This window comes from Ensifer sp. LC11, assembly GCF_001695835.1.
GTDB lineage: Bacteria > Pseudomonadota > Alphaproteobacteria > Rhizobiales > Rhizobiaceae > Ensifer.
In genome coordinates this window covers 1-41706 of record NZ_MBSO01000037.1, presented here as the reverse complement: position 1 = coordinate 41706, position 41706 = coordinate 1, and the positions used below count along the sequence as shown (strand labels likewise).

Annotated in this window: 42 protein-coding genes and 1 tRNA gene; 28 read left to right on the top strand and 15 right to left on the bottom strand. The window is 62.7% G+C overall.

Annotated features, from left to right (window positions below):
* From BBX50_RS23165 to BBX50_RS23145, 5 genes are all read right to left on the bottom strand, one after another.
* The coding region (locus BBX50_RS23165; RefSeq protein WP_139108846.1) for an electron transfer flavoprotein subunit beta/FixA family protein at nt 1-347 on the bottom strand (347 nt) is incomplete at its 3' end.
* Nucleotides 348-638: 291 nt separating this feature from the next.
* Nucleotides 639-1430 (bottom strand): rhomboid family intramembrane serine protease, encoded by a 792-nt coding sequence (locus tag BBX50_RS23160; RefSeq protein WP_065777673.1) that lies wholly within the window; start codon nt 1428-1430, stop codon nt 639-641.
* 75 nt (nt 1431-1505) lie between these two features.
* Nucleotides 1506-2084: a cob(I)yrinic acid a,c-diamide adenosyltransferase gene (locus tag BBX50_RS23155; protein WP_065777672.1), complete on the bottom strand. Its 579-nt coding sequence runs from the start codon at nt 2082-2084 to the stop codon at nt 1506-1508.
* Between the two features lie 54 nt (nt 2085-2138).
* Entirely contained in the window at nt 2139-2342 is a 204-nt protein-coding gene (locus tag BBX50_RS23150) for a twin transmembrane helix small protein (protein ID WP_065777671.1), read from the bottom strand.
* Nucleotides 2343-2367: 25 nt separating this feature from the next.
* On the bottom strand, nt 2368-3201 hold the full coding sequence (locus tag BBX50_RS23145) for an SDR family oxidoreductase (protein WP_065777670.1): 834 nt from the start codon (nt 3199-3201) through the stop codon (nt 2368-2370).
* 179 nt (nt 3202-3380) lie between these two features.
* Between BBX50_RS23145 and BBX50_RS23140 the strand changes: the two genes are divergently transcribed.
* Entirely contained in the window at nt 3381-4289 is a 909-nt protein-coding gene (locus BBX50_RS23140) for a YihY/virulence factor BrkB family protein (RefSeq protein WP_065777669.1), read from the top strand.
* Here BBX50_RS23140 and gluQRS read toward each other — a convergent pair.
* Nucleotides 4278-5195, bottom strand: a complete 918-nt coding sequence (gene gluQRS / locus BBX50_RS23135; protein ID WP_139108521.1) for a tRNA glutamyl-Q(34) synthetase GluQRS — start codon at nt 5193-5195, stop codon at nt 4278-4280. The two genes, BBX50_RS23140 and gluQRS, sit on opposite strands and share 12 nt — an antisense overlap.
* Nucleotides 5196-5213: 18 nt before the next feature.
* On the opposite strand from gluQRS, the gene BBX50_RS23130 reads away from it, so the two are divergent.
* Both BBX50_RS23130 and BBX50_RS23125 read left to right on the top strand, forming a co-directional pair.
* Nucleotides 5214-5861, top strand: a complete 648-nt coding sequence (locus BBX50_RS23130; RefSeq protein ID WP_065777667.1) for a DNA-3-methyladenine glycosylase — start codon at nt 5214-5216, stop codon at nt 5859-5861.
* Nucleotides 5862-5968: 107 nt separating this feature from the next.
* Complete coding sequence (locus BBX50_RS23125) at nt 5969-6526, top strand: HNH endonuclease (protein ID WP_034797858.1); 558 nt, start codon at nt 5969-5971, stop codon at nt 6524-6526.
* Nucleotides 6527-6589: 63 nt separating this feature from the next.
* Here BBX50_RS23125 and BBX50_RS23120 read toward each other — a convergent pair whose 3' ends face one another.
* Nucleotides 6590-7102, bottom strand: coding sequence for a disulfide bond formation protein B (locus tag BBX50_RS23120; RefSeq protein ID WP_065777666.1), 513 nt, complete (start codon nt 7100-7102; stop codon nt 6590-6592).
* Nucleotides 7103-7316: 214 nt separating this feature from the next.
* Between BBX50_RS23120 and BBX50_RS23115 the strand changes: the two genes are divergently transcribed.
* The 5 genes from BBX50_RS23115 to BBX50_RS23095 all read left to right on the top strand — a co-directional run bounded on the left by BBX50_RS23115 (nt 7317) and on the right by BBX50_RS23095 (nt 10815).
* Nucleotides 7317-7401, top strand: a tRNA-Leu gene (locus BBX50_RS23115).
* A 174-nt stretch (nt 7402-7575) separates the two neighbouring features.
* Nucleotides 7576-8097: a CopD family protein gene (locus BBX50_RS23110; protein ID WP_244513218.1), complete on the top strand. Its 522-nt coding sequence runs from the start codon at nt 7576-7578 to the stop codon at nt 8095-8097.
* An 8-nt stretch (nt 8098-8105) separates the two neighbouring features.
* Nucleotides 8106-8414 (top strand): DUF3817 domain-containing protein, encoded by a 309-nt coding sequence (locus BBX50_RS23105; RefSeq protein ID WP_065777664.1) that lies wholly within the window; start codon nt 8106-8108, stop codon nt 8412-8414.
* A gap of 5 nt (nt 8415-8419) precedes the next feature.
* Nucleotides 8420-9007, top strand: coding sequence for a TetR/AcrR family transcriptional regulator (locus BBX50_RS23100; protein ID WP_065777663.1), 588 nt, complete (start codon nt 8420-8422; stop codon nt 9005-9007).
* A gap of 146 nt (nt 9008-9153) precedes the next feature.
* Nucleotides 9154-10815, top strand: a complete 1662-nt coding sequence (locus tag BBX50_RS23095; protein WP_065777662.1) for an AMP-binding protein — start codon at nt 9154-9156, stop codon at nt 10813-10815.
* 36 nt (nt 10816-10851) lie between these two features.
* On the opposite strand, the gene BBX50_RS23090 is transcribed toward BBX50_RS23095, so the two are convergent.
* Both BBX50_RS23090 and BBX50_RS23085 read right to left on the bottom strand, forming a co-directional pair.
* Complete coding sequence (locus tag BBX50_RS23090) at nt 10852-12126, bottom strand: GNAT family N-acetyltransferase (protein ID WP_065777661.1); 1275 nt, start codon at nt 12124-12126, stop codon at nt 10852-10854.
* The gene (locus BBX50_RS23085; RefSeq protein ID WP_065777660.1) at nt 12123-13514 is read right to left on the bottom strand and encodes a lipopolysaccharide biosynthesis protein; all 1392 of its coding nucleotides are present in this window, start codon (nt 13512-13514) and stop codon (nt 12123-12125) included. The genes BBX50_RS23090 and BBX50_RS23085 overlap by 4 nt, the downstream gene beginning before the upstream one ends.
* Before the next feature lie 211 nt (nt 13515-13725).
* Between BBX50_RS23085 and BBX50_RS23080 the strand changes: the two genes are divergently transcribed.
* Together BBX50_RS23080 and BBX50_RS23075 are read left to right on the top strand one after the other, a co-directional pair.
* A complete protein-coding gene (locus BBX50_RS23080) occupies nt 13726-13947 on the top strand; it encodes a hypothetical protein (protein ID WP_065777659.1) in 222 nt (73 codons plus the stop codon).
* Between the two features lie 44 nt (nt 13948-13991).
* On the top strand, nt 13992-14465 hold the full coding sequence (locus BBX50_RS23075) for a Clp protease N-terminal domain-containing protein (protein ID WP_201723512.1): 474 nt from the start codon (nt 13992-13994) through the stop codon (nt 14463-14465).
* A gap of 100 nt (nt 14466-14565) precedes the next feature.
* Here BBX50_RS23075 and secA read toward each other — a convergent pair whose 3' ends face one another.
* The gene (secA, locus tag BBX50_RS23070) at nt 14566-17274 is read right to left on the bottom strand and encodes a preprotein translocase subunit SecA (protein WP_065777657.1); all 2709 of its coding nucleotides are present in this window, start codon (nt 17272-17274) and stop codon (nt 14566-14568) included.
* Between the two features lie 244 nt (nt 17275-17518).
* Between secA and BBX50_RS23065 the strand changes: the two genes are divergently transcribed.
* The 5 genes from BBX50_RS23065 (at nt 17519) to BBX50_RS23045 (ending at nt 21605) form a co-directional block, all read left to right on the top strand.
* Nucleotides 17519-18382 (top strand): peptidylprolyl isomerase, encoded by an 864-nt coding sequence (locus tag BBX50_RS23065; protein WP_065777656.1) that lies wholly within the window; start codon nt 17519-17521, stop codon nt 18380-18382.
* 185 nt (nt 18383-18567) lie between these two features.
* Nucleotides 18568-19809, top strand: a complete 1242-nt coding sequence (gene argJ, locus BBX50_RS23060; protein ID WP_065777655.1) for a bifunctional glutamate N-acetyltransferase/amino-acid acetyltransferase ArgJ — start codon at nt 18568-18570, stop codon at nt 19807-19809.
* A 120-nt stretch (nt 19810-19929) separates the two neighbouring features.
* Nucleotides 19930-20685, top strand: coding sequence for a GNAT family N-acetyltransferase (locus tag BBX50_RS23055; protein ID WP_139108522.1), 756 nt, complete (start codon nt 19930-19932; stop codon nt 20683-20685).
* 5 nt (nt 20686-20690) lie between these two features.
* Complete coding sequence (gene mutT / locus BBX50_RS23050; protein WP_065777654.1) at nt 20691-21104, top strand: 8-oxo-dGTP diphosphatase MutT; 414 nt, start codon at nt 20691-20693, stop codon at nt 21102-21104.
* A gap of 180 nt (nt 21105-21284) precedes the next feature.
* Entirely contained in the window at nt 21285-21605 is a 321-nt protein-coding gene (locus BBX50_RS23045; RefSeq protein ID WP_065777653.1) for a hypothetical protein, read from the top strand.
* A gap of 117 nt (nt 21606-21722) precedes the next feature.
* Here the strand turns inward: BBX50_RS23045 and BBX50_RS23040 are convergent, their stop codons facing one another.
* Nucleotides 21723-22601: a methyltransferase domain-containing protein gene (locus BBX50_RS23040; protein WP_065777652.1), complete on the bottom strand. Its 879-nt coding sequence runs from the start codon at nt 22599-22601 to the stop codon at nt 21723-21725.
* Nucleotides 22602-22659: 58 nt separating this feature from the next.
* On the opposite strand from BBX50_RS23040, the gene BBX50_RS23035 reads away from it, so the two are divergent.
* From BBX50_RS23035 to BBX50_RS23015, 5 genes are all read left to right on the top strand, one after another.
* Nucleotides 22660-23433 carry a ComF family protein gene (locus BBX50_RS23035; protein ID WP_065777651.1) on the top strand — a complete coding sequence of 258 codons (774 nt, stop codon included), beginning with the start codon at nt 22660-22662 and terminating at the stop codon, nt 23431-23433.
* Nucleotides 23434-23480: 47 nt separating this feature from the next.
* Nucleotides 23481-23738 (top strand): glutaredoxin 3, encoded by a 258-nt coding sequence (gene grxC, locus BBX50_RS23030; protein ID WP_065777650.1) that lies wholly within the window; start codon nt 23481-23483, stop codon nt 23736-23738.
* Nucleotides 23739-23820: 82 nt separating this feature from the next.
* Complete coding sequence (locus BBX50_RS23025) at nt 23821-24678, top strand: carbon-nitrogen hydrolase family protein (RefSeq protein ID WP_065777649.1); 858 nt, start codon at nt 23821-23823, stop codon at nt 24676-24678.
* The gene (locus tag BBX50_RS23020; protein ID WP_065777648.1) at nt 24675-25103 is read left to right on the top strand and encodes a DUF1178 family protein; all 429 of its coding nucleotides are present in this window, start codon (nt 24675-24677) and stop codon (nt 25101-25103) included. The genes BBX50_RS23025 and BBX50_RS23020 overlap by 4 nt, the downstream gene beginning before the upstream one ends.
* A 104-nt stretch (nt 25104-25207) precedes the next feature.
* Nucleotides 25208-25774 carry a GNAT family protein gene (locus BBX50_RS23015; protein ID WP_065777647.1) on the top strand — a complete coding sequence of 189 codons (567 nt, stop codon included), beginning with the start codon at nt 25208-25210 and terminating at the stop codon, nt 25772-25774.
* Between the two features lie 30 nt (nt 25775-25804).
* Here the strand turns inward: BBX50_RS23015 and ubiG are convergent, their stop codons facing one another.
* Both ubiG and BBX50_RS23005 read right to left on the bottom strand, forming a co-directional pair.
* Complete coding sequence (gene ubiG / locus BBX50_RS23010) at nt 25805-26551, bottom strand: bifunctional 2-polyprenyl-6-hydroxyphenol methylase/3-demethylubiquinol 3-O-methyltransferase UbiG (RefSeq protein ID WP_065777646.1); 747 nt, start codon at nt 26549-26551, stop codon at nt 25805-25807.
* 120 nt (nt 26552-26671) lie between these two features.
* Complete coding sequence (locus BBX50_RS23005; RefSeq protein ID WP_065777645.1) at nt 26672-27229, bottom strand: dihydrofolate reductase family protein; 558 nt, start codon at nt 27227-27229, stop codon at nt 26672-26674.
* Between the two features lie 153 nt (nt 27230-27382).
* On the opposite strand from BBX50_RS23005, the gene BBX50_RS23000 reads away from it, so the two are divergent.
* A complete protein-coding gene (locus BBX50_RS23000; protein ID WP_065777644.1) occupies nt 27383-27898 on the top strand; it encodes a class I SAM-dependent methyltransferase in 516 nt (171 codons plus the stop codon).
* Between the two features lie 73 nt (nt 27899-27971).
* Here BBX50_RS23000 and BBX50_RS22995 read toward each other — a convergent pair whose 3' ends face one another.
* Nucleotides 27972-29504, bottom strand: coding sequence for an ABC-F family ATP-binding cassette domain-containing protein (locus BBX50_RS22995; RefSeq protein ID WP_065777643.1), 1533 nt, complete (start codon nt 29502-29504; stop codon nt 27972-27974).
* A gap of 649 nt (nt 29505-30153) precedes the next feature.
* Between BBX50_RS22995 and BBX50_RS22990 the strand changes: the two genes are divergently transcribed.
* The 5 genes from BBX50_RS22990 to BBX50_RS22970 all read left to right on the top strand — a co-directional run bounded on the left by BBX50_RS22990 (nt 30154) and on the right by BBX50_RS22970 (nt 36805).
* Nucleotides 30154-31428: an aspartate kinase gene (locus BBX50_RS22990; RefSeq protein ID WP_065777642.1), complete on the top strand. Its 1275-nt coding sequence runs from the start codon at nt 30154-30156 to the stop codon at nt 31426-31428.
* Between the two features lie 86 nt (nt 31429-31514).
* Nucleotides 31515-33782 (top strand): phosphoenolpyruvate--protein phosphotransferase, encoded by a 2268-nt coding sequence (gene ptsP, locus BBX50_RS22985; protein WP_065777641.1) that lies wholly within the window; start codon nt 31515-31517, stop codon nt 33780-33782.
* A gap of 71 nt (nt 33783-33853) precedes the next feature.
* Complete coding sequence (prfA, locus tag BBX50_RS22980; RefSeq protein WP_065777640.1) at nt 33854-34936, top strand: peptide chain release factor 1; 1083 nt, start codon at nt 33854-33856, stop codon at nt 34934-34936.
* Nucleotides 34937-34939: 3 nt separating this feature from the next.
* On the top strand, nt 34940-35809 hold the full coding sequence (prmC, locus tag BBX50_RS22975) for a peptide chain release factor N(5)-glutamine methyltransferase (protein WP_065777639.1): 870 nt from the start codon (nt 34940-34942) through the stop codon (nt 35807-35809).
* A 333-nt stretch (nt 35810-36142) separates the two neighbouring features.
* Nucleotides 36143-36805, top strand: coding sequence for a DUF4167 domain-containing protein (locus tag BBX50_RS22970; RefSeq protein WP_065777638.1), 663 nt, complete (start codon nt 36143-36145; stop codon nt 36803-36805).
* 85 nt (nt 36806-36890) lie between these two features.
* Here the strand turns inward: BBX50_RS22970 and BBX50_RS22965 are convergent, their stop codons facing one another.
* Entirely contained in the window at nt 36891-37475 is a 585-nt protein-coding gene (locus BBX50_RS22965; protein WP_065777637.1) for a TetR/AcrR family transcriptional regulator, read from the bottom strand.
* A gap of 130 nt (nt 37476-37605) precedes the next feature.
* Here BBX50_RS22965 and BBX50_RS22960 point away from each other — a divergent pair, with 130 nt between their 5' ends.
* Nucleotides 37606-38634 carry a saccharopine dehydrogenase gene (locus tag BBX50_RS22960; RefSeq protein ID WP_065777636.1) on the top strand — a complete coding sequence of 343 codons (1029 nt, stop codon included), beginning with the start codon at nt 37606-37608 and terminating at the stop codon, nt 38632-38634.
* A gap of 304 nt (nt 38635-38938) precedes the next feature.
* The gene (gene clpB, locus BBX50_RS22955) at nt 38939-41545 is read left to right on the top strand and encodes an ATP-dependent chaperone ClpB (RefSeq protein ID WP_065777635.1); all 2607 of its coding nucleotides are present in this window, start codon (nt 38939-38941) and stop codon (nt 41543-41545) included.
* Nucleotides 41546-41706: the final 161 nt, after the last annotated feature.

Below are 41706 nucleotides of genomic sequence, written 5' to 3'. Positions count from 1 at the left end.
CCGACGATGATCAGGCCCGGCTGTTCGGCCTCGGCGACGCCCTTGACGATCTTGGCGACGGCGAGCGGCTCGACCTGGTCTTCGGTCTCGACCAGGATGGCGCGGTCAGCACCCATGGCGAGCGCCGTCCTCAGCGTCTCTTCGGCCTTGGCCGGGCCGACGGAGACGACGACGACTTCCTCGGCCTTGCCGGCTTCCTTCAGCCGGAGCGCCTCTTCGACCGAGATTTCGTCGAACGGGTTCATCGACATCTTCACGTTCGCAAGCTCGACGCCCGAACCGTCTGCCTTCACGCGGATCTTGACGTTGTAGTCAACCACCCGCTTCACCGTCACAAGTATTTTCATGGATTCTTCCCTCCAAGAGCTTTCGCAGGAAAATGCGCCTTAACGGAGCCGCCTGATTGTCGGTTGGCGACATCGATACGCGTTTTTTCTCCAATTACAATCGCTGTGCATGGCGCTAAATCGATATAACCCCGAGAATTGGAATGACGTTTACGTACACGTAAGAAAGACCGAAGGCAAGCCACTTCAATGGTCGTTCTGCTCCGGCGGTTCCACAGAAGGGCGAAGGGAAGCAAGCCCTTGAAATCCTGTGTTATCCCCGCCGACTGCATAGGAGCAGGAGCCGATTTCTCAGGTCTGGCGACCCCAGGGCATCGGCGGTTTTGCCGCATCGGGCAGCGGCTGTTGCCCTGGTGTCGCCGGTTCTGCCTTGTGCCGGACGGCGCGCGGCGTGACGATCGTGCGGTCGAAAAGCGGCACATCGCGGCGTCGCAAAACGACCACCAGCACCAGGCCGGCGACGATGCCGCCGACATGGGCGCTCCAGGAGACGCCGCTGCCGGGATCAACCACGAGCATGAAAAACTGCTGGCCGATCCAGAAGGCAAGCGGGATGGCGGCAGGCAGGGGCAGCGGGATGCGGAAGAACACCAGAACCCAGACGCGCACCTTCGGATGCAGCAGGAAATAGGCAGCGACGACCCCTGAGATCGCGCCGGACGCGCCGATCAGCGGAGCTTCGGAGGCCGGGTCCAAGAGCCCGTGTGCCAGCGCCCCGGCGGCAGCGCAGAGCAGATAGAAGACGAGGTAGCGGAAATGTCCGAGCGCATCCTCGACGTTGTCGCCGAACACCCACAGGAACAGCATGTTCATGGCCAGATGCATGAAATCGCCATGCAGGAACGAATAGGTGACGAACGTAAACCCGTCGGGAACGACGACGAGCGAAGGATCGAGCTGGGCATAGTCGAAGATGAGCGCCGGGATGTAGCCGAAGCCGAGCAGCGCGGCGTTGGCGAATTCCTCGGATGCGATCGGCCCAGTGATCAGCCACACGACGATGTTGATCGCGATCAGGCTGATCGTGACGTACTGAACCTTGATGTGCTTCAGGCTGTTCGTGTCGTGAAGCGGTATGAACATTCTCTCTCCCGAAGCGTTCGACGCGGCCTTTTTGCCTCGCCCCAACTGGCTCGGGCGACGATGCCAAAGCCAACGTTATCTGTTTTTTCCGGGAATCCAAAGGACGTCGGCTTGCCCCTTGTCATTTGCTGAGCGCGCCGCGACGAACAGGAAATCGGAGAGGCGATTGATATAGGCGATCGCTTCTGAACTGACGATTTCGCCGGCGACATTGGCGAGCGCCACCATCTGCCGTTCCGCCCGCCGTGCGACGGTGCGGGCGACATGAAGCGCAGCCGAGGCGGGGCTGCCGGCGGGGAGCACGAAAGAGCGCAAGGGCTCAAGCTCGGCGTTCAGCCGGTCGATCTCGGTTTCTAGCCAGGTTACCTGCGCCGCCACGATGCGCAGCGGCTCGTATTGCGGCGGCTCGCCGGTGTCGGGGGTTGCGAGATCGGCGCCGAGATCAAAGAGATCGTTCTGGATCCGCATCAGCGCCGCGTCGAGATCGGCGATGCCGGCTGTCTGCTGCCGTGCCAGGCCGATGAAAGCGTTGGTTTCGTCGACGGCGCCATAGGCATCGACACGAAGGTCGCTCTTGAGCCGGCGCGGACCTGCGACGAGCCCGGTGGTGCCGTTGTCGCCCGTCCGGGTGTAAATCTTGTTGAGCTTCACCATCGCGTCGTCGTGATCCTTTAGAGCAATTCCAGGAAAGGTGTGGAATTGCGTCATTTAGGTCGGGCGGCCGCCACCGGTGATCCAAAGCGTCACCATGATCAGGACGATCGCGATCGCTTGCAGCAGCACGCGGGCCTGCATCAGCTTGTTGGAGGTGTTGCCGCTGCCGCCCCTGGCCATGTTCAGCAGGCCGCGGATCAGGACGATGACGACCAAGCCCATGACGAACAGGGTCAGGCCGGTAAAGAAGCTGGACATCGAACTCTTCCTTGCAAAGTCTACTTCAGCCAAATCGGCCAATGATGCGATAAAACAACGCCGCCGGCAGGAGCTTCTTCAAAAGCGCGCCCTGCTTTGCGGGTCTTGTTACAATATAATGCGGTTTCGGTCTCTTTGCCGTAAGCGCGTGCTTTAAAACTGCATAAACCGCATCCGGACCGAGTTTGCCCGACGCAGGTTTGCTTTCGCCCCTGAGGCGGCGCATCTGCCGCTCATATTCGGCGCGGTGCACGGAGTTCTTGAGGTCGATGAAGCGCTCGATATAGGGGATGGCGTTGGTGGTGAACTTGGAGGCGATCGGTCCCGGCTCGATGAGGCTGACCTCGATGCCGCTGCCGGCCAGTTCCATCTTGAGGGTCAGCGACAGGCCCTCGATCGCAAATTTGGAGGCGTTGTAGGCGCCACGCCAGCGATAGGGCACGATGCCGAGAATGGAGGAGCACTGCACGATGCGGCCATACCCACGCGCCCGCATCGACGGGATCACCCGTCGCGTCAGGTCGTGCCAGCCGATGACGTTGGTCTCGAGCTGTAGCCGGAGTGCTTCAGCCGGCAGGTCCTCGACGGCACCTGCCTGGCCGTAGGCCCCGTTGTTGAAAAGCGCGTCGATGCGGCCACCGGAATGTGCAAGCGCTGCATCCGCAAGTGCTGCGATCGTTTCCGGCTTGGTGTAGTCCATCAGGAAGGTCTCGATGCCGTCGCTTTCCAGCGCCTGGCGATCCTCCTCCCGGCGCACGGTGGCAAAGACCCGCCAGCCGTCAGCCTTAAGGGCGCGGGCGCAATAGGCGCCGATCCCGGACGAACATCCGGTGATAATGATTGTGGGGCGATCAGTCATCCGATCGATTCCTGTAGAAATTCTGCCTCCGTTTCCCATATTCATCGGCGGGATACAATTGAATTGCGCCGGCTGGAACCAGCCTGCGTTGCTGCGCGCAGAATTGTGGCGAGCCCTTGGAAGAACGCTTCGGTCGTCGTCTTGGGGCCGATCTCGGCGTGTAGCAGGAATGGAGTGGAATGCCGGCGTTTATACGCATCACCTGGAAAGTCGTGTTCGATGCGCTCTGGCATTTCAGCCTCGACGACGGTTGGGCGATGGCGAGCCACGTGGCGCTGTCGTCGCTGCTCGCCGTCTTTCCCTTCCTGATTTTCGGTACCGCGCTCGGCAGCTTTCTCGGCGCTGACCAGTTTGCCGAAACGGCGGTGCATCTGATCTTCGACGCCTGGCCGGAATCGATCGCCAAGCCCGTCGCCGGCGAGATCGTCAGGGTACTGACGATCCCGCGTGGCGGGCTGTTGACCGTTTCGGTTCTGGCGGCCGCCTATTTCGCCTCCAACGGCGTCGAGGCACTGCGTGTCTCGCTCAACCGCGCCTATCGTGTCTCTGAAAGCCGCTACTGGTATGTGACCCGGCTTGCGAGCCTCGGCTTCGTGCTTGCGGGCGTCCTGATCCTGGCGGCGCTCAGCATCCTTCTGGTCGCGGTACCCTTGGCGGTGCGCTATGCCGGCGAGTGGTGGCCCTGGCTTGGCGACGTGCTGGCGACGGTTGATAACTGGAGCCTGCCGCTTGCCTTGATCGTTCTGACCGGCGGGCTGCTGGTGTCGCATCTCTGGCTGCCCGACGGTCACCGCAAGGTGATCGACGTTCTGCCCGGCATCGTGCTGACGCTCGTCTGCTGGACGATCGGTGCCTATGCCTTTGCGTCCTATTTGACGACCTTTGCCACCTATGTCTCGACCTATGCGGGCCTTGCCTCGATCATGATCGTGCTCGTGTTTCTCTACATGATCGCGGCGATCTTCATCATCGGCGCCGAGATCAACGCGGCGATCCTCAAATACCGGGTCAAGCGAATGGTGCGGCGCAGCTTTCAGCTGCGCAATGGCAGTGAGGCTAGTCGTGACGAACCGGATCTAGCCGATTAGGGCCCGGACCTCTGCGGGCGTGTGGCCCGCGGCGCGGAACGCCGCGATGCCGGTATCCTGATTGCTCTTGGAGAGCTTGCGGCCATCTGCGCCAAGGATCAGCCGGTGATGGTGATAAAGCGGCTCCGGCAGGTCCAGAAGCCGCTGCAGCAGCCGGTGAACCGCGGTTGCGTGGTAGAGATCACGGCCGCGCACGACATGGGTGATGCCCTGCAGCGCGTCGTCGACGACAACGGACAGATGATAGCTCGACGGCGCATCGGAGCGCGACAGGATGACGTCACCCCAGGCGCCGGGATCCGCGACGATGGTGCCGGCTTCGCCGTCAGGGCCGCTGCCGCTCTCGATCCAGGTCAGGCGATCCTCGCCCAAGAGGCCGAGCGCCTTCTGCATGTCGAGCCGCCAGGCATAGGGCTTGCCGGTTGAAAGCAGAGCGGTACGATCGGCAGGTGGGAGAGCACGCTCGCGGCCTGGATAGAGCGGGCTACCGTCCGGGTCGCGCGGCCAAGGTTTGCCGCCGGCTTCGGCTTCGGTGACCGCTGCCTTGATCTCGCCGCGGGTCATGATCGAGGGGTAGACGACGCCGAGTTCGTTCAGCCGCGTCAGTGCCGAGGCATAGGCGTCGAGATGGTCGGACTGGCGGCGGACGGGCTGCTCCCAGTCAAGGCCGAGCCAAGCAAGATCCTCGAAGATGGCCGTCTCGAACTCCTGGCGGCAGCGGGTCTGGTCGATATCCTCGATGCGCAGCAGGAACCGACCGCGGGACGCTTTCGCCATGTCGTGGTTTACGACCGCAGACAGCGCATGGCCGAGGTGGAGCAGGCCATTCGAGCTGGGGGCAAAGCGGAAAACGGGTGGCGCATCTGGCATCCTTTCCCTTTGCCATGGAAGGGGTATAAAAATCATCCGCTTTGTGGAGGCGTCATGCGGATCATCCGGACACATGAGGATATCGAGGCCGGGCTCTGCGGTCTGGTGATGCTCGATGCGCGCCTCGGACATGTCGTCGCCCGGGCCGGGCCGGTACCGCTTCGGCGGACCGATCCCGGCTACCGCGGCCTTGCCAGCATCATCGTGTCGCAAATGGTCTCGAAGGCGAGCGCGGCGGCGATCTGGCGGCGCATGGAGGAAAAGCTCGGAAACGTTACCGCCACCGGGGTGCTGTCGCTTTCCGACGAGGACTGCCGGGCGATCGGGCTGTCACGCGCCAAGGCGGACGCGTTGCGGCGGGTGGCGGAGGTGGTGGCTGGCGGTGACATCGATCTCGATGCGATCTGCAATGTCGATGCGGCGGAAGCAATTCGGGAACTGACGGCGATCAAGGGGGTGGGGCGCTGGACGGCTGAGGTCTATCTCCTGTTCTGCGCCGGTCACCCGGATGTCTTTCCCTCCGGCGACATCGCGCTGCAGAACGCCATTGGTCACGGGTTGGGCCTCGACCTGCGTCCGACGGCCCGCGAAATTGATTCGCTCGCCTCCTCCTGGTCGCCCTGGCGCAGTATCGCTGCCCGTCTGTTCTGGGCCTATTATGCGCAGGAAATGCGCCGCGATGCTGCTCCCGTGACACCTTGAAGGAAAAAGCGAATCCAGCGCACGCATTTTTGTTTCCGGCTTCACAATCCTGTTGCAACGGGCCTAATATAGAAGGTGCAGATGCCGAATCGATCAGGAGAATACGCTTGACGATTGCAGTCTCACCTCAGGCCTTACCAGCGCTCGTCTTGAACGCTGACTATCGGCCGCTCAGTTACTACCCCTTGTCGCTTTGGTCCTGGCAGGACGCGATCAAGGCCGTCTTCCTTGACCGCGTAAATATCCTTGCCGAATACGAACATTCGGTGTCGTCTCCGAGTTTCTCGATGCGACTGCCGAGCGTTGTTTGCCTCAAGAGCTACGTGCAGCCGTCACGCCACCCGGCCTTCACCCGGTTCAACGTGTTCCTGCGCGATAAATTCGAATGCCAGTATTGCGGTTCGCCCGACGATCTCACCTTTGATCACGTGGTGCCCCGCGCTCACGGCGGCCAGACGACCTGGGACAACGTCGTCGCAGCCTGCTCGCCCTGCAATCTGCGCAAGGGCAGCAAACTGCCGAAGCAAGCCGGCATGTTCCCGCACCAGAGGCCTTTCCAGCCGACGGTGCAGGACCTGCACAACAACGGCCGGCTCTTCCCGCCGAACCATCTGCATGAAAGCTGGATGGACTATCTCTACTGGGACGTCGAACTGCAGCCCTGAAGCTGTTCGTATCCTCTTGCCGGACCAGGCCCAAAGCAGGGTCAGGCGAAGTGTGCGCGGTCGTCAGCGCGCCTTGGCAGCGCCGCGCAAAGCGATCGCTGCGAGGATGAGGCTGGCGATTACGTTCCATCCCGCAAAGGAAAGGCCGAGCACCCGCAGGGCGGCTTCGGTGCAGGACGGGGCATGCTTCGAATCGAGGTCGCCGAGCAGGTCGCCGACGTTGGACGAGACGCCCTGTGCCGTGGTGGCGCAGGTCGACGGCCCTTCCCAGAAGCCCCATTCGGCGCCCGAGTGATAGACGCCCATGCCGGCGCCGACGAGCATCAGGATGCCGACGGCCAGAAGCAGAGTGCGCGTCGTCCACGCAGGCAGTTTCAGCGCGCTGGTGATCACGGCCAGAACACCGAGCGGAATGCCGTAGTAATAGGGATCGCGCTGCAGGAGGCAGAGCGCACACGGGATGTAGCCGCCGACATGTTCGAAACCCAGCGCCCCGCCGACGGTCACCGCCATGCCGAGCGTCACGAGAACGGCGAGGAAGAGATGGTGGCGGGAGGTGGTGGCGGCGTCGATCATCTATACCTCGCGGGCGGCGGGCCTTGGGTATGGGGCCATGCCGCAATGCAAACTGGATGGCGCCTTCTTAGGCAGGATCGGCCACGCTGTAAATCGCGCTGGCCGCGACAGGTCCGCACGCTTTCGTGATTGTCTTCGGACATCCTGAAAATGATGGTTGACCGCGGCGAAATCCTTCGTGTAAATCCGACCCGCTGATATCGCACTTCCCTGAGCCCCATTGGCGGAATTGGTAGACGCGCTCGACTCAAAATCGAGTTCCGAAAGGAGTGCTGGTTCGACCCCGGCATGGGGCACCACCACACGGCATTCACGTCACAAAATACCATTTCGTCGCTGCTGTTGCTGCCAACGCTACGCGCTGCGACGGCGGCGTGTCCTGATCGTTGAATTCTCGATCGCTCCGGCCATCGTTGTTCTCGTCGGCCAAACTGCCAGCCGTTGGCCACCTCTGATTACCCACCTTGCTCACCGTGCTGCCGATTTGTCGCAGTGACATCCGCCCTCAATTCGACAACAAACAGAATGATCTTTTTGTTTTGGAGCTGGCGATGCTCGATTTGATTTTCCCTTTTTACCTCTGGATCAAGGCGGCGCATGTTGCTTCGGTCACCATCTGGCTCGGGGGACAATGTCTGCTTGCTGCTCAACTCGGCAACCACCGTCAGGTGCTCGTGCTTGGCGGCAGCGCGGACCTGTTGGCTGTGGCTGAGCAGCGCAGCCTGCGCCTGGTGGTCAACCCGGCAATGCTGGTTGCCCTACTGTTGGGCGCAACGTTGTTTTTCCTGCGCGGACCGGAAACGCTGGGTGAGCCCTGGTTTCAGGCCAAGCTTGCCTGCGTAGTCGCAATGACTGGGTTGCACGGCGCTATCGCGGCAACGGCCTCTTCGCTGCGCCGCGCCGACCGGAATGTTTCGGCCGTTCGCATCCGCGTCCTGCAGCTTGCCGGCCTGTTGCTGACCATCGCCATCATTTTCATCGCCATCATCAAGTGAGATCGCTTATGTCCGAACAGGAAACCCGCCACCAAGTCTCCCGCCTGCTGCGCATTGCCGCGATCGGCGAGGGAACCACTCTGCTCTTGCTCGTCTTTGTTGGCGTGCCACTGAAGCACGGTTTCGGTATCGCCGAGGTCACGCGTTGGCTCGGCCCTCTGCACGGACTGGCCTTCCTCACCTACATCTGGGCTGTCATCAATGAACTGGCATTGCGCGATCAACCCCGTGGCTGGGCCGGCAAGGCGGTGCTGTTCAGCTTCCTGCCGGGCGGGACATTCTGGTACTTCCGGCGTTCGATCACATCCGGGAGGTAGGCAAAGTGGGTTACGACAAGGGGCTTCGCACGCGGGAGGAGATCCTTGACGCGGCCGGGCGGCTGGTTTTCGTTCGCGGCTACGCAGCATCCTCCTTTTCAGAAATTACCACGGCGCTCGGCATATCGCTCGGCAAGATCACCCATCACTTTCCAAACAAGGCCGCCCTGTTCGAAGCGCTGTTCGAACAGGCGGTCAGGTATTTCCGCACCGAGACGCTGCCGATCCTCGAAGACGTCGAGCTCTCGCCGTCACAGCGGATCGAGCGGGTGTTCTCCGAGATCGAAACTTTTTACGCGGCCCAGGGGGACATCATCGGTTGTCCGGTGGGGCAGACGATCGGCGACCCCTTGACGACGACTGCAGCCATGCGGGACCTGGCGGCTGCAGTCCTTGCGGACACCGAAAGGCTGCTTACTAAAAATCTCGTCGAGATGGGGTGGCAGGCGGAGCAGGCGGCCTCGCGCGCTGCGATCGTGACGGCGGCGTGGCAGGGGGCGGTACTGTTTGCCCGCGGCGGAGGTGGGATCGACGGCTTCCGGCGCATTCTGAGTCACATCAGGGCGCTTCTCGCCGAGGCGCCGCGGGGCTGAAGCAGCGGTGGTGCGCTTCTCTCCGGGCAGTGCCCCAAATGTTCTTCACTTGCGGCAAGACGGACAGATCGGTGTCGGCCGGTGATTGAACAGAGGTCGGCGAAGGTGTTAGGTGCGCTGCAGCACAAAACTGTCATGGCAGCGTCATGTTACCGAGAATAGAGACCTACGACGAACTCTACCGCGCCTTCCAATGGCAGATCCCGGAGAGGTTCAACATTGGCGTCGCCGTCAGCGACGCTTGGGCGCTGCGTGATCCGGAGCGCGTCTGTCTTCAGCATTTTAGTCCCGATGGCGCGCATCTGGCGCTGACCTATGGCGAATTCGCCCGGCAATCCTCGGCCTTTGCAAAGGGGTTTGCGGGGGAGGGCATAGCGCCGGGCGAGCGCGTCGCGATCCTGTTGCCGCAGGGCTTCGAAACCGCGATCGCCCATGCGGCGATCTACAAGCACGGCGCGATTGCCCTGCCGCTCGCGCTGCTCTTCGGCGTCGAGGCGCTCGAATACCGGCTGCGTGACGCGGGCGTTTCGGCTGTTGTCACCAACGGCTTCGGTTTCGAGCGCATCGCCGAAATCCGCGACCGGTTGCCGGAGCTGCGTCTGGTGGTGCTGGCGGAGGATGTGCCCCATCCCGGCACGATTGCTTTTTCAGCGCTCGCATCCGGCGACCCGTCGGGTTTTGTGCCAGCCGATACCGGCCCCGACGACCCGGCATTGATGATCTACACGTCCGGCACCACCGGTCCGCCGAAGGGCGCGCTGCACGGGCACCGGGTGCTGCTCGGCCACCTGCCGGGTTTCGAGTTTCATCATCACTTCCTGCCACAACCGGGTGACCGGATGTGGACGCCGGCCGACTGGGCCTGGGCCGGGGGCCTGCTCAACGCGCTGCTGCCGTCGCTGCTTCATGGTGTTCCGGTCGTGTCGTCGCCGGCTCAAAAGTTCGATCCGCATATGGCATTTCGCATCCTGGAAGAAATGGACGTGCGCAATGCCTTCATTCCGCCGACGGCGCTCCGGCTGATGAAGGCGGTGGAAAAGCCGCGTGAACGCTACCGGCTCAATCTCAGGACCATCGGTTCGGCCGGTGAATCCCTCGGCCGCGAAACCTATGAATGGGCGAAGGCGGCATTGGGGCTCGACGTCAGCGAGTTCTACGGCCAGACCGAATGCAACATCGTCATCTCGTCGGCCGCTGATCTCGGCGTCGTCAAACCGGGATCGATGGGCAAGGCGGCACCCGGTCATCGGGTGGCGATCATCGATGGCGAGGGCCGGGAACTGCCGGCCGGGAGCGTTGGCCAAGTGGCGGTGAAACGGCCGGATCCGGTGATGTTCCTCGGCTATTGGGGCAACGAGGCGGCGACCGAGAAAAAGTTCATCGGCGACTGGATGACGACGGGCGATCAGGGCGTGATGGACGAGGAAGGCTATTTCACCTTCTTCGGCCGCGACGACGACGTCATCACCTCGTCGGGCTATCGCATCGGCCCGGGCGAGATCGAGGATTGCCTTGCCGGTCACCCCGATGTGCAACTGGCCGCCGCCGTCGGCAAGCCGGATCCGGTGCGCACCGAGATCGTCAAGGCCTATGTGGTGCTGCGGCCCGGTGTTGCCGGCGACGAGCGCGTCGCGATGTCCATCCGCGAATGGGTGAAGACCCGGCTTTCGATGCACGAATATCCGCGCGAAATCGCCTTCGTCGACAGCCTGCCGCTGACGACGTCGGGCAAGGTTATCCGCCGGTTCCTGCGCGAGCAGGCGGCAGCGGAAGCGCGCGGCGACGGCGTCGGCACGCCGGTGTCGTGACGCCGCTTTTACGCTTTGACGTGAACCGAGGGCGCCCTAGCGTCCAGCCAGCGCCTTGATCTTGTCACGCAGGATCCGCGCCATGTTGCGGGTGTTGCGGTAGAGGTGGAGCTGGGCTGCCACCTGGCGCACTTCGCGGTCGCGGGTCTGTTGCAGGCCGATCACCAGCGTGCCCATGTCCTCGCGTTCCTGCCAGAACCGGCTCATGATCGGGTGATCGGGCACGGCACAGGAATCGGAGCGGGCGATGTTGGCATCGTCGAGGTGCCATTCCGTCAGCTCGGCCAAGAGCAGCTTGCCCGGCGAGAACTTGGCATAACGCTCGTCATAGGCGGTTTTCCAGGTATAGGCCTCGCCCGACATCAGGAACACGACCATCGAGGCGATCGCCTTGCCGTCCAGATCCAGCGTATGGATGCGGACGCTGTCGCCGTCGGCGAGATTGGTGATCGCCTCGCGGGCAAAGGCCGCGCGGAAGCGATCGAGCACCATGGCGCTGCGGCCCTTGCCCTTCCACCCGGATGCTTCGAGCGCCAGGAACTCTTCCATGCGCAGCCGGACCTCTGCAGGCTGCCGGGCGACCGAGTAGGTGAGTTCACCCTGTTTTTCGAGATTGTTCCACTGCCGGCGCAGCTCGCGGAAATGCGCCGAACTGATGGCGTTGCGCAGGTAGGTCGGGCCGTCGAGCAGGCTTTCGAGCATCGGCCGGCTGAAGGTGTCGGTCACCGTCAAAGGCAGGTTGCGGCCGATAGCGACGGCGCGGGTGAGGCGGGCGACCTTGCCGTTGAGGCGCATGTCGGGAAGCACCAGGATCGATGGCAGGCCCGTCGCCGGTGCTGCAAAGGCTTCGAACAGGTTGTCGATGGTCTCGGCCGCGTCCTCGGCGTCGAGCAGCGGCACGCCGAGCGGGCCGAAGGGGTTCGACCAGGCGCGGATGATCGGTGCGCCGATCGAGAAGCCGGGCTTTTCGATCGAAAACGGCATCAGGAAGCGCAGACGACTGCGGCGCTCGTCGTTGTCGCGCATGATCGCGAGCCGGATGACGCGCTCTTCGAGGCGCGGCATTGCGGGAGCAAGGAAGCGGCCGGTGAAGAAGACGTTTGGTTCGAGCGCCCGGTTGGACAGGAAGTCGAGCTCGCGCTGCAACTCGTAACCGGCCTTGGCCGGGTAGATGGCAAGGTGGCGACCGGGGCGGCCGACCTCGATCATATGCTCCGCGATGGGGCCGCTGTCGCCACCCTGCTCCAGTCCGCCCAGAACCCGTGCGGCCCGGCTGTTTGCATCGCTCGGAAGGTTGGTATTGCCGATCATGGATGGACAGCCCCGTTGTTATCATTGCCGGCCCGGGCACTTGCGAAGGCGAAGAGCGCGAAGCCGAAAGTATGTCGGACGGCGATATGCAGCAACATCGCCTCGATAAACATTGCACCAGCGGTTGCAAAAGCAGCGCCGCTCAGTCCGAACTGAGGGATGAGGCTCAGATTGAGCGCGATGTTGGCCAAAAGCGCGCCGGCGTAAAGGACGACGCAGAGCGTCTGCTGGCCCGCCATCGTCAGCAGCGTCTCGGCCGGGCCGACGAAGGCCTTGGCGAGGATGCCGGCAAAGAGGATCATCATCAGCGGCAGCCCGGTGACGAAGGCGGGGCCGAAGAGCGAAAGCAGGAGCGGCCCGGCCAGAAGGACAAGCGCGCCGACCAGCAGTGACGGCCAGAAGGCCCAGCGCGCGCTTTCTATGGCGATACCGGCAATCTGGGAGGGATCGCGGGCCATGGCATTCGAGACGCGCGGGCCGGCCGCCGCCTTGACGGCAAACATGACGAAATGCACCAGCGCCATGGTCTTGGCGGCCGCGAAATAGATGCCGACGTCATCCGGTTCGAGATAGAGGCCGACGATCACCACATCGGAATTGGTCAAAAGGAAGCCGAAGCCGTCGACCATGAAGACGGGGATCGAAACCTTGAGCCAGCGGCGAAGCTCGATGCGTCGCGGTCCTTGCACATAACGCGAGCGCAGCCGATAGGTCAGCACCAGGAATTGCGAGATGGTGGTCACATAGGTCGCGGCCATGGCCGCGACCATGGCGGTCTTAGCCGTGTGCGGCGCGCCCGCTACGACGGCCAGCACCATGAAGATGAGGACCAGCAACGGTCGAATGATGAAGGTGGGGCTCAAGGCGGAGAGCGCCCAGCCATGAGCCCGCGCCGTCCCGTCCATGACATCGCCAAGCGAGATCATCGGCAGGGTGAACAGCCCGAGATAGAGAGGCACGAGGTAATAGGCCTCGATGTGCACACCAAACAGCCAGAGGCCGATCAGCCCGACGATGGCGACCGCAGTGGCGGAGGTCAGTGCGAAGACACGCACCGTCGTCGTTACCCCACGGATCTCGTCCATGGCCGCCGTTGCCTGATACTCCGGCAGGAAGCGGATCACGACGGAGTGAAAACCGACGCAGGAAAGGCTGCCGAAAAGGATGACGAGGACCCAGACGAAGACGAAGATGCCGTATTCGAACTCACCCATCAGCCGCGCGAGAATGATCTGCGACAGGAAGGCGATTGCAGCGCTGACGATGCGGACGGTGAAGGCGACCAGCGCCATGCGCCGAGCCGTGCTCTTTGCGTCGGAACCGGTCAAAATCGCGACGAGCCCGCCAATCAACGCACAGAGGCGGTGTCTCAGCGCCGACGGCAGCATTCGTCCGGCCGTTTGACATACCGCCATGAACACGAGGACACCCTGAGATTACGCAATACAGGGTCTCAGTACTGCCAGAACAGCGTTAACAAACGGTTCAGTGCGGTTGTAGCAAAGGGCCAGACATGCCGATTGACGGCGGTGGCAGCAGGCGCCCTAATTGCCGTCAACCTTAGTTGACAAGGCGGGTATCGTCAACTAAGGTTGACGCATGGTTGACCTGCACGACATTACCGTTCCGACCGACCCTGACGAAGCGCTCGCCGCTGTCGTTGCTCTGCGCCGACTGGCGGACCGCATCGAGCGCCAGGCCGTGCGATCAGCGCTGCGCCAAGGCTGGCCGTGGTCCAGGATCGCCCAAGCCCTCGGGATCACCAAGCAGGCCGCCCACAAGCGACTTTCGGACGTGGCGGCGGACGACAGTTCCACATAAGGGGATTTGCGATGTTCCAAGCAATCAAATCGAAGCTCAGTAACATGAGCACCATCAAGCTTCTCTGCGAGCGTGCGGAAACCTACGCCTTGCTGGACCAGCAGCGGGAACCCGGGGCCGAGCATTTCCTGTTGGCTGCGCTCGATCTGCCTGACGGTACTGCGCGCCTCGCCTTCGAGCAGTCGGGTGTAGAGCCTGACGCCTTGAGAGCCGCGATCGAACGGCAGTATGTCGATGCCCTTCGCTTGATCGGCCTGAAAGCGGATACACCGGCCGACATGCCGATTTCGGCAAGTCCGGGTTTCTATCAGGCTGCTTCCTCGGGCCGGGAAATCATGCAGGAACTGGCGGCAAGCCGGAAGGATCACCGCCCGCTGCTCGGTGCTCATGTCGTCGGAATCGTCGCAGGCATGTCGCATGGTGTGGCAGCGCGAGCGCTCCGCGCCCTGGGCGTCGATGCCGTCGTCCTGAGATCCGCGGCCGATGCGATCGCTGAAAACGGCCACGCGAAGGCATAGATCAGCAAGCAGGCTTGAAAATGAGAATGCCGCCATAGAGGCGGCATTATCCGATTGAACAAGGGTGCGGAAAAAAAGGCTTCGCGCACTTTGGCGTCTGTTACGCCTCGTAGATGCCGTGGCAGTGCTTGTACTTCTTGCCAGAGCCGCAGGGGCAGAGCTCGTTGCGCGAGACCTTGCCCCAGGACAGTGGGTTGGTCGCGTCGCGCTGCACCGGCGGTGCGGCCAGAAGCGTTCCGCCGCCGAAGTCGTCCTCACCGGTCAGCGGGTCGATATGGTGACCGTGCATCGCCGGCGGGACCGGCTGCGGCGCTTCGGCTGCTTCGCGCACCAGTTCGACGCGCATGAGTTGTGCCGTCACCGCCTGACGCAGGTTGCCGAGCAGGGCCTGGAATAGCTCGAAGGCTTCGGACTTGTATTCCTGCAGCGGATCACGCTGGGCGTAGCCGCGGAAGCCGATGACGGAGCGCAGGTGGTCGAGGTTGACGATGTGCTCGCGCCAGAGATGGTCGAGCGTCTGCAGCACGACCGAGCGTTCGACATACTGCATGATCTCCGGGCCGAAACGCTCGGCGCGGTCGGCGGCTTCCTTCTCGGCAGCGGCGGTAACACGCTCGAGGATATCGTTTTCGTCGATGCCTTCCTCTGCCGCCCATTCGGTGATCGGCAGGTCGAGATTGAGGTATTGCTGCACGTCGGCCTTGAGGCCTGCAACATCCCACTGCTCGGCATAGGCCTTTGCAGGGATGCGCTTGCTGACCATGTCCTCGACGACGTCGGTGCGCATGTCGGTCACGGTTTCAGTGACGCTGACCGCATCCATCAGCTCGATACGCTGCTCGAAGATCACCTTGCGCTGGTCGTTGAGAACGTCGTCGTATTTCAGTAGGTTCTTTCGGATGTCGAAGTTGCGGGCTTCGACCTTCTTTTGCGCCCGTTCGAGTGCCTTGTTGATCCAGGGATGAACGATCGCTTCGCCTTCCTTGAGGCCCAGCTTCTGCAGCATGCTGTCCATGCGGTCAGAGCCGAAGATGCGCATCAGGTCGTCCTGGAGCGACAGGTAGAACTTCGAGCGACCGGGGTCGCCCTGGCGGCCGGAACGGCCACGGAGCTGGTTGTCGATGCGGCGGCTTTCGTGGCGCTCGGTCGCCAGAACGTAGAGGCCGCCGGCGGCGAGCGCCTGCTCTTTCAGCTTCTGCACTTCGGTGCGGATCGCTTCGATGCGCTGGTCGCGTTCCGGGCCTGGCTCGACCTCGGCAAGCTCCTGCTGGATGCGCATGTCGATGTTGCCGCCGAGCTGGATGTCGGTGCCGCGACCGGCCATGTTGGTGGCGATGGTGACGGCGCCGGGTACGCCGGCCTGGGCGACGATGAAGGCTTCCTGCTCGTGGTAGCGGGCGTTCAGCACCTGGAAGTTGGCAAAGCCGGACTTTTTCAGGAGATCGGCAAGCTGTTCGGACTTTTCGATCGAGGTCGTGCCGACCAGCATCGGCTGGCCGCGCTCGTGCGCCGACTTGATCTCGTCGATGATGGCTTTGAGCTTCTCGCCCTGGGTGCGGTAGACCTCGTCGTCCTCGTCGATGCGCTTGATCGGCAGGTTGGTCGGAACCTCGATCACTTCGAGCCCGTAAATGTTGCCGAATTCTTCCGCTTCGGTGGCAGCGGTACCGGTCATGCCGCCGAGCTTGGAATACATGCGGAAGTAGTTCTGGAAGGTGATCGAGGCGAGTGTCTGGTTCTCGGGCTGGATCTGCACCTTTTCCTTGGCTTCAAGCGCCTGGTGCTGGCCTTCGGAGTAGCGGCGACCGGGCATCATGCGGCCGGTGAATTCGTCGATGATGACGATCTCGCCGTTGCGCACGATGTAGTCCTTGTCGCGCTGGAACAGCTTGTGAGCCTTCAGCGCGTTGTTGACGTGGTGGACGATCGCGACGTTTTCGATGTCGTAAAGCGATTCACCCTTGAGCAGGCCCGCCTCGCGCAACAGGTTTTCCAGCTTCTCCGTGCCTTCCTCGGAGAAGTTGGCCGAGCGCTGCTTCTCGTCGATTTCGTAGTCCTCGGGCGAAAGCAGCGGGATGAATTCGTTGATCGTATTGTAGAGATCGGAGCGGTCGTCGAGCGGACCGGAGATGATCAGCGGCGTGCGCGCTTCGTCGACGAGAATCGAGTCCACTTCGTCGACAATGGCGAAGAAGTGGCCGCGCTGCACCATCTGGGAGCGCTCGTACTTCATGTTGTCGCGCAGGTAGTCGAAGCCGAGCTCGTTGTTGGTCGCGTAAGTGATGTCGCAGGCATAGGCGTCACGGCGCTGCTCGTCGGTCAGCCCATGGACGATGACGCCGGTCGACATGCCAAGGAAGCTGTAGACGCGGCCCATCGTGCCGGCGTCGCGCTGGGCGAGGTAGTCGTTGACCGTGACCACGTGTACGCCCTTGCTGGCAAGCGCGTTCAGGTACACCGGAAGCGTTGCGACGAGCGTCTTGCCTTCACCGGTCTTCATTTCGGCGATCGCGCGTTCGTGCAGGATCATGCCGCCGATGAGCTGGACGTCGAACGGGCGCAGGCCAAGCACGCGGCGGGCCGCTTCGCGGGCAACCGCAAAGGCCGGAACCAGCAGGTCGTCGAGCGTCTTGCCCTCTTCCAGTTGCTTGCGGAACTCCGCGGTCTTGGCGGCGAGTGCCTCATCCGACAAAGCCTTCATGTCGGCTTCAAGTGCGTTGATGGCGTCCACTCTGGCCTTGTAGCCACGCACACGGCGCTCGTTGGAAGAGCCAAACAACTTGCGGGCTAGGCCGCCGAGACTGACCATACGAATGGTCCTTTCTTTTTTGTTGCCTAAGGTCTCATGGCCGCGCCGTGAAAAACCGCGCAATGCCGTGAAACGCCCGGAAACTGTTCTGGACGCGAGGTTGCGTGACAGATAAGAGGGGGGTCGAATTATGTCAACGCACTTGCACGGCCGGACGGCTACAGAACCGCCACATTCTGGTGGTGTGCAGCCGCTACGCGCTTGAGGCAATTGCGCCGATGGCCAATGTGAAAGGTTAGTGAGCATGTCCAAGTTGAAAACCCTGGCCGCCGCGGCACTGGTTGCGGCGATTGCCGTTCACGGCGCGCGGGCGGAAGATGCCGATCCGGTGGTCGCCAAGGTTGGCGGCCAGGAAGTGCGCCAGTCCGAACTCAACCTGGCGCTTGGCGGCCTCGACCCGCAGCTGCAGCAGATGCCGGAGGAGCAGAAGCGCGCCGCAGCACTTTCGGCGATCATCGATGTCAAGCTTCTGTCGAAGACGGCCGAAAAGGAAGGCCTGCAGGACGATGCGACCTTCAAGCAGCGCGTCGCCTACCTGACCGAGCGCGAGCTGCACAACGCCTATTTCAAGAAGCATGTCGTCGACGCCATCACCAAGGAAGAGGTTAAGGCGCGCTATGACAAGGAAATCGCAGCGATCCCGGCCCAGGAAGAGGTGAAGGCGCGCCATATCCTGGTCAAGACCGAGGACGAGGCCAAGGAAATCATCAAGGAACTCGACGCCGGCAAGAGCTTCGTCGAGCTTGCAAAGGCGAAGTCGTCCGATCCGAACAAGGATGACGGCGGCGACCTCGGCTACTTCACCAAGGGCCGCATGGTGCCTGAATTCGAAACGGCAGTCTTCGCTCTGGAGAAGGGCGCCTACACCAAGACCCCGGTCAAGACGCAGTTCGGCTTCCACGTCATCCTGGTCGAAGACAAGCGCCCGCAGGCCCCGCCGCCGCTGGAGCAGGTCGAGCCGCAGGTTCGTCAGCTTGTCATGCGCGACAAGTACGTCGAGCTGCTTGCCGCCGCGAAAAAGGATGCCGGCGTCGAGATCTCCGATCCGGCGCTGAAGAAGGCCTATGACGAGGCCAACAAGGCGCAGGAAGCCCAGCAAGCCAAGTAATTTCGATCGGCAGGTCCTGTCTGTGACGGGACCTGCCGTCACCGCTTTTGTCGATGCCCGGCGGTGAAAACCGTTCGGGCATTTGTTGCAAGGTCGCAGTATGAAGTTGTAGCGGGACGCGGGCGGGTAACCGCACGCACGTTCCTTGCCCCGCTCTAGGCCCAATCTTGTCAAGGCAGGTTCCCATGTCCGGCTCCGTTTCTCCGCTCGCTCCGAAAACCTTCGCCGAAATGCCCTCCGTGCGCGGTGTGCGCATGGCAACCGCAGCCGCCGGCATCAAGTACAAGAACCGCACCGACGTGCTGATGATGGTCTTTGACCGGCCTGCGGCCGTCGCTGGTGTTTTCACCCGTTCCAAATGCCCTTCGGCTCCGGTCGACTTTTGCCGCAAGAACCTTGCAGGCGGCATCGCGCGCGCCGTCGTCGTCAACTCCGGCAACGCCAATGCCTTCACCGGCAACAAGGGGCGCGAAGCGACCGAGCTTACGGCTAAATCGGCTGCGAAGGCCGTCGGCTGCTCCGAGAGCGAGGTGTTCCTCGCTTCGACCGGCGTCATCGGCGAACCGCTCGATGCGACCAAGTTCGCCGGCGTGCTCGACGATCTCTCGGCGAACGGCACGGAAGATTTCTGGTTCGAAGCCGCCAAGGCGATCATGACGACGGATACCTATCCGAAGGTCGCGACCCGCAGCGCCGAGATCGGTGGCGTCAAGGTCACGATCAACGGCATTGCCAAGGGCGCCGGCATGATCGCGCCGGACATGGCGACGATGCTTTCCTTCGTTGTCACCGACGCCGACATCGCCCCCGTGGCCCTGCAAGCTCTGCTTTCGGCTGGTGTCGGTCCGACCTTCAACTCGGTCACGGTCGACAGCGACACCTCGACCTCCGACACGCTGATGCTCTTCGCGACGGGCGCTGCGGCCGCCGACGGACAACAGACGGTCTCCGACGCGGCCGATCCGCGGCTCGAAAGCTTCCGCCTGGCGCTGAACGACCTGCTTCGCGATCTCGCACTCCAGGTGGTGCGCGATGGCGAAGGCGCGCGCAAGATGGTCGAGGTTACGGTCGAAGGTGCGGAAAACGACGCAGCCGCCAAGCGCATCGCGCTGTCGATCGCCAATTCGCCGCTGGTCAAGACCGCCGTTGCCGGCGAGGACGCCAATTGGGGCCGCGTCGTCATGGCTGTCGGTAAATCAGGCGAAATGGCCGAACGGGACCGGCTGGCGATCTGGTTCGGCGATGTGCGCGTAGCCGTCGAGGGCGAGCGCGATCCCACCTATTCGGAAGCGGCGGCCACCGCCATCATGAAGGCAGAGGACATAACAATCCGCGTCGAAATCGGTCTCGGGTCCGGTCGCGCCACGGTTTATACCTGTGACCTGACAAAGGAATACGTCGAAATCAACGGCGACTACCGGAGCTGAGGCTTCGGTCGGGCGATGGTAAACAGCCTGGCGTTCCGGGTTGGCAAAGGTAGCAAGATGACATCGAGTGATATTCGGCCGGCACCGGGCGATGTTGTGGTCGAAGGTGGGGAAGTGGCAATGGTGGATCTCCCGAGCGTGCGCCGTCTCGAGGCCGTAGGCTTCCGGGCCTGGCCGGCAGCGTCGGTGCAGTATGATGGCAGCTGGCTGATCCGGCTCAACGCGGGTCACGATTCCAAGCGGCTGAACTCCGTCAATCCGCTCGACCCGTCCGACTATCGCGACATCCCGGTCCGCCTCGAAAAGGCCGCCAAGCGCTTTGCCGACTACGGCCGGCCGTTGACCGTGCGCCAGACGCCGCTGACGCCGCCGCAACTCGTTGCCCACATGGACGCTGAGGGGTGGTCCGCCTTCAGCCGCAGCCTGGTGATGACGGTTGACCTTGCCGAGCGCGAGTTCGGTGATGGCATCGACCATCTGCCGATCAAGGATGTCGGCCGCTTCGTCGATGCCTGCATCGGCATCGGCAAAAGCGACCCCAAAAAGAAGGCGGCACTTGCTGAGATCATCAACGCGATCAAGCCGGAAAGCGGCCTGTTCCTGTTCGAGGACGCCGAGACAGGGCCGACCGCCGTGGCGCTCGTTGTGCAGGACAACGACCTTGCCGGTATCATGCAGTTTGCCGTGGACGAAGAGGTTCGCGGACGGGGTGTCGGCAAGGCGATGCTTGACGTCTGCCTGCGCTGGGCGCGTCTGCGGGGCGCCAAGAAGGCGTGGCTGCAGGTCGAGGCGGAGAACAGCGCAGCGCTGGCGCTCTATCGCGGCGCCGGTTTTTCGGAAGTCTACAGCTATATCTACAGAACGCCGAGGGCTTGAGGGCCATGGACGCCAGCGGAAAGAAGATCGTCCTCGTTGCCGCCTGCGCTCTCGTCGATAGCGACGGTCGCATCCTGCTTGCGCAACGGCCGGAAGGGAAATCGCTCGCCGGCCTCTGGGAGTTTCCCGGCGGCAAGGTGGAAGCCGGTGAAACGCCCGAGGAAACCCTGATCCGCGAGTTGGACGAGGAACTTGGCATCCGCACCAAGGTTGCCTGCCTTGCGCCGCTTACCTTCGCCAGCCACACCTATGACGATTTCCACCTGCTGATGCCGCTCTATGTCTGCCGGCGCTACGAGGGTGTGGCGACCGGAAGGGAAGGCCAGGCGATCAAATGGGTTCGGCCAAAGGCGCTGCGCGATTATCCTATGCCACCGGCCGACGAGCCGCTGATCCCATTTCTCATGGATTTGCTCTGAACCTACCCGAAAACTGATTGATTATTAATCGATCGTTTATCTCCCTCGCGCAAAGATAGTTTCAATTCAGTTTCGGTACGTATCGTTCGCAAACGGCGTGCCGATTTCAGGCAATGCGGTGGAACCAAGCTAGGGAAGGGCGCTTGCGTCCGCCGTGTGTTGCGCGTTTGTGAGGCTGGGATGGTGGACGACGATTTCTGGAGCACGGTTCAGGAAAAGGACTTGGTGACGAGCCAGTCCCGCCGGACGGGTGTGCTCAATCTGTCGCTGTTGTTCGGAACTGCAGTGATCGCGCTGACACTGATCCTGACGCCGATGCTTTCGTCCAAGACCGACAAGCGCATCATGGCCAACACGCCCGTCGATTATGATAACATCTCGACCGGCTCGATCCCTCCGAAGGGAACCACCAAGCGCTACACGGTTCGTCGCAGCGTCCTTCAGGAAATGCCCGGGGCGGTTTGCATCATCGATGCCGACGGCCGCAAGAGCGGTTGCTGAAACGCGCGGCTGGGCGAAGGCGATTGCCGCCGCGCATTGACACGACCCGACGCAACGCCCTTTGATTTCTCGCATGTCATGATCGCAAGGTGCGCCGCAGCGCTTGCGCCGCCGGCGTTACAGGGGCTGCTCCTTTGTGCCGAGTGCTGCCGAAAGCCGCTGTTTTGCCGATCCCGGTTTCAGCGGTTTCTGCTGGCTCTCGTGCGGTGCCCAGCCAGACAGGTAGATGATCGAGAATGTCGCGCGAACGCGACCGTCCGGATCGGAGAAGCGCTCAGCGTAAATTTCCGCAGCTCTCAGGAAGAAGCGCCGGGAAACGGGTACGCGACTGCGTGCTGCAAGCGGGCTGGTCATGCCCATGGCGCGCAAGTCGCGGATCAGAGCGAACAGCGAATCGTAGCGTACCGTGTAGGTCTCGGTGTCGGTGACCGGCAGCGCAAAGCCGGCCCGCTGCAGAAGGGCGCCGACATCACGGACGTCGGCAAAGGGGATGACGCGCGGGCTGGCGCCGCCCGTCAGCTCCGCTTCTGCGGCAAGGAGCGCCTCGCGCAATTCCTGTAATGTGCCGGTGCCGGGGATCGCGGCGAGGAAGAGCCCGTCCGGCTTCAGCGCGCGGCGCACCTGGATGAAGGCGCCCGGCGTATCGTTGGTCAGGTGAAGCGAAAGGGGAGAGACGATCAGGTTGAAACTCTCGGGTTCGGCCGGAACCTCTTCCAGGGATGCGATCGTCACAGGGGCTTCGGTCGAGCCGAATCGTGCGTCCGTTTCCACGCGCTCGATGGTGTCGATCTTGCCGGTTGCCATCAGATGGCGGCCCGTTTGCCCGGTGTAACCGTGCAGCTCCAGCGCACGATCAAAGTGGCGCTCGACCACGCTGACGCGCTCGGCAAGCTCCTCGGCAACGATATCGAGAAGAAAGCCGGCCTTCGGGTCGGCGTTTGCAAGGGCCCTTGCCCGGTGCGCCTCGACGAGGCTCTGGTCAAAGATTTTTTCCACGATACTGTCTCCGCGAGATCGCCAGCAAAGAGACCTTCGGAGGTTCAAAGTCAACCGCATGGCATGGAAGAGGTGGCTTAATCCGGAGGAGGGGTGGGGACGCGTGCTCGGAGGGCTTGCGTCCGGAGCCGCCGATCTCGTCTATCCGCCGGTCTGCTGCGGCTGTGGCCGGCTGATCGGCAGGCATCGCTCCGTCTGTGCCGCCTGCTGGGCAACGCTGCCGCTGATTGAGCGTCCCTTTTGCGATATTCTCGGCACACCGTTTTCGGTCGATCACGGTCCGGGCGCGCTATCGCCCGAAGCGATCGCCAATCCGCCTGTCTTCGACCGGTTGAGATCGGTGGCCATCCATGAGGGCATCGCCCGCGACCTGGTCCACGGCCTGAAGTATCGCGACCGCACCGATCTCGCGCCGATGATGGCGGAATGGATGATCCGGGCGAGTGACGGCGCCGTCGCCTCAGCGGATGTGATCATCCCTGTACCGCTGCATGCTTTTCGGCTCTGGGGGCGGCGGTTCAACCAGTCGGCGGAGCTGGCGCGCGCCATCAGCCGGCTTTCCGGCCGGCCCTATCAACCCGTTCTCAAACGCATTCGGCGCACGAGCCGGCAGGTTGGCCTCGGACTGCGCGCCCGCGAGGAGAACGTGCGCGGCGCCTTCTCCGTCCCCGAAAGCGGCAAGCCAGGTCTCAGCGGGAAAAGCGTCGTTCTCGTGGACGATGTATATACGACCGGTGCAACCGTTTCCGCCGCGACCCGGGCGTTGAAGCGGGCGGGGGCCGGGCCGGTCACGGTTTTGACCTTTGCAAGAGCCATGTCCGGTCTTATATGACAATCGGATGTTCGGCACGGTTGCCGGCGAAGGAGCGATTCAGGATCATGGCTTCAGTGGTCATCTATACGCGTCAGTTCTGCGGCTATTGCTCGGCCGCCAAGAAATTGCTGGAAACCAAGGGCATCCCGTTCCTTGAGCACGATGCCACCTATGATCCGAAGGTTCGCCAGGCGATGATCGAGAAGGCGCATGGCGGCTCGACCTTCCCGCAGATTTTCATCAACGACATTCATGTCGGCGGCTGCGACGACCTGCATGCGCTGGAGCGTGCGGGCAAGCTCGACGCATTGCTTGCCGCCTGAGGCGCATTGAACACGCAATCGCATGAATGCCGCTGGTGGGGCGTGTCGCTTGTTCGTGGTGCGCGTCAGGAGTTGGACGAAGATGACTTTTAAAGCCGCCGCTATTCAGATGTGTTCCGGCGTCGATCCGTACAAGAATGCGGAGACGATGGAGCGGCTTGCGCGCGAGGCTGCGGGTCAGGGCGCCATCTACATTCAGACCCCGGAGATGACCGGTGCGCTGCAGCGTGACCGCGCGGCCTTGCGCGCGATCCTCAGGGACGAGGCGAACGACATCATCGCCACAGCGGCGGCGAAGCTTGCCGGCGAACTTGGTGTCCATTTCCATGTCGGTTCGACACCGATCGCGCTTGCTGACGGCAAGATCGCCAATCGTGGCCTGCTCTTCGGGCCTGATGGCCAGAAAATCTGTCACTACGACAAGATCCACATGTTCGACGTCGACCTCGACAATGGCGAAAGCTGGCGCGAAAGTGCTGCCTATCAACCAGGCAGCAACGCGCACGTGGCCGACCTCGGCTTCGGCAAGCTCGGCTTCACCATCTGCTACGACGTACGCTTCCCGGAACTCTTCCGGCAGCAGGCGGTTGCCGGCGCCGAGATCATGTCGGTGCCTGCCGCTTTCACGCGGCAGACCGGGGAGGCGCATTGGGAAATCCTGCTTCGCGCCCGCGCCATCGAAAACGGCCTCTTCGTCATCGCCGCCGCGCAAGGGGGCGTCCATGAGGACGGACGCGAGACATTCGGCCATTCGATGATCGTGGACCCCTGGGGCAAGGTGCTTGCTTCGGCCGGCCCGGCCGGCGAGGCGATCGTGCTTGCCGAAATCGACGTCGCAGCCGTGCATGCGGCGCGCGCGAAAATACCAAATCTGAAGAACGCCCGCAGTTTCGTGCTCGATGAAGTGGCGCCGACCGGGAAGGGAGGCGTTGCCGCTTGATCCGCTACACGCTTTCCTGCGACAACGGCCACGCGTTCGAGGGCTGGTTCTCGTCGAGTGATGATTTCGACCAACAGATCGAACGCAAGCTGGTTTCCTGTCCGAGCTGCAATTCCACGTCCGTTGCCAAGCAACTGATGGCGCCCTCGGTTGCGACCGCGCGCAAGAAGGAGGCGACGCGGGCGGTGATCATGGATCAGGCGCAGAAGGAAACGATCGCCAAGATCCGCGAACTGGTGAAGACCGTGCGCGAGAACGCCGAGGATGTTGGCGAGCGCTTCCCGGAAGAGGCGCGCAAGATCCACTATGGTGAAGCGGAAGAACGCGGCCTGATCGGCAAGGCGACAGCGGAAGAGGCCGTGGCGCTTCTCGAAGAAGGAATTGCCGTCGCGCCGCTGCCGATCCTTCCGGACGAGGTCAACTGACCCGCGGTCTGTTGGCGCCTCGTTCGCGATACTTGTTTCCGGCTCTTTAAAAACAACGTCTTGCTTCCCATCTGGCGGCTTCGCAATGGGAGATTTTTTAGTCAATGACATTGTCCGAGCTACGCATTTTCACCGATCGTCTCGTCATCAGGTCCTTCGCACCCGACGATTTTCCAGCCTTCTTCGCCTATCACCGTCTGCCGGAAGTCTATCGCTATCTCTATCAGGAACCGCTGGACGAGAAGGCAGCGCGGGCGAAGTTCGCCAAGGCGTCGATGCCGCGATTGGATGAGGACGGGGACGTTGCGGTGTTTGCGGTCGAGCGACAAGAAGACGGCGTCCTGATCGGCGAGGTCCTGTTGAAGCTCGCAAGCAAGGACGCGAAGCAGGCGGAGACTGGCTACATCTTCAATCCTGCCTTTGCCGGCAAGGGCTACGCGACCGAGGCCATGCGGGTTGTGCTCGATCTCGGGTTTTCGACGTTGAACTTCCACCGGATCTTTGCCCGGCTCGATGCGCTCAACAGCGGATCGGTCGGCGTCGTCGAGCGTCTCGGCATGCGCCGCGAGGCGCATCTGATCGAAAACGACCGGTTCAACGACACCTGGGGCGACGAGTTCGTCTATGCGCTGCTGAGACGCGAATGGCAGGCGAGGTCGCAGGTCGGATAGGCTCTGCCCGTCGACGGCATGACGGTCACCTCAGAGCGGCCGCTTGGCGACGATCATGTAGTTGACGTCCATGTCCTTTGACAGGTTCCACTGGTTGGCGAGCGGATTGAAGAACACGCCGGTCCGCTCGGTGACTTCCATGCCGTTCGCCGAGAGTGGCTTTTCCAGTTCTTCCGGACGCACCAGCTTCTCGTATTGGTGCGTGCCGCGCGGCAGCCAGCGCAGAACGTTCTCGGCGGCAAAGATCGCGAGCGCCGCCGCCTTCATGGTGCGGTTAATGGTGGCGACGAACATCAGGCCGCCGGGGCGAACCATGTGGGCGCAGGTGGTCATGAAGAAATCGACATCGGCGACGTGTTCGACCACTTCCATATTGAGCACGATGTCGAAACTCTCGCCGGCTTCGGCAAGCGCTTCCGCTGTCACTGCACGGTAATCGACCGCCACACCGCTGCCGGCCGCGTGCGTCTTGGCGATGCCGATGTTCTTCTCCGAGGCGTCGGCGCCGACGACGTCCGCGCCCATGCGCGCCATCGGCTCCGACAGCAGGCCGCCGCCGCAGCCGATATCGAGCAGCCGCAAACCTTTCAGCGGTTGCGGACCCTTGGCATCGCGGCCGAAATGCTCCGCGACCTTGTCGCGGATATAGGTGAGGCGAACGGGATTGAACTTGTGCAGCGGCCGGAACTTGCCGGTCGGATCCCACCACTCCGCGGCCATGGCGGAAAACCGGTCCACCTCGCTCTGGTCGATGGTCGTGCGTGCGGTCTCGCTCATGTCGCCGTCTCCTTGCATCTTCTGTTTGAAGTCGGACGATCGGGCAGGGATGTCAAGAGGTTCCGATGGGCCAGATGAGCGCAGGCGGAGCGGGGGCAGGGCGTTCCCTGTCTGGTTCTATCAGGTTGCCGTGGCGTCCGCTTGCGGCTGGTAGTGCAAGATGACCACGCCCGATTTCAGCGGGCGTGCATGGGTCAATTTGAGCTTCGTCCGCTTCGGCCGCGGCTTGAACAGTGGCACGCCCTTGCCGAGCAGCACCGGATTGATGCCGAGGCGATATTCGTCGACGAGCCCCTTGTCGATCAGGCCAGCCGCGAAATCGGCGCTACCGAAGATGAAGATCGTGCCGCCATCGCGTTGCTTCAGGCGCTCGACTTCCTTGGCGGCGTCACCGGTCACGAGCGTTGTCTTGTTCCAGTCAGCGGATTTCAGTGAGCGTGAGAAGACGAATTTCTCGACTCCGTTCATGAAGGTGGCGATGTCGCCCTCGGCGGACGGCCAATAGGCGGCCATCATCTCATAGGTCACGCGGCCGAAGAGCAAGGTGTCCGCCTCGAGTTGTGTTTCGCCGATATAGGCGGCGAGTTCGTCCTCGAAGACGAACCATTCAATGTCATGCCCCGGCGCTTCAAAGAAGCCGTCGACGCTGACCATGTCCCAAATGATGACCTTGCGCATTCTCTCTCTCTCCCGGTACCGCACGTCTGTCGCGGAAAGTTTGGCAAAACTGATATCGACTTGCAAGTGGTTTATTATTTGCATCAGATTGCCTCGCGTGAGTGTTAGCCTCCGTGATAGTTTCGCGGGATCTGGAAGGTCGGGGGGATTTTGATGTCACAGGACAGGATCGCGTGGGCGGTGGACGTCGTCGCGCCACAGGCTTCGGAGCAACTGCTCGAAATCGGCTGCGGTCACGGCGTTGCGGTGACCAAGGTTTGCGAACGGCTCGTTGATGGGGCGATCCTGGCCATCGACCGTTCGGCCGCTATGATCGCGGCAGCGGAGCGCCGAAATGCTGAATACGTTGCTGGCGGTCGGGCCAACTTGCAGGTCGCAAACCTTCATGCGCTCGATCCCGGTCATCGTCGCTTCGACAAGGCGTTTGCGATCCGCGTCGGCGTCTTTACGCGGAGCGATCCCACGCGTGAGTTTGCTGCGCTGCTACGGCTGTTGAAGCCGGAAGGGCGGCTTTTTCTGTTTCACGACGAGCCGTCCACGGGTGCGGACGAAGTCGCGGCGCGGCTCGAAGGGGCAGTTCTTCGCCACCGGTGGAACCTTGAGGCTCGATTGACGCACGTCTTCGATGGCGGCGAGCTCGCCTGCGTAATCGCCCGACCGCCTTCCTGACTGAATTCAGGAAGGTGACGCCCGCTCGTCGCGGGCGTCACTGCTGATGGTCACGGGTTCGCCTGCGCGACCGCTACCCAAGCTCGCTCGCAGCCGCAGAGGCGAAGAAGTCCTCGGGATCTTCCACTTCGACAAGACGACGCCTTTCGATCAGCCAGAAGCGATTGCCGACATTGCGCACGAAGCTGCGATCGTGGGACACCAGAAGGCAGCTTGTCTCATGCTTCAGCAACTCTGCCTCGAGCGCCTCCTGGCCCTCGATGTCGAGGTGGTTGGTCGGCTCGTCCAGCAGGTAGAAGTTGGGTTCCTTCAGCCTGAGCACCAGCATGGCGAGGCGCGCCTTCTGGCCGCCGGAGAGCCTGCCGATCACTTTTTCCTGCATGTCGATGCCGACACCGGCGCCGACGAGCAGTGAGCGAGCCCGCTGGTCGCCCAGCGAGAAGCGACGGGAGAGCGCGGCACGCGGGGTCTCCTCGTCCGACAGTCCCGCAAGCGCCTGATCACTGTAGCCGAGCACCAGCGAGGGCGTTGCCTTTAGTGCTTCGGGCGCGCGGCCGGGCTCCTCGATCGCCGTGCGGATCAGGTTGACGAGCCGGGTCTTGCCCGCGCCGTTTTCGCCGAGCAGTACGATGCGGTCCCCCTGGCAGATCCAGCGCTTGCCGGTGCGGAAGAGCGCGGTGCCATCGGGGGTCGCCACTGTCACGTCGTCAAGCGTCACCAGGATCTTGGCATGGGTGCCGCGGTTGGCGAGCCGGATCGCGCCGGCAGAGCGTTCCTGATGGGCGGGTTTCGCCGCATCCTCCAGCCGCTCCGCCCGCTGCCTCAACTGTTTCGTCTTCACGGTCAGCAGATCGCTGCCGGAATTGATACCGATGTTGTTGAGCTTGGCGGCCTGGCGGCGAAGCTGCTGCGCCACCTTCATGTCGCGCTGGTAGCGCCGCTCCTCGGAAGCGTCGACTTCATCGAGGGCTTCGCGCGCCCGCGAATAGGGCAGTGCGAAGATCGGCGATTGCTCGGGCCTGAGAAACAGCGTGCGGTTGGTGGTGGCGTCCAGGAAGGCGCGGTCGTGGCTGGCAAGGAGCACCGGCACGTCGCGCGGCAGGGCATTCAGCCAGGCTTCGAGCCGGGCGATCTTGGCAAGGTCGAGGTGGTTGGTCGGCTCGTCGAGCAGCAGCGCATCCGGATCGCTGACCCAGATGCGGGCGAGAAGCATGAGCCGTTGCCAGCCGCCGCTCAATTCGCAAACCGGGCGCGGGCGCAGGGCTTCCGGAACGTCGAGCGAATCGAGCACGATGTCGACCCGCCAGCTTTCATTTTCCGCCTGATCCGCCGGAAGTGCCGAAAGGACGGCGTCCTGGAAGGAGAGGGGCAGCAGCGATGTCGGAACGTTCTGCTCGACATGACCGACTGTCAGGCCGCGCGAACGGGTGATCTCCCCGACCGTCGGATCGAAGCTGCCCGCGATCGATTTGAGCAGGGTCGACTTGCCGCGCCCGTTTGCGGCGACGATGCCGATCCTGTCACCGGCGGCGACGGAGATATTGAGGTTGGAGAAAAGCGGTGCGCTCAGGCTGACGCCGAGGTTGCGGATATTGATCAAGGCCATGGTCGTTCTCTGGACTGTACGAGCGGCGACTGGACATCCGTGGGCGGCAAACCTGATGCCGGGGTTTTCGGATGCTTGGACCCGGAACAGCAAACATGCTGTGCGCGGGCCGCGTCGGCTCGGTATTGGAAGACGATGCAGACGTTCGAACCGGGGCGGTTCCGCACTGCATCACTCTGGGCAGACCAGGAAGTAGGTTTCGCGTGTTGCGAAGATTGTGCTGGTCAGCCCTGCAAACGCATCTGCAGGGCTTGGACGGGGCCACGCTGGCGGTGGTGCCGGAAAAATGTCATCACGTGCAGCCCCCCTTTCTCGAATTCAAGTTGCATCGCGTGTTTAGCATCGACGGCAGTAATTTTCAACGAGACATGGCGGCATCTTTCGATGCGAATATTTCCATCGCGCCACGTCTTTGGCAATATTATTGCGGAACGCACCCGTTCGGGCTGATGGCGCGGTCCGAATCTGTGTCCGCGTGCCATTGCGTGCGGCCCCCTGATCCGCTAAGAGACGCCGCGACTTTCCGCTCCCCGAAGCGGTGACTGCCGATGTGCGAGAAGTCTCCCAAGCTTTTTGACCGTCGGGCGCCGGCGGGGGCTTTCCTGTCACGCGCGCCAGCGCGCGCAAAATTGGGTACCGGTAGAGGCACATGGCACGCATCGTGATGAAATTCGGCGGAACCTCCGTCGCTGATTTGGACCGCATCCACAATGTCGCCCGCCATGTGAAACGCGAGGTCGATGCCGGCCACGAGGTTGCCGTCGTCGTTTCCGCCATGTCCGGCAAGACCAACGAACTGGTCGGCTGGGTGCAGAACATGCCGAAGGCGACCGGAGCCAACTCGCCGTTCTACGACGCGCGCGAGTACGACGCGATCGTCGCTTCCGGCGAGCAGGTCACCTCCGGGCTGCTGGCGATCGCGCTGCAGTCGATGGGCATCAACGCCCGCTCCTGGCAGGGCTGGCAGATCCCGATCCGCACCGACAACGCCCATGGCGCCGCCCGCATTCTCGATATCGACGGTGCCGAACTCATCCGCCGCATGGGCGAGGGCCAGGTTGCCGTTATCGCCGGCTTCCAGGGGCTTGGGCCCGACAACCGCGTCGCCACGCTTGGCCGCGGCGGCTCCGACACCTCGGCCGTCGCGATTGCCGCGGGGGTCAAGGCTGACCGTTGCGACATCTATACCGACGTCGATGGCGTCTATACGACCGACCCGCGCATCGAGCCGAAGGCGCGGCGGCTGAAGAAGATCGCGTTCGAGGAAATGCTGGAAATGGCATCGCTCGGCGCCAAGGTGCTGCAGGTGCGCTCGGTGGAGCTTGCCATGGTGCACAAGGTTCGCACCTTCGTGCGTTCGTCTTTCGAAGATCCCGATGCGCCGGGCATGGGTGACCTTCTCAATCCGCCCGGTACGCTGATTTGTGATGAGGATGAGATCGTGGAACAGGAAGTCGTAACCGGCATTGCCTATGCCAAGGATGAAGCCCAGATTTCGCTGCGCCGTCTCGCTGACCGGCCGGGTGTCTCCGCTGCGATCTTCGGCCCTCTGGCTGAAGCCCATATCAACGTCGACATGATCGTCCAGAACATCTCCGAGGATGGCTCGAAGACCGACATGACCTTCACGGTTCCGTCTGGTGATGTCGACAAGGCGCTGAAAGTGCTCGGCGACAACAAGGAAAAGATCGGCTACGACGTCGTTCAGTCCGAAGCCGGCCTCGTCAAGGTGTCGGTGATCGGCATCGGCATGCGCAGCCATGCCGGCGTTGCGGCCTCCGCATTCCGCGCGCTTGCCGACAAGGGCATCAACATCAAGGCGATCACCACGTCCGAGATCAAGATTTCGATCCTGATCGACGGTCCCTACGCGGAATTGGCGGTTCGCACTTTGCATTCCGCTTACGGTCTCGATAAGAGTTAATCGACAGGCGACTGATTTGGGATTCGCAGCGGTTTCGCTGCGCCTCCCGTTGCCGTCGTGTACTCTATTTCGGGAGACCCTACGCGATGAGAGACCTTTCCGCAGGTCCGCGCGTTCTCCTCAAGCGGTTGCGCGAGTTGATGGCGGAACCGCTGGAGCCGCAGGAGCGCCTTGACCGTATTGTGCGCCAGATCGCGCAGAATATGGTCGCGGAAGTGTGTTCGGTCTATGTGCTGCGCTCCGACGGCGTACTCGAACTCTACGCGACGGAAGGTCTGAACAAGGCCGCCGTCCACCTGGCGCAATTGAAGATGGGGCAGGGCCTCGTCGGCACGATTGCCGCTTCGGCACGACCTCTCAATCTCTCTGATGCCCAGTCGCATCCAGCCTTTACCTACCTGCCGGAAACCGGCGAAGAGATCTACCATTCCTTCCTAGGCGTGCCGATCCTGCGCACTGGCCGCGCGCTCGGCGTTCTCGTCGTCCAGAACAAGGCGATGCGCAACTATCGCGAAGACGAGGTCGAGGCGCTCGAGACGACTGCCATGGTTCTCGCCGAGATGGTGGCGACCGGCGAGCTGAAGAAGATCACCAAGCCGGGCCTCGAACTCGACCTGTCGCGTCCCGTCTCGATCGACGGCAACAGCTATGGCGAAGGCATTGGCCTTGGTTATGTCGTGCTGCACGAGCCAAGGATCGTCGTCACCAACCTCCTGAACGAAGACACCGACCAGGAACTGCAGCGCCTCGCCGAGGCGCTCGGGTCGCTGCGCATCTCGATCGATGACATGCTGTCGCGCCGCGAAGTGTCGATGGAGGGCGAGCACCGGGCGGTGCTCGAGACCTACCGCATGTTCGCGCATGACCGCGGCTGGGTGCGCAAGCTCGAAGAGGCGATCCGCAACGGCCTGACGGCGGAAGCGGCGGTCGAGCGCGTGCAGAGCGAGACCAAGGCACGGATGATCCGCCTGACGGATCCGTATTTGCGCGAGCGCATGCACGATTTCGACGATCTCGCCAATCGCCTGCTGCGTCAGCTTTCCGGCTACGGCGCCAAGCTGTCGGCCAGCGACTTCCCGACCGACGCGGTGATCGTTGCACGCGCCATGGGCGCTGCCGAATTGCTCGACTATCCGCGCGAGAATGTGCGCGGCCTCGTGCTCGAAGAGGGCGCCGTCACCAGCCACGTGGTGATCGTCGCCCGCGCCATGGGTATTCCGGTCATAGGTCAGGCGACCGGCGCGGTGGCGCTTGCCGAAAATCGTGACGCGATCATCATCGATGGTGATGATGCCAAGGTGCACCTGCGTCCGCTCGGCGACCTGCAACGGGCGTATGAGGAAAAGGTCCGATTCCGGGCGCGGCGCCAGGCGCAGTTCCGCGCGCTGAAGGACGTCGAGCCACTGACGAGGGACGGCAAGCGCATCACGCTGCAGATGAATGCCGGTCTGCTTGTCGATCTGCCGCATTTGAACGAAGCGGGCGCGGAAGGCATCGGCCTCTTCCGTACCGAGCTCCAGTTCATGATCGCCTCGACCATGCCGAAGGCGGAGGAGCAGGAAGCCTTCTACCGCAACGTGCTGAAGCAGACGGGCGGCAAGCCCGTGACGTTCCGCACGCTCGATATCGGCGGCGACAAGGTCGTTCCCTATTTCCGCGCGGCGGAAGAGGAAAATCCGGCGCTTGGCTGGCGGGCGATCCGGCTTTCGCTCGACCGGCCCGGGCTCTTGCGCACGCAGCTGCGCGCGATGCTGCGCGCGGCGGCGGGTGCCGAGCTGAAGCTGATGCTGCCGATGGTCACGGAGGTCTCCGAGCTCAGAATAGCGCGTGATCTGCTGCAGAAGGAAATCGAGCGGCAGTCGAAGCTTGGCGAACAATTGCCGCGCAAGCTTCAATTTGGCGCGATGCTGGAAGTGCCGGCGCTGCTCTGGCAGCTCGACGAACTGATGACCGAGGTGGATTTCGTCTCCGTCGGTTCCAACGACCTGTTCCAGTTCGCGATGGCGGTCGACCGCGGCAATGCCCGCGTCTCCGATCGCTTCGACGTGCTCGGGCGGCCATTCCTCAGGATCCTGCGCGACATCGTGCGCGCCGGCGAGAGGCACGACACACCGGTGACGCTCTGCGGCGAGATGGCGAGCAAGCCGCTTTCGGCCATGGCACTGCTCGGCCTTGGCTTCCGTTCGGTCTCGATGTCGCCAACGGCCGTCGGACCGATCAAGGCAATGCTTCTGGGGCTCGACGCCGGCAAGCTTGGTGCCGTGCTCAACACGGCGCTGGACGATACCCGCGACCAGACGCCCATCCGCCAGATGCTGGTCGATTTCGCTGCGGAAAACGGCATCCCGGTTTAGACTGATTTGAAGCGTCGTGAGCCTCGCGCGGACTGCGATCCGGGCGGGGAGAAGCGCATTTGGAGTGACACTTGGCAAAGCTTCCCGTTGAAAAGATGCGCGAACTGGAACGGCGGTTCGGCGAGATCGAGGCTCGTATGTCCGCCGGCCCGGCCGCGGACGTCTATGTCAAACTCGCCTCGGAATATTCCGAGCTGCAGCCGGTCGTGACGAAGATCCGCGCCTATGAGAAGGCGACGACTGAGCTTGCCGATATCACCGCCATGCTCTCGGACAAATCGACCGACCGGGAGATGCGCGATCTCGCCGAGATGGAGAAGCCCGAGGTCGAGGCGGCAATCGAAGTGCTCGAGCAGGAGATCCAGATCCTGCTCCTGCCGAAGGATGCTGCCGACGAAAAAAGTGCGATCCTCGAAATTCGCGCCGGCACCGGCGGATCGGAAGCCGCGCTCTTTGCCGGTGACCTCTTTCGCATGTACGAGCGCTATGCAGCCGGAAAGGGCTGGCGCGTCGAGGTGCTTTCGGCAAGCGATGGCGAGGCCGGCGGCTTCAAGGAAATTATCGCGACGGTTTCGGGGCGCGGCGTGTTTTCGCGCCTGAAATTCGAATCCGGTGTCCATCGCGTCCAGCGCGTGCCGGAAACCGAAGCAAGCGGCCGCATTCACACCTCGGCGGCAACTGTTGCAGTGTTGCCCGAGGCCGAAGACATCGACATCGAGATCCGGCCCGAGGATATCCGCATCGACACGATGCGCTCGTCGGGCGCCGGCGGTCAGCACGTCAACACGACCGATTCTGCCGTGCGCATCACCCACCTACCGACCGGGCTTGTCGTCACCAGTTCGGAAAAGTCGCAGCACCAGAACCGCGCGAAGGCGATGCAGGTCCTGCGTTCGCGCCTCTACGACATGGAGCGCCAGCGCGCCGACAGCGAACGCTCGGCCGACCGCAAGAGCCAGGTGGGGTCCGGTGACCGCTCCGAGCGCATCCGCACCTATAATTTTCCGCAGGGACGCCTCACCGACCATCGCATCAACCTGACGCTCTACAAACTCGACCGGATGATGATGGGTGAGATCGACGAGGTCGTCGATGCGCTGCTTGCCGATTACCAGGCGAGCCAGTTGGCACAACTCGGCGAACAGCGGGGCTAAGCCATGGCCGAGACGCTAGCGAGCCTCGTTGCCGAAAGTCGCGACCGCCTGCAGGCGGGCGGCATCGAGCATGCGGCCCTCGACGTCCGGCATCTGATCTCGGGCCTGCTCGACATGTCGCTGAGTGCGGTCGTGTCCCGCGGCAGGGACCCGGTTTCGGATGAGGACGCTTCAAGGATTCGCGCAGCGGTCGCGCGTCGGCTGGCACGCGAGCCAGTGTATCGTATTCTCGGTGAACGCGAGTTCTTTGGTCTGCCCCTCAAGCTTTCGAAGGAAACGCTGGAGCCGCGGCCGGACACCGAGACACTCGTCGATCGCATGCTCCCCTATTTGCGCGAGGTGGTGACCCGAAAGGGAAGCTGCGAGATCATCGACCTTGGGACCGGCACCGGGGCGATTTGTCTGGCGCTGCTTTCGCAGATCCTTGAAGCCCGGGGCACGGCTACCGATATATCCAAGGACGCGCTGTCGACCGCGACAGCAAACGCGGTCGCTCTCGGTCTGGCGGATCGCTTCCGACCACTTCTGAGCAACTGGTATGAGGCAGTGGATGGGCGCTACGACATCATCGTCTCAAATCCGCCGTATATCCGGTCCAGTGTCGTTGATGAGCTTGAGCCGGAGGTGAGACTTCACGATCCGGCCGCCGCGCTCGATGGCGGAGATGATGGGCTAGATGCCTATCGCGCCATCGCTTCTCAGGCTGGTCATCATCTTGAGACAAACGGCGTGATAGGCTTGGAAATCGGTTTCGACCAGAAAGAGGCGGTGACGGCGTTATTTGGCGCCGAGAATTTCCGTCTGCGTGAAGAAGCGAAGGATCTCGGCGGCAACGATCGGGTCCTGATCTTCGAACGCGACACAAACCGTTGAAAAAATGCTGCACTGGCGCATCTTCTTTCTTGCAGAGGCAAAGAAAGGGCTTGGAATCCCAGAGGAAGCGGGCTAGTTTGCCCGCGCACTGGGCAGAAGGTCATGGACCTAAGATTCGTTCCGGTATGACCTGGCCACGGGGATTGCTCTCAAGAAAGAGTTGCTAGGGTTCAACAAGTGCCTTGTGCGGGTACCTGTTAATTTGACGTCAGTCGGCGCCGAAGCCGCTGTTGTGCGAGCACAACAGCGAGCGTTCTGCCGGGCGCGAACGGATCCGGCCGGAAGACGAAACCACATGATCATCATTATCAAGAGAATTCGGGTGAATGTACTATGAGGCCAGGACAGCAAAACAAGCGCGGCCGCGGGCGGAATAACAACAATAATAACAACAACAATAACAACGGAAGCAACCATAACCGCAAGGGCTCGAATCCGCTGACGCGGACCTATGACAGCTCCGGCCCGGACGTGAAGATTCGCGGCACTGCCCAGCACATCGCCGAGAAATACGCAGCGCTTGCGCGCGATGCCCAGAGCTCCGGCGACCGGGTTATGGCAGAAAACTACCTGCAGCATGCCGAACACTACAACCGCATCATCGCCGCTGCGCAGGCGCAGATGCAGGATCGGTTCCAGCGCGACGACCGTCAGGACTTCCGCGGTCATGACGCGAACGAGCAGGACCAGGATGATCTGGATCAGGGCTATGCCGACGATATGCCGGTTCCCATGGTCGCAGCGCCGGCACCAGCTGCCGAGCCGCAGCCGGTCGTTATCGACGGTACGGGCCCGCAGCCGGTGATCGAGGGCACGCCGGCGGAAGTGGCAATGGAAGAGGAAGCACCGGCCGCCTCTGGCCGTGCCGCGTCGCGCCGCCGCAACGCCCCCCGTCCGCGCCGTCCGCGCCGCAGCGCACAGGAAGGTGCGGCCGACGATGCTCAGCCTTCGGATGACGCTGCTCCGGAAGCGCCGGCTCTCGCCGCCTCGGAGTAAACAAACTCGCTATATCGCCCGTCTCAGACAGGCATCAAGACCCGGCCCTTCGCGGCCGGGTTTTTCTTTGTCGGGTTTTCGACCCTCAATCGTGGACGCTGTCGACTATCAACGCCGCAAGATTGGCAGCGGCGGCGGTTTCGTTGGTCCTGCCGCGGATCAGTTCGCGGCCGATCGCCTCGGCGGCTCCGGCAATGCCGGCACAGCGCAGACGCAAATCGTCATCGGAGACCTTCGAAAAGGAGCCAAGTGCCCCTTGGACCATGTCAACATAATCGTCGGCCTGCCGCTGCTGCGTGGCAATCATGTCGGCATTGCCGCGAAGAGCGCCGGAAATCGCCTGCCATTCCTCACCGCTTTCGACGGCGCAGTCGATGTAGACGGAACTGATGATGCTTGCGACCGTGTCGAGTTTTTTTGCTGCCCCAGCGAGTGCTGCCTTCAGTTTCGCTGCGTGTCGGTCCTCGATCTCCTGGGACAATGCGATCAGCAAGCCTTCCCGTGTGCCGAAATGCTCATAGGCGATCGGCTTGCTGACACCGGCCCGCTCGGCGAGGTGTCCAAGTGTGAGCGCGTCGGCGCCGCTTTCGCGCAAGATCTCCTTGGCGGTTCCGATCAGTTGAGCACGTCGTTCCGGCTTGGTGAGCTTTCGGCTTTTCGTCGGTGCCATCGGTCGCATTCCTCTTTTCGCGTCGGCGCGGCCTCTTGAAAACGATGGTCGGCAACTTATCTACTGATAGTAACTTACTATTGGTAAGTTCGGCAATCGGCCGGACACCTTTCGTCTAGGAGATAAGAAGATGTCGAGCAAGTTTCAGCCTGTTTTGATCATCGGCGGTTCCGGTGTCGTCGGCACACAGGCAGCGAAGATCATCCGCCGGCTGCATCCCACTCTGCCGATCGCCATCGGCGGCCGTGATCTCGGCAAGGCCGAAGCGGTCGCGCGCGAGGTCGGCAGTGCAATCGGCGTCAGCGTCGATCTGGGGCGGGCCGATCTTGGTCTCGGCGATGAGGCGCGTTTCGGCGCCGTCGTCATCTTCTTGAAGGACGAGAAGCTGAGTTCGATGCGTTATGCCCAGCGTCATGGCATACCCTATATCAGCCTCTCCAGCGGCACCTTCGAGGTTGGGCCGGAGATGGCGCAGTACATCCACGCACCGGACAAGGCGCCGATTCTGCTTGCCAGCCACTGGCTTGCCGGTGCGGCCATCTTTCCCATCCTCGAATTCACCAAGGTTTACGAGGCGATCGACACGATCCGCATCGGTGCATTGCTTGACGAACAGGATATGGGTGGGCCAGCGGCACTCGCCGATTACAATCGCATCACCGGCCTGGCACCCGCGGCCTTGACCGTCAAGGACGGCAAGCTGCACTGGGCTGGTGGCGAGGATTCCAAGGCGCGTTATCGAAGTGTCGATGGTGTCGAACTCGACGCTGTTGCCTATTCACCCTTCGACGTCATGGCGCTTGCCGCCCGCACCAACGCCGGCAACATTCGCCTGGATCTGGCCTATAGCGAATCTGCCAGCAGACGCCGCGGCGAAGCGTTTTCGACCGAGATCGTCATCGATCTCGTCGGACGCGGACAGGATGGCCAGCCTCTCGAGCGTCGCCATGAGATCGTGCACCCCGAGGGCCAGGCGCCCCTGACCGCCCTTGGTGTTGCGCTGGCAGTCGAACGCATGCTCGGTCTTGCGGGCGGCGAAGCGCCGACCCCCGGCCTCTACCTGCCCGAGGTCCTGATTGACCCGGCTTACTACGTGCGGCGCATGGAGGAGTTCGGCGCCTCGTTCGCCGTGTGGCCGGAGGCGGCCGAAGCGGCCTGAATTTGTGGGCGGAACCGGCTGAAAGGCCGGTGGCGAACTGACAACGCAACGCCCCTTGCTGTCGATCGGCGGCCGCGCAATTCCACCGAAGCGCGGCCGCATTTCCCGGTTGCAGATTTCCATTCGCAGGCTTCGGATGGGCCTTTAATTTCCGGAATCGGTGCCCCATATTCGCTTCGGACGCGTTGATCCGGCGAAAGCGCGGGGACCGCTCCACACTGACAGGCTTGCCGAATGCGGGAGCCTGATCCTGAAACACCGACGGGTGCCGCGAGATGGGCCTGCCGGGCTATGGAGGTAAAGCATGAACATCGAAAAATATTCCGAGCGCGTGCGCGGTTTTCTGCAATCGGCGCAAACCTATGCGCTGGCGCAAGGTCACCAGCAGTTCGCGCCCGAGCATGTGCTGAAAGTCCTGCTCGACGACGACCAGGGCATGGCCGCTTCCCTGATCGAGCGCGCCGGAGGCGACGCCCGCGAGGCGCGCGCCGGCAATGATGCGGCACTCGCCAAGCTCCCCAAGGTTTCCGGCGGCAACGGGTCCGTTTACCTGTCGCAGCCGCTTGCCCGCGTCTTTTCGAGCGCCGAAGAGGCCGCCAAGAAAGCCGGTGACAGTTTCGTCACTGTCGAACGGCTGCTGCTCGCGCTTGCGATCGAAAGCTCGGCCGCGACCTCGGGTGTTCTCGCCAAGGCTGGCATCACCCCGACCAAGCTCAACCAGGTGATCAACGACATCCGCAAGGGCCGCACCGCCGACAGTGCCAACGCCGAACAGGGCTTCGACAGCCTCAAGAAGTATGCGCGCGACCTGACGGCCGATGCCCGCGAGGGCAAGCTCGACCCGGTGATTGGTCGCGACGACGAGATTCGCCGCACCATCCAGGTGCTGTCGCGCCGCACCAAGAACAACCCCGTGCTGATCGGCGAGCCCGGCGTCGGCAAGACCGCCATTGCCGAGGGGTTGGCGCTGCGCATCGTCAATGGCGACGTGCCCGAAAGCCTCAAGGACAAGCGGCTGATGGCGCTCGACATGGGCGCGCTGATTGCCGGCGCGAAGTTTCGCGGCGAGTTCGAGGAGCGGCTGAAGGCCGTGCTCAATGAGGTCCAGGCCGAAAACGGCGAGATCATCCTGTTCATCGACGAGATGCACACGCTGGTCGGTGCCGGAAAGGCGGAAGGGGCGATGGACGCGTCCAACCTCTTGAAGCCTGCGCTTGCGCGCGGCGAGTTGCATTGCGTCGGTGCCACGACGCTCGACGAATACCGCAAGCATGTCGAGAAGGATGCAGCCCTTGCCCGGCGGTTCCAGCCCGTCATGGTCGAAGAACCGACGGTCGAGGACACCATCTCGATCTTGCGCGGCCTGAAAGAGAAATACGAGCAGCACCACAAGGTGCGGATCTCCGATTCAGCTCTGGTTGCAGCTGCAACGCTGTCGAACCGCTACATCACCGACCGGTTCCTGCCGGACAAGGCGATCGACCTGATGGACGAGGCTGCGTCGCGCCTGCGTATGCAGGTCGACTCCAAGCCTGAAGAGCTCGATGAGCTCGACCGGCGCATCATCCAGCTGAAGATCGAGCGCGAGGCCCTGAAGAAGGAAACCGATGTGTCGTCGAAGGATCGGCTGGAGAAGCTCGAGTTCGACCTTGCCTCACTTGAAGAGCAGGCATCGGCCCTGACGGCCCGCTGGCAGGCGGAAAAGCAGAAGCTTGGCCGCGCCGCTGATCTGAAGAAGCAACTTGACGAAGCCCGCAACGAACTGGCGATCGTCCAGCGCAAGGGCGAGTTCCAGCGCGCCGGCGAACTGACCTACGGTGTCATTCCGACGCTCGAAAAGGAGCTCTCGGATGCCGAAAGTCAGGAAAACGCCAATGCCAATCCGATGGTGCAGGAGGTCGTGACCCCCGACAACATCGCGCATGTGGTCTCCCGGTGGACCGGCATTCCTGTCGACAAGATGCTGGAAGGCGAACGCGACAAGCTGCTTCGGATGGAAGACGAGCTGGCGAAGTGGGTCGTCGGTCAGGGCGACGCCGTGCAGGCGGTCTCCCGGGCGGTGCGGCGCGCGCGTGCCGGGCTTCAGGATCCGAACCGGCCGATCGGCTCGTTCATTTTCCTCGGACCGACCGGCGTCGGCAAGACGGAGCTCACCAAGGCGCTTGCCCGCTTCCTCTTCGACGACGAGACCGCGCTGATGCGCGTCGACATGTCGGAATACATGGAGAAGCACTCGGTCGCCCGGCTGATCGGGGCGCCTCCCGGTTATGTGGGTTACGAAGAAGGTGGGGCGCTGACCGAATCCGTCCGGCGTCGGCCCTACCAGGTCGTGCTGTTCGACGAGATCGAGAAGGCGCATCCGGATGTCTTCAACGTGCTCTTGCAGGTGCTCGATGACGGCCGCCTGACCGACGGTCAGGGCCGTACCGTCGACTTCCGCAACACGATGATCATCATGACGTCGAACCTCGGCGCAGAGTATCTGGTCGGGCTTGGCGAAAACGAAGACAGCGATGTCGTTCGCGACCAGGTGATGGAGGTGGTGAAGACCGCGTTCCGGCCGGAATTCCTGAACCGGGTCGACGAAATCATCCTGTTCCATCGGCTGCGCCGCTCGGAAATGGGCGCGATCGTCGACATCCAGCTGGCACGGCTGCGCAAGCTGCTTTCCGAGCGCAAGATCACGCTGGAACTCGAGGACGACGCCCGCGCGTTCCTGGCCGAGAAGGGTTACGACCCGGCCTACGGCGCCCGTCCGCTGAAGCGGGCGATCCAGAAGTACGTGCAGGATCCGCTCGCCGAGAAGATCCTGCAGGGCGAGTTTCCGGATGGATCGACCGTCAAGGTGCTCGCCGGTTCGGATCGCCTGAACTTCAGGCGCGGAGCGTCGGCGGACAAGGAAGCCGCCTGACAAGGCGAAAAAGCAGAAAGCAACGGCCGCCCTTTTGGGGCGGCCCAGACCGCTGACAAACCCGTCGATTTTTCGGCGGGTTTTGTTTTGTGGATTTGGTGCTGACGTTGGGGCGGGTTTCCGGGTGGCAAAAGTGGCGGCCTGCGCTCACGCCGGTCTCG

Excerpts from the sequence above, each read along its gene's own strand:
- BBX50_RS23090 (WP_065777661.1), bottom strand. The coding sequence starts at position 12,126 with ATGATCGGCAATACCAACCTTCCGAGCGATGCAAACAGCCGGGCCGCA.
- BBX50_RS23035 (WP_065777651.1), top strand. The coding sequence starts at position 22,660 with ATGGCATGGAAGAGGTGGCTTAATCCGGAGGAGGGGTGGGGACGCGTG.
- ubiG (WP_065777646.1), bottom strand. The coding sequence starts at position 26,551 with ATGAGCGAGACCGCACGCACGACCATCGACCAGAGCGAGGTGGACCGG.
- BBX50_RS22965 (WP_065777637.1), bottom strand. The coding sequence starts at position 37,475 with ATGGCACCGACGAAAAGCCGAAAGCTCACCAAGCCGGAACGACGTGCT.
- clpB (WP_065777635.1), top strand. The coding sequence starts at position 38,939 with ATGAACATCGAAAAATATTCCGAGCGCGTGCGCGGTTTTCTGCAATCG.
- BBX50_RS23120 (WP_065777666.1), bottom strand. The coding sequence starts at position 7,102 with ATGATCGACGCCGCCACCACCTCCCGCCACCATCTCTTCCTCGCCGTT.
- BBX50_RS23095 (WP_065777662.1), top strand. The coding sequence starts at position 9,154 with ATGTTACCGAGAATAGAGACCTACGACGAACTCTACCGCGCCTTCCAA.
- BBX50_RS22990 (WP_065777642.1), top strand. The coding sequence starts at position 30,154 with ATGGCACGCATCGTGATGAAATTCGGCGGAACCTCCGTCGCTGATTTG.
- grxC (WP_065777650.1), top strand. The coding sequence starts at position 23,481 with ATGGCTTCAGTGGTCATCTATACGCGTCAGTTCTGCGGCTATTGCTCG.
- BBX50_RS23105 (WP_065777664.1), top strand. The coding sequence starts at position 8,106 with ATGTCCGAACAGGAAACCCGCCACCAAGTCTCCCGCCTGCTGCGCATT.
- BBX50_RS23025 (WP_065777649.1), top strand. The coding sequence starts at position 23,821 with ATGACTTTTAAAGCCGCCGCTATTCAGATGTGTTCCGGCGTCGATCCG.
- mutT (WP_065777654.1), top strand. The coding sequence starts at position 20,691 with ATGGACGCCAGCGGAAAGAAGATCGTCCTCGTTGCCGCCTGCGCTCTC.
- BBX50_RS23000 (WP_065777644.1), top strand. The coding sequence starts at position 27,383 with ATGTCACAGGACAGGATCGCGTGGGCGGTGGACGTCGTCGCGCCACAG.
- ptsP (WP_065777641.1), top strand. The coding sequence starts at position 31,515 with ATGAGAGACCTTTCCGCAGGTCCGCGCGTTCTCCTCAAGCGGTTGCGC.
- BBX50_RS23080 (WP_065777659.1), top strand. The coding sequence starts at position 13,726 with ATGGTTGACCTGCACGACATTACCGTTCCGACCGACCCTGACGAAGCG.
- BBX50_RS23055 (WP_139108522.1), top strand. The coding sequence starts at position 19,930 with ATGGTGGATCTCCCGAGCGTGCGCCGTCTCGAGGCCGTAGGCTTCCGG.
- BBX50_RS23130 (WP_065777667.1), top strand. The coding sequence starts at position 5,214 with ATGCGGATCATCCGGACACATGAGGATATCGAGGCCGGGCTCTGCGGT.
- BBX50_RS22960 (WP_065777636.1), top strand. The coding sequence starts at position 37,606 with ATGTCGAGCAAGTTTCAGCCTGTTTTGATCATCGGCGGTTCCGGTGTC.
- BBX50_RS23015 (WP_065777647.1), top strand. The coding sequence starts at position 25,208 with ATGACATTGTCCGAGCTACGCATTTTCACCGATCGTCTCGTCATCAGG.
- BBX50_RS23075 (WP_201723512.1), top strand. The coding sequence starts at position 13,992 with ATGAGCACCATCAAGCTTCTCTGCGAGCGTGCGGAAACCTACGCCTTG.
- gluQRS (WP_139108521.1), bottom strand. The coding sequence starts at position 5,195 with ATGATTTTTATACCCCTTCCATGGCAAAGGGAAAGGATGCCAGATGCG.
- BBX50_RS23085 (WP_065777660.1), bottom strand. The coding sequence starts at position 13,514 with ATGCTGCCGTCGGCGCTGAGACACCGCCTCTGTGCGTTGATTGGCGGG.
- BBX50_RS22995 (WP_065777643.1), bottom strand. The coding sequence starts at position 29,504 with ATGGCCTTGATCAATATCCGCAACCTCGGCGTCAGCCTGAGCGCACCG.
- BBX50_RS23145 (WP_065777670.1), bottom strand. The coding sequence starts at position 3,201 with ATGACTGATCGCCCCACAATCATTATCACCGGATGTTCGTCCGGGATC.
- BBX50_RS23160 (WP_065777673.1), bottom strand. The coding sequence starts at position 1,430 with ATGTTCATACCGCTTCACGACACGAACAGCCTGAAGCACATCAAGGTT.
- BBX50_RS23155 (WP_065777672.1), bottom strand. The coding sequence starts at position 2,084 with ATGGTGAAGCTCAACAAGATTTACACCCGGACGGGCGACAACGGCACC.
- BBX50_RS23065 (WP_065777656.1), top strand. The coding sequence starts at position 17,519 with ATGTCCAAGTTGAAAACCCTGGCCGCCGCGGCACTGGTTGCGGCGATT.
- prmC (WP_065777639.1), top strand. The coding sequence starts at position 34,940 with ATGGCCGAGACGCTAGCGAGCCTCGTTGCCGAAAGTCGCGACCGCCTG.
- BBX50_RS23005 (WP_065777645.1), bottom strand. The coding sequence starts at position 27,229 with ATGCGCAAGGTCATCATTTGGGACATGGTCAGCGTCGACGGCTTCTTT.
- BBX50_RS23045 (WP_065777653.1), top strand. The coding sequence starts at position 21,285 with ATGGTGGACGACGATTTCTGGAGCACGGTTCAGGAAAAGGACTTGGTG.
- BBX50_RS23140 (WP_065777669.1), top strand. The coding sequence starts at position 3,381 with ATGCCGGCGTTTATACGCATCACCTGGAAAGTCGTGTTCGATGCGCTC.
- argJ (WP_065777655.1), top strand. The coding sequence starts at position 18,568 with ATGTCCGGCTCCGTTTCTCCGCTCGCTCCGAAAACCTTCGCCGAAATG.
- BBX50_RS23150 (WP_065777671.1), bottom strand. The coding sequence starts at position 2,342 with ATGTCCAGCTTCTTTACCGGCCTGACCCTGTTCGTCATGGGCTTGGTC.
- secA (WP_065777657.1), bottom strand. The coding sequence starts at position 17,274 with ATGGTCAGTCTCGGCGGCCTAGCCCGCAAGTTGTTTGGCTCTTCCAAC.
- BBX50_RS22970 (WP_065777638.1), top strand. The coding sequence starts at position 36,143 with ATGAGGCCAGGACAGCAAAACAAGCGCGGCCGCGGGCGGAATAACAAC.